This window comes from Streptomyces sp. NPDC050636 (assembly GCF_040654775.1).
GTDB lineage: Bacteria > Actinomycetota > Actinomycetes > Streptomycetales > Streptomycetaceae > Streptomyces.
On the sequence record NZ_JBFAIP010000056.1, the window covers coordinates 1 to 43,850 of the forward strand.

Genomic DNA, 43,850 nt, shown 5'->3' on the forward strand with positions numbered 1-43,850 from the left:
GGCCGAAACCGGTTCATCGTTCGACTTGCATGTGTTAAGCACGCCGCCAGCGTTCGTCCTGAGCCAGGATCAAACTCTCCGTGAATGTTTACCGGGCGGGTTTAATTAAACACTGCCGGTTTACACTCGCGTTGAGCGGAACCACCGGACGGAATGAGTCCAGTGGTTCACAGCGTCCTCGCTGTGTATTGCCTACCGACACATCGTGACGGTAGGACTTTCAAAGGAACCTCATCTCCCGGATGTTTCCGGTAGACGGGGTATCAACATATCTGGCGTTGACTTTTGGCACGCTGTTGAGTTCTCAAGGAACGGACGCTTCCTTTGGATTCCCTACTCGGGTTTCCTCCGGGCGCTTCCCTTCGGTGTTTCACACTCTATCAGGGCTTTTCGGGGCTTTCGAACCGCTGCCTTTCTGCAGACATGCAGAAGCGCACAATTCGAGAATCTCGATGAAGACTCTGAGGAGTGCCGCCCACCACGACCGGGCCGCAGTTTGCTGCGGCCTGTCTCTCTGGGGCAGGTCTAGGACACTACAGGCCTGCCGGGGGCGAGGCAAATCGATTCGGCGCGGCGCGGGATCTTCGACCGGCGTCTCTCATGCGGAACCGTCAGTTCTAATGACTTACGCTTCTGAACGGTGCGCCGTCCAGGACAGGTAGTGACGGCGGCCTGATGAATCTCCACCCCTGGGAGGCTTCCCATGACCACCGTGACGTCCCCGATTGCAGGACGCGCCATCGGACTCGCGGCTGTGCCCGATCCGGTGTTCTCCGGAGCGATGGTGGGTCCCGGTACCGCCATCGACCCCGTTCGTGAGCCGTCCGAGGCCGTTGCGCCTGTGGACGGCGTTGTCGTATCGCTTCACCCGCACGCGTTCGTCGTTGTCGACGGTGAAGGGCACGGCGTGCTCACCCACCTCGGTATCGACACCGTTCAGCTCAATGGCGAGGGCTTCGAGCTGCTCGTCAACAAGGGCGACACCGTTCAGCGCGGCCAGGCCATCGTGCGCTGGAACCCGGCGGCGGTAGAAGAGGCCGGTAAGTCGGCGGTGTGCCCGATCGTCGCGCTGGAGGCCACGGCGGACTCGCTGGGCGATCTGCGCGAGGACGGCGACGTGAAGTCGGGCGACTCGCTCTTCTCCTGGCGGTAGCCGGGTGCCGTCCCCGACGGCAGGTACGACATCCACCGCGGCGGCACGGACCGTCGCATCAACCGGAGACGGGTGAAATGGAGACAACGCTGCGAGGCGTCGGCGTGAGCCACGGTGTGGCCATAGGCGAGGTGCGGCACATGGGCACGGCGGTTCTGGAACCGCCGGCCAAGCAGATTCCGGCGGATGAGGCGGAGCGCGAACAGGGGCGTGCCCGTCAGGCCGTGGAAGCTGTGGCTGCCGACCTGATCGCGCGGGGCAATCTGGCGGGCGGCGAGGCGCAGGCCGTGCTTGAGGCGCAGGCCATGATGGCTCAGGATCCCGAGCTGATGGCTGACGTCGAGCGTCGGATCGCGGTCGGCAGCACCGCCGAGCGCGGTGTGTATGACGCGTTCGCCGCCTATCGGGCGCTGCTGGCGGGTGCCGGTGAGTATCTCGCCGGGCGGGTCGCCGACCTCGATGATGTGCGGAATCGTATCGTCGCCCGGCTGTTGGGCGTGCCGATGCCGGGTGTGCCGGACAGCGACGAGCCGTATGTGCTGATCGCGCGGGATCTGGCGCCGGCCGACACGGCGCTGCTCGACCCGGCGCTGGTGCTCGGGTTTGTGACCGAGGAGGGCGGGCCGACCAGCCACAGCGCGATTCTCGCGCGGGCGCTGGGTGTGCCGGCCGTGGTCGCGCTGCCGGGTGCGGGTGAGCTGGTCGAGGGCACGGTGATCGCCGTCGACGGCAGCACCGGTGAGGTCTTTGTCGACCCGAGTGCCGAGAAGCGGGCGGCATTGGAGCAGGCCGCGGCGGAGCGGAAGGCGGCGCTCGCCTCGTCGTCCGGTCCGGGTGCCACCTCCGACGGGCACAAGGTGCCGCTGCTGGCGAACGTCGGCGGTCCGGCGGATGTGCCGGCCGCGGTCGAGGCCGGCGCGGAGGGGGTCGGTCTGTTCCGGACCGAGTTCCTGTTCCTGGACGACAGCCAGAAGGCGCCGTCCGAGGAGAAGCAGGTCGAGGCGTACCGGAAGGTGCTTGAGGCCTTTCCCGAGGGCCGAGTTGTCGTACGGGTGCTCGATGCCGGTGCGGACAAGCCGCTGGACTTCCTGACGCCGGGCGATGAGCCGAACCCGGCGCTGGGTGTGCGGGGTCTGCGGACGCTGCTCGACCACCCCGATGTGCTGCGGACGCAGCTCACGGCGCTGGCCAAGGCTGCCGAGGGGCTGCCGGTCTACCTTGAGGTCATGGCCCCGATGGTGGCGGACCGGATCGACGCGAAGGCGTTCGCGGACGCGTGCCGGGATGCCGGGCTGCGGGCGAAGTTCGGCGCGATGGTGGAGATTCCGTCCGCCGCACTGCGGGCTCGTTCGATCCTGCAGGAGGTGGAGTTCCTTTCGCTGGGGACGAATGACCTGGCGCAGTACACCTTTGCCGCCGACCGTCAGGTGGGTGCGGTGTCGCGGTTGCAGGATCCGTGGCAGCCGGCGCTGCTGGACCTCGTGGCGGCTTCGGCCGAGGCCGCGAAGGCCGAGGGCAAGAGCTGTGGTGTGTGTGGTGAGGCGGCCTCCGATCCGCTGTTGGCGTGTGTGCTGACGGGGCTCGGTGTCACCAGCCTTTCGATGGGTGCGGCGTCGATTCCGTATGTGCGGGCGACGCTGGCCAAGCACACGCTGGCGCAGTGTGAGCGTGCGGCGGCCGCGGCGCGTGCCGCCGACACCGCCGACGATGCGCGGGCCGCCGCGCAGGCGGTGCTCTCCGGGGAGTGATCCCGCGCGGCGTGTGCGTCGCAGGAGACTTGATGGCCGTCCCGCCCTTGTGGCGGGGCGGCCATTTGCCGTAGGGGGGTGAGGGGCGGCTCGTCAGCGGTGCCGGTGTCCGGCCGGCGGGGGTGTGAGGGTGAGTCCTGGGGCGTAGTCGACGCCGTGCTCGGGTGGGATGGGCTCGCCGGTGTCGGCGTCGGTGCAGTAGGCGGTGAAGACCTCGGCCGCGGTGAGCGGGCGGAGCCAGGAGTCCCGCAGGGACCAGCCTCGGACGGTGTCGTGAGCGGTGCCCCGGGTTTCGGCGGTGGCGGGGGTCTCATCGGTGGCTCCGGTAGTGGTGCGGGAGACGATGCCGCCCGGGGTGCGGAGCGCGAAGCCGACGGCGAGGACCGTGCAGAAGACCAGGGTCTCGGATTCGAAGAGCTGGGGCCGGTCGCCGTCGCCTGCCGTGGCGTGCAGTACCGCCAGGAGGGACTGCTCCCCCGCCGGGATACTGCAGACGAGGTGGTGGGTGCCGTCCCCGAGGGCTGTGAGGAGTTGTCGCAGTGCCTGCGTGGCACGGGCGAAGGCGGCGTGGGCGAGGTCCTCGCCGCAGTCCGGGCAGCTGCCGGCGCGGGCCAGGAGCGCGGAGGCCTGGTCCCAAGTCGCCTGGCGGTCGGCTTCTTTGACGAGTAACGGCAGCAGCTCGGCGAGCGGCTCGCCGGCATACGGCAATGTCGCGCCGGTGCAGGCGAGTTCGGCGGTGTAGCGCGTGCGGCTGCCGGGGTGGTCGGGGTCGAGTCCGAGATCCGCGCAGTATTCCTCGTAGGCGACCGGGTCGAAGAGGCTGAGGGTGGTGAGTACGCCCTGGGAGGCGAGGGTGCGCAGCACGGTCTCCATCTGCTGGAGGTAGCCGGCATGGTCGTCGAACGGGAAGGTGCGGTAGCGGCGCATGGCCGCGAAGTCCCGCTCGTCGGCCAGGACGGCGGCGGTGCTGGGGACTTCGCGGCGCAGTTTGCGACGGACAGCGACGGACTGATGGGTCTGCCGGGCTGGGCGTTTCGCCCCGTGCCGCGATGCGTTCCGCGACGTGCTTCGGGATGTGTTCCGGGATGTGGATGTCATGACTCCCCCTGGTCCGCCTCAGTGAGGTGCGGTGCTCGAACATCACTTGTCACTGAGAGTAATCGAGGGGTCTGACAACCGCCCTACTTCGCTCGGTCGCGGGCGATGCGCTCGTAGAAGCGGAGAAGTTCGAGGTTGTCGACGGAGCCGGGGTTGACGGCCTTTTCGAGGGGCGTGCCCTGGAGGAGGCGTTTGACGGGGACTTCGATGCGCTTGCCGGTGAGGGTGTGCGGCACGCCTGGGGCTTCGATGATGTCGTCGGGGACGTGGCGGGGGGAGAGCTGTTCGCGGATGGTGTGTTTGATGCGGGTGCGCAGGGCGTCGTCGAGGGTGGCGCCGGGGGTGAGGTGGACGAAGAGCGGCATCCAGTAGCCGCCGTCGGGGAGTTCGAGGCCGATGACCAGGGATTCGCGGATCTCGGGGAGGCGCTCGACGGCTTCGTAGATGTCCGCCGAACCCATGCGGACGCCCTGGCGGTTGAGGGTGGAGTCGGAACGGCCGTGGATGACGACCGAGCCGCGGGAGGTGAGCGTGATCCAGTCGCCGTGCCGCCAGACGCCGGGGTACATGTCGAAGTAGCTGTCGTGGTAGCGGCTGCCGTCGGGGTCGTTCCAGAAGCGGATGGGCATGGACGGCATGGGGTTGGTGACGACGAGTTCGCCGACCTCGTCGGTGAGGGGTTCGCCCTGGGGGTCCCAGGACTGGAGGTCGGTGCCGAGGCAGGGCGCCTGGAGTTCGCCGATGTGGACGGGGAGGGTGGGCACGGCGCCGGCGAAGCAGCTGCAGACGTCGGTGCCGCCGCTGACGGAGGCCATCCACAGGTCGGCGCCGCTCTCCGCGAAGGAGTCGTGCAGCCAGCGGAAACCGTCGGGCGGGAGCGGGGACCCGGTGGTGGCGACGCAGGTGATGGCAGAGAGGTCGAGGTCACGGGCGGGGTGGATGCCGGCTTTGCGGCAGGCCATGACGTATGCCGCGGACGTGCCGTAGACGGTGGCGCGGGTGCTTTCGGCGACCCGCCACTGGGCGGCGACGTCGGGGTGGCCGGGGCTGCCGTCGTAGAGCACGATCGTGGCGCCCACCAGGAGGCCGCCGACGAGGAAGTTCCACATCATCCAGCCGGTCGAGGTGTACCAGAAGAACCGGTCGTCGGGGCCGAGGTCGCAGTGCAGGCCGGTCTGCTTGAGGTGTTCGAGCAGGATGCCGCCCTGGGACTGGACGATGGCCTTGGGCAGGCCGGTGGTACCGGAGGAGTACAGGACCCACAGCGGGTGGTCGAACGGGACCTGTTCAAAGACCGGTTCGGTGTCCTTCGAGGTCAGGTCCGACCAGTTCAGGGCGCCTTCAGGGGCGAGGGTGCCAAGGAGGGGGATGTGGATGACGGCCTGGAGGGTGGGGAGTTCGCGGCGGAGCTCGGCGACGGTGTCGCGCCGGTCGTGTTCCTTGCCGCCGTAGCGGTAGCCGTCGACGGTGAACAGGACGACCGGTTCGATCTGCTGGAAGCGGTCCAGCACGCTGCGGGCGCCGAAGTCAGGGGCGCAGGAGGTCCAGACGCCGCCGACCGCGGCGGTGGCAAGGAGGGCGACGACGGCCTGCGGGATGTTGGGGACATAGCCGCTTACGCAGTCGCCGGGGCGGACGCCGAGGCGGCGGAGCTCTGCGGCCAGCGAACCGACCTGGGTGCGCAGCTCCGTCCAGGTGACCGGGGTGGGCTCGTGGGTCTCGTCGACGTACAGCAGTGCCGGGGTGTCGGCGCGGTCCGGGTCCTCGGCGGCGCGCAGGGCGTGCTCGGCGTAGTTGAGGGTGGCGCCGGGGAACCACCGCGCGCCGGGCATCGTTCTGTCGGCAAGGACGGTTTCGTACGGAGAAGAGAAGCGGACGTCGAACCACTCGGCGGTGGCCTGCCAGAAGACGGCGAGTTCGTCGACGGACCAGCGGTGCAGGGCGGCGTAGCTCGCGGCCGGGTCGCCGGGGGTGGGGGCGGGTGCCCCGTGGTGTTCGGCGGCCCAGGTGTGGAAGCGGGTGACCTGTGCACGGGCGATGCGGTCCGGGCCGGGCTGCCAGAGGGGTTCCGGCTGCGGTTCCGGCTGGGGGGCGGACTGCGGTGCGGTGGTCATCATGCGGCTCCCGGGCGGTACGCGTCGTCTGCGTCGGACGCGCACGGCGTTGGGGGTCTCCCGGGGCGTGCGCGCATGACACGGCTTGCCAGGACGATGCCATGTGATCGACTTGTGCACCAGAGTGGGCCCCCCACATTCGGGGGGTGATGGAAAGGGTGGCGGGCACGGGACGGGTGCCGGTTCCGGGTGGTGGGGCGGTTTCGGCCATCGGGCGGCGATCCGCTGGCCGGAAGGTGGCCGAGCGTGACCCCTCGCAGGTGAACGGCAGTTGAACGGCGCCCGCACCCAGGGGCGTCGATGGCAGGCTGACCGGCATGGACGGGCATGATCTGGTGCGGTCGGTACGGGTGGTCAAGGCGGTCGGGCCGGCGCAGGGGCTGCGGTCCGTGCGTACGGCGTGGCGCCGGCGGAGAGCGGATGCGCGGGCGCTGCCGCGGCGGGTCGCGGAGCGGGCACGGGTGCCGGGAGTCGCGCGCGACGCAGAGTCGCAGCCCGGCGGCGGGCTGATCCACTTCGCACGGTCGTCGCTGCGGGTGCGGGTCGCGTCGGGCGGCGCGGTGTTCTGCGGCTGGGACGGCGCCGGGCCGGAGCCCTCCTACGCGATGGCCGGGCCGTGTCCCGAGGTGGACACGCGGGCCGTACTGGAGCCGGACACGGAGGGCGGCTGGCGGGTCGTCTCCGAGCGGGTGATGGTGGCGGTGTCCCGGCACGGCGCGGTCGAGGTGCGGACGCCCGGCGGTGTGCTGCTGCGGCGGGAGCTGCCGCCGCGCTGGTGGGACCGTACGGACGACCACGCGAAGGGCCGCGCGGACGACCGTACGGATGACGGCGAGGACGAGCGGGAGCGCACCGCGAGCCCCGACTCCCGGTGGGTGCAGCGCTCGGAGGTGGCGGCCGACGCGCGGTTCTTCGGGCTGGGCGGCCGGGCGCACGGGCCGCGGCTGCGGGACGGTTCGTACCGGCTGTGGAACACCGATCCGGGCGGCGCGTTCGAGCCGGGCGACGATCCGCTGTCGCTGACGATGCCGGTGCAGATGGTGGTCGCGGACGCCGGGACGCATCTGGTCTTCCACGACAACTCCTGGGACGGCCGGGTGGTGCTGCGTGAGGGCGCGGAGGGCGCGGGCTCCGGGCACGACCGGCCGGGCACCTGTGAGCTGCGGATGGACGGCGGGCCGCTGCGCTACTGGGTGCTGGCCGGCACCCCGGCCCGGGTGCTGCTCGGCTGGACCGCGCTGACCGGCGCGCCCGCGCTGCCGCCCCAGTGGGCGCTGGGACATCAGCACGCCCGCTGGGGGTTCGGCGACGAGGCCGAAGTGCGCCGGGTGGTCGCCGGCTACAAGGAGCATGAACTTCCGCTGTCCGCCGTCCATTTGGACATCGATCATTACGACGGGCACCGGGTCTTCACCGTCGACCGGCAGCGCTTTCCGGATCTGCCGGGGCTGGCCGGGGAACTGCGTGACGAGGGCGTGCGTCTGGTGTCGATCGTGGATCCGGCGGTGAAGGCGGAGCCGGGCGATCAGGTGTACGACGGTGGGGCGGCGGCCGATGCCTTCGTACGGGACGCGCGGGGGCGGGAAGTGCGCGGTGTGGTGTGGCCGGGTGAGTCGGTGTTCCCGGATTTCACCGACGCGCGGGTGCGCAAGTGGTGGGGCGGCCTGTACGCGGAGCGGCTGGCGCAGGGGTTCGCCGGGGTCTGGCACGACATGAACGAGCCGGTCTCGTTCGCGCCGTTCGGGGAGTCGACGCTGCCGCGCTCGGCCCGGCACGCGCTGGAGGGCCGGGGCGGTGACCACCGGGAGGCGCACAACGTCTACGGGCTGGCGATGGCGCGGGCGGGCTATGAGGGGCTGTGCGAGCTGCGGCCCGGCGAGCGGCCGTTCCTGTTCTCGCGGTCGGGCTGGGCGGGGCTGCAGCGGTACGGGGGGACCTGGTCCGGGGATGTGGCGACGGGCTGGCCGGGCCTGCGGGCGTCGCTGTCGCTGGTGCTGGGTCTGGGGCTGTGCGGGGTGCCGTACAGCGGTCCCGATGTGGGCGGGTTCTCCGCGGTGCCGTCCCGGGAGCTGTATGTGCGCTGGTTCCAACTGGGCGCGTATCTGCCGCTGTTCCGTACGCATTCGGCGATCTGGGCGGGGCGGCGGGAGCCGTGGGAGTTCGGGCCCGAGGTGCTGGCGCATGCCCGTACGGCGCTGCGCGAGCGCGAACGGCTGCTGCCGTATTTCGGCACGCTGGGGCAGCTGGCGCGGCTGACGGGCGCTCCGTACGTCCGGCCGGTGTGGTGGAGTGCGCCGCGGGACCGGGCGCTGCGGGACTGCGAGGACGCCTTCCTGCTGGGGGACGCGCTGCTGGTGGCGCCGGTGCTGGAGGCGGGTGTGACGCGGCGGGCGGTGCGGCTGCCGCGCGGGCGGTGGTACGACACCGCGACCGGGCGGGCGTACGACGGTCCCGGGCAGGTGCTGGTGGATGCGCCGCTGTCGCGGATTCCGGTGCTGGCGCGGGCGGGTGCGGTGCTACCGGTGGCGGGCGCGGACGGCGGGACGGAGCTGGAGGTGTGGGCGCCGGTTGCCGGGCGCGGGGGCAGCGGTCTGGTGGTGCCGGATGCCGGGGACGGCTGGCAGCGGCCGAGCGTGGAGCGGTTCGCCTCGCGGCTGGAGGACGGCCGGGTGGTCGTGGAGCGGCGGGACGGGGGCGCGGTGGGGTATCCGGTGCGGGTGCGGGGGTTGGCGGAAGGGACGGCGGCAGGCTGAGGGGCCGGACGGGCGGCGGCCCCACGGCGGTCTTCCCCTGGTGCGGCCCCGACTGGTAGACGAAGGCCATGCCAAGACTCGCTGCCGCGCTGCGCGGCCTCGCCGTCGCTGCCGCCGCCCTGATGACCGTCACCGCGCTGCCGCCGAGCGCGGTGGCGGGGACCGTTCAGCAGCGCCCGTCCCTTGCACTGAAGGACCTTAAGGGCCTCAAGAGCCTCAAGGGCCCCGAGCTCCCCGAGGAATTCGTGGCGCTGCGCGATGTGGATCGCACGATCATCCAGGAGATGCGCTATTTCACGCCGCACAACTTCGTGGGCGTACCGGTGGACGGCTATCGCAAGCCGAAGTGCCTGCTGACGCGGGATGCCGCTCAGGCCCTGCACCGTGCCCAACTCTCCTTTCTGAAGCGGGGCTTCACGCTCAAGGTGTACGACTGCTACCGGCCGCAGCGCGCCGTGGACCACTTCGTCCGGTGGGCCGAGGACCTCGACGACGAGCGGATGAAGGCCGAGTTCTATCCGCGGGTGGAAAAGTCGAAGCTGTTCGACGACGGCTATATCGCCGCCAAGTCCGGCCACAGCAGGGGCAGTACGCTCGATGTGACGCTGGTGCGGCTGCCGGCTCTGCCGACCCGCCCGTATGTTCCGGGCGAGCCGCTGACACGTTGCTACGGGCCGAGGGCCGAGCGTTTCCCGGATAACTCTCTTGATATGGGGACCGGTTTTGACTGCTTCGACACCCTCGCGCATACCCTCGATCCACGTATTCACGGGCGGCAGTTGAAGAACCGGCTGCTGCTCAAGAACGGACTGGAACGGGCCGGATTCGTGAATCTCCCGGAAGAGTGGTGGCACTACACCTTCAAGCCGGAGACTTTTCCGGATACGTATTTCGACTTCCCCGTTCAGTGACCTTTTCGGGCGCAGTGACTTTGTCGGGCATCGTGACTTTGTCGGGCATCGTGACCTTGTCGGCCGCGGTGGGCCCGTACGACTCCATGAAGACCGGGGCCTTCAGCGCCTGTGCGATGGCGTCGCTCCAGGCGCGCGGGTCCGCGCCCGGGGACTGCCAGCGGGCGGGGCGGGCGGTCAACAGGCGTTCGGTGAGGCGCTGTTGGCGGGTCAGGTCGCCGGGCGGGGCGGTGGGGATGCGGTCCAGGAGGCCTTCGGGCGTGCGGTAGGCGCGGGCCATACGCAGGGTGCCGCCGTGGCGGGCCGGGGCATCGAGGTGGGTTACGGCGAGGGCGTCCACTCCCCCGCAGACTTCGACCGCGTAGGCGTGCGCCACAGCGTCGAAGTGGCCCGTGCGGAAGGCTCCTTGCCAGGGGCCGTGGCCGTTGTGGGGCTCGGGAAGCGAGCGCAGCAGCGACGGGTCCTCGGTGACCAGCGGGCCCGGGCCGTGCCGGGTGGTGTAGGTCCGTACGACGCCCAGCCGCCGGGCCGCGCGCGGCTGTCCGGCCTCGGCGAGCAGCTCCTCGGCGCCGGCGAAGGTGGTCGTCGACCAGGTCGTATAGGGGTGGAAGCCGTGCCACTCGTCGAGGAGCACGCCCTGGGCGCCCTCGAAGACGACCGGGCCGGTGCGCAGCAGCCGCGCCAGGTGGTTGCCGTCGACGAGCCGTACATGGTCGGCGAACGCGGCGAAGGCGTCGAGGCAGTCGTCGACGGGCGGGGCGTCGAGCGGGCCGAGTTCCTCGGTCAACCGGTCGCGGAGCAGGGTGAGTTTGCGGCGCAGCGCCGTACGGGAGGTGCAGTCGCCCGCGGTGGGCGCGTCGGCCGGGTGGGCCAGGGCGTAGGCGGCGGTTTCGCCGATGCCCATGCCGCAGGAGCCGTGCCGGGTGGTGCCGCGGGCGCGCTCGCGGGCCCGGTTGGCGGCCGCGTGGTACGGGGTGGTGAGCCGGGCGCGGCGGTCGACGGTCAGGAGCGCGAGCGGGTCGGGGACGGTGCGGGAGGCGAGGTGGTGGGCCTCGGCGGCGAGCGCGAGGGGGTCCACCAGCATCAGGTGGGAGAGGTGGGTGGGGACGCCGCTGAAGGTGCCGGAGCCGAACTGGGCGAAGGTGTGGTGGCGGCCGTCGGTGGTGACGACGTTGTGGGCGGCCTGGGCGCCGCCGTTGAAGCGGACCACCGCCGTGACCGGCGCCGCGCCCGGTTGGGGGACGCAGAGCCGGTCGACGACGGTGCCCTTGCCGGCGTCGCCGTAGCCGAGGTCGACGACGATGGTGTGCATCGAAGATCCTCGGGTCACAGGCGAGTGGTGCCGTTCGCACCCGCGTCGGCGGCGGTGTCGATCAGTGGCACCGAGGACTGTGCGACGGTGCCGCGGCCCCGGCTGAGGGTGGCCAGCGCCTTGCCGACGGCGTCACCCGCGTCGGAGCCGATGTCGGCGAGGTCGTCGAGTCCCGCGGCGAGGTCGATGGCTTCCTCTCCGAGGCCGATGGTCAGCGCGATGGTCTCGCAGACGGCGGCGAGGTCGTCGAGTTCGATGACGTTCTGGCCGAGCAGCTTGCGCCAGGTACCCAAGACGGCCGTGTTGCCGACATGGGCCGCACCGGCCGGGACGATGAAGTAGACGTCGAACTTCTGCCGTACCTCGGCGAGGATCGTGGCGACGGGGATGTCGTCGTGGACGTCGTCGCCGAAGACCGCGCGGATCTCGCGGGCCTTGACCTTGCCGTACGGCATCTCGTCACCGATGAGGAAGAGATAGCCGCGGCGGCCGCGCTTCTCGTGGCAGTCGAGGCTGGTGTGGCGTGCCATCGCGTACAGGGCGAGCTCGTACGACTCGGTCATCTGGCCGCCGCCTCCGCCCTCCAGGAGGATGTTGCCGAGGTCGTCGTCCATGCGGTTGTCGGACTCGAACTGGCCCAGCTGGAGCGGGACCCGGTCACAGGTTGCGTCGCCGACGGCGCCGAAGAGGATCTGCGGGTGCTCGACGTACCCCTTGCGCAGCAGTAGGCCGAACAGCTCGGGGAGCTTGGTCTGCAGGACGCGCGGCACGGACCGCATCGATCCGGTCACATCGAAGATGACCGAGACGGCCAGCGACGTGGGGTGTTCGTCCGAGTCTCGGCTCTCACGGGTCGACAGGCCCTTGGGGTCGAGCGAGGGGTGCGCCGTCCAGGTGTGACGCGGCGCCGTGGTGGTGACGCGGTCGCTGTAGTCGAAGGCGCTGGTGCCGGAGGCGGCGCGGTAACTCGCCGCGGCGCCGTAGACGTTGGTGGACCAGGTTCCGCTGCCCATGGTGAATCCCCCTGATTGGTTGAGTGGTTGCGTGCGTGAGTGGTGTACGGCGGGTGTGCGGCCGCGGCTTATGGGTGCCGCGCCGGCGCCGGCATCGTGAACGGGCGGAAGGTGCGCGGCCCGTAGAGGCGATCCAGGAGCGCGTCCAGCTCGGCCAGCAGCCGCCAGGCGTCGTGCGGGCGGTGGGCCTCGGCGGGCAGTGTGCAGCCGCGTAGAAACGCCCGCATCGGCTTGGGGGTGCGCTCCCCCATGAGGGCGCCCATGGTGCGGGACGCGAGGTGGATGTCGGTGGCCTCGGTTGCCGGGCGGCGGCCGGTGACCTCGGGCGGATAGCTGTCGCGGTGGCGTTCGACGAGGGCGGGCACGTGGTCGCCGACGGGGGTGCTGTAGCACCAGTCGACGAGGACGAGGCCGTGCTCCTCGGGGTGGATGAGGATGTGGTCGGGGAGGACGGCGCCGTGCACACGGCCCGCGCGGTGCGCCCAGCCGAGGGCGACCAGGAGCCTGCGCCACATCCAGGCGGCGTCGCGCGGGTCGAGTCCGTCCGGGTAGGCGGCCCGGACGTCGGTGAGGGTGTGGAAACCGTCGAGCGGGAGGAGGGCGTTGACGCGGCGTTCGGCGCCGGTGTCCGGATCGCGGTACCGGAAGGACTCCAGCAGGCGGGGCGCGTAGGCACGGTGGCGTGGCTCGCCGCGCCGCGCCAGGCGGCTCAGCGCCTCCGCCTCGCGTTCCAGAAGGTCGTTGTCGGTGACCGCGCGCGGGATCTTCAGCAGCACGGGGTGCCGGGTGCCGTCCCGCTCGTACGTGGCTTCGCGGAGTACGGCGAGGTCGCCGGTCGCCCGGGTCGCGCCGAGGGTGTAGGTGTGGCGGCGGGTGGTGAGGGTCGGGCGGGTGGCGTCGGTACGGCGCTGCCAGAGGGCTTCGAGGCGGGCGAAGTCGGCCTCGGCACGCGGGCGTTCGGCGGCTCCGACGGTGTCGGGGTGCAGCAGGCGGGCGAGTCGGCGGTAGACGCGGGCGGCTTCGGTGTCGTCGTCGGGGAATAGGTCGGCGGGCCGGCGGGCAGCGACCAGCGTGGCGCGCGCGGCGACGCGGTCGCGGAGCACCCCGCTCGCTGCGCGCTCCCCTCGGTCCCGGAGGTCCCCGTCTCTCATCGGACGCTCTCCTCACGGTCCGGGCGGAGCAGCGCCGGGTGCAGCAGGCGGGCATCGCCCGCGCGGTAGAGGCGGGCGCGCGGGCCGCCCCGCGCTCCCCCGCGCGCGGCGGTGGCGCCGGTGGATTCGACGAATCCGGGGACGGAGAGCACCTTGCGGTGGAAGTTCCCGGCGTGCAGCGGGCTGCCCCAGATGGATTCGTAGACGCCACGGAGTTCGACGATGGTGAATTCCTCGCCGAGGAAGGTCGTGGCCAGCGGGGTGTACTCGATCTTCGCGCGGGCGCGGTCGAGTCCGTCGGCGACGATCCGGGCGTGGTCGAAGGCCAGCAGGGCCCGCAGGGCCCCGGGGAGCGGGGCTCGCGCGGCCTCCAGGAGCGGGGCCCGCGTGGTGTCCGGGCCCGGCGCCGTGTGGTCTGCGGGCCGGGGCACGGAATCACCCCCGTCGATCCCGTGCCCCGGACCCTGCTCTGGGGGAAGCGGGCGGGCCGCGTCCGGTTCGGTGAACGTTTGGCGAGTGGGCGGGGCGGCCTCCCCCGTGGCCGCCTCTCCCGCACCGACCGCGGCCGCGGCGGCGCCCCAGGTACCGAGATCCAGATCGGCGACCGGGACCCAGGCCGCGGCCGAGGCATCGCCGCCGCCGCGCGCCTCGGGGAGGTCGGGGGCGAAAGCGAGATAGGCGACGGTGACGACGGGCATCCGCGGGTCGCGGCCGGGATCGCCGTACGAGCCGAGCTGTTCGAGGTGGACGCGCTCCAGCTGTGCGGCGTCCAGCCCGGTCTCTTCGGCCAGTTCGCGGGCCGCGGCCTCGTCCAGCGATTCCTGGCCGGCCCGGACGAAGCCGCCCGGCAGCGCCCAGGCGCCCTGGAAGGGCCGCCCGCCGCGCTCCACGAGCATGATGTGCAGGACTCCTTGACGCAGCGTCAGCACGACGATGTCGACGGTCACGGCGATGGCGGGGAAGTCACGCGGGTCGTAGGCCGCGAGGAACTCACTGTCGCCGCCGTCTGCCGCGGCGCCGCTCCCGCCGCTGTGCTCTCGTCCCGCATCCACAGCCCTCACCCCGTCCACCCTGTCATTCTCAAACTGAGTCTTTCTCTGAACGAGAACAACATAACACCGAGCACTGACAGCGTCCAGGTCGGCGCCTCCATGCGCAGGGACTGCCGTCCGGGATCCCCCCGGGGTTCCGCGTCGCGCGGTCGCGTGCCACACTTCTGACGCTCCGTCAGATCGGGTCGCATCTCTGCTCGCTCGCCGCTCGCTCGCCGCTCGCTCACCGATCACTGCTCGTCCGCCGCTCGGTTCGTTGCTCGGTTCGTTGCTCGGTTCGTTGCTCGGTTCGTTGCTCGGTTCGTTGTGGGGGAGGGGTCGTCGTGCCACGCACACGTAAGCCCGTGGTGCCGGGTTGGTTCGATCAGGACGCCGCGGATTTCCGGCTGCTGGGGACGGCGTGCCAGGCGTGCGGCGCGGTGTTCTTCCCGCGTGAGGACGCCTTCTGCCGTAACCCCGGCTGCGCGGGCGGCGAGTTGGTGGAGGTGCCGCTGTCCCGGCGCGGCAGGGTCTGGTCGTACACCGACGGGCGCTATCGCCCGCCCGCCCCGTACGTCTCCGATCCCGGCACCGAGTGGCGGCCGTACGCGCTGGTCGCGGTGGAGCTGGCGGCGGAGCGGATGGTGGTCCTCGGGCAGGCCGCGCCCGGTGTCGGCGTCGCGGAGCTGGCGGTCGGCTCGGAGGTGGAGCTGGTGCCGGGGGTCCTCAACGAGGACGCGGAGCACACGTGGACGACCTGGCAGTGGCGGCCGGTCGCGGCGGACGGTGCGGGCGGTACGGGCGAGCCAGCCGTGGCAGACCGTACGGCCGAGGCCGGCGTGACACCCGTGTCACTGGACCTGGCCACCCGTAGTGGTGCAGGTAACTGCGTCACTACACCCGCCCACCCCCCGAAGGGGGGTGGGCGGCGGGGAAAAAATATAGGCGGCGGGTGGGCGGCGGGTAGAGGCCCAGCAGCCCACCCCCCACGAAGCGTCACAACCTCCGACGTCGCCGTGCTCGGCGCCGGAATGCACCCATGGGGCAAGTGGGGCCGCAGCTTTGTCGAGTATGGGACGAGGGCGGCCCGGGACGCGCTCGCGGACGCCGGTCTGGAGTGGGGCGCCGTGCAGAGCGTGGTCGGGGCGGACACGGTGCGCGGCGGTTACCCCGGCTATGTCGCGGGCGCGACCTTCGCCAAGGCGCTGGGCTGGCAGGGTGCCCGGGTGACCAGTGTGTATGCGGCCTGCGCGTCCGGCGCGCAGGCCATCAACACCGCGCGGGCGCAGATCCTGGCGGGCATGGCGGACGTGGTGCTGGTGGTGGGTGCCGACGCCGCACCCAAGGGGTTCTTCGCCCCGGCGGGCGGCGACCGTCCCGACGACCCGGACTGGCTGCGGTTCCGGGTGCTGGGGGCCACCAACCCGGCGTACTTCGGGCTGTACGCGCGCCGCAGGATGGCGTTGCACGGCGATACGGTCGACGACTTCGCGCAGGTGAAGGTGAAGAACTCGGCGGCGGGCGCGGCCAATCCGTACGCCCGCTACCGCAAGCGGGTCACCGCGCAGGAGGTCGCGGCGTCGGCGGTGGTCGCCGATCCGCTGCGGCTGCTGGACATCTGCGCCACCTCCGACGGGGCCGCGGCGCTGGTCCTGAGCAGCATGGACTTCGCCCGCCGGCACGGCGCGGCGGACCCGGTGCGGATCCGTGCGGTCTCCACGGCCACCCCGCACTATCCGCGGACGGTGCTGGACCTGCCGGATATCGCCACCGATTCGGCGGCCGTCGTCCCGGAGCCGGAGACCGGTTTCCGGGCGTCGATCGCCCGCGGCGCGTACGAGGAGGCGGGTATCGGGCCCGAGGACCTCTCGCTGGCCGAGGTCTACGACCTGTCCACCGCGCTGGAGCTGGAGTGGTACGAGGATCTGGGGCTGTGCGGCCCCGGCGAGGCCGTGAAGCTGCTGCGGGACGGTGCGACGGCGCTCGGCGGGCGGCTGCCGGTGAACGCCAGCGGCGGTCTGGCATCCTTCGGCGAGGCGGTGCCGGCCCAGGCCATTGCGCAGGTCTGCGAGCTGACGTGGCAGCTGCGGGGGTGCGCAGGAGAGCGTCAAGTCCCGGGCGCACGAGTCGGATTGACGGCCAATCAGGGGCTGTTCGGGCACGGGTCGGCGGTGGTCGCCGTACGGTGAAGGCGCCGCCGCCACCGCTGCTCCACGCGCCCTTCCCCGAAGATCATGTGAGGGTGCCGGGCGGCCGCCCATACGCTCCGGAAGGATGCGTGAACAGTGCGTGAACCAGGCTTCGTCGAGGTCCCGGCGGGGGCATCCTGCTGCCGTGCCTGCCTGGACGGACCAGCTCCGATTCGCCTACCAACCCGTCGTGAACCTCGCGACCGGCTCGGTCGCCGCGCTGGAGATACTCGCCCGCCCCGAGGACGGCGCTGTCGACGTGCTGGCGTCCGCGCACCGCTGCCCCGACCTGGACGCCGAACTGGCGGCGCTCGCCGTACGGTCCGCGGCGCACCAGGAGACGCTGCTGCCGCTGCATGTCAATGTCTTCGCTGCGACCGTCGCGGAGCTGCCGGGACTGACCTCGCTGGGCAAGGCCGTACACGAGGTGGGCCGCCGGCCGTGGGAGATCACCCTGGACATCGGCGGGCCGTTCACCCACGTCCCGCACCGGTCGCTGCTGGAGGCGGTGGCGGCGCTGCGCGACGAGGGCTACCGGATCTGCGCGGACGGGGTCGGTGACGGCGATCTGCCGCTGCGGCTGCTCGGCGATCTCGCGCCGGACCTCGTCAAGCTCGACGCGTCGCTGTGCGCCGGCCTGGATTCCGACCGGGGGCGACGGGCCGCGGTCGCCGCGATGCGGCAGCTGTGCGACCAGGTGGGCGGGCTGCTGGCCATCGAGGGCGTGGAGACCGAGCGGCAGTACGCGGCGGCGCGGGACGCGGGGGTGCAGCTGGCGCAGGGGTATCTATTCGGGCCGCCCGCGCGGCGGCCGGCCGCGGACATCTATCTCCCGGCCGTGCACCCGCCGGCGGTGAGCGGGCCCGCGGCGCCGTACGGCCCGCCCGCGGGGCCGCCCGTCGCACAGTTCCTGCAGCCGGCCGCGCTGCTGCCGATGTCCGCGTCGGCGGGCACGGTACGCAGCCATCTCACCGGCTTTCCCGCGGTCTCGGGTGTGCTGCTGGTGGACACCGACGGGGTGCCGGTCCGGGCGATCGACCGGGACCGGTTCCTGTTGTCGCTCTCCGGGCGCTACGGGCACGCGCTGTACGCCGACCGGCCGGCGCTGCGGCTCGCGGACCGGCCCCGGACGGTCGGCGCGGAGGCCACCGCCTGGCAGGTGTTGGATGTGATCGCCGAGGGCGACCGCGACCGTACCGGCGACGATGTGGCGGTGGTGGACGAACGCGGCCGCTGCATGGGCGTGGTGCATCTCGCCGACATTCTGCGGGCGCTGGCCGAGAGCCGGGTGGAGGAGGCCGCGCGGCTCAACCCGCTCACCCGGCTGCCCGGTTCCGACGCGGTCAACGGGGAGGTCGACCGGCGAATCGCCGAGGGCCGGACATTCGCGCTGAGCTGGCTGGATGTGGACGGTTTCAAGCAGGTCAACGACGGCGCGGGGTTCGCTGCGGGCGATGAACTGATCCGGTCGGTGGGGCGGGTGCTGGCCGAAGTGGCAGCGGGTGAGCCGGCCGCCCGGGTGGGCCATATCGGCGGCGACGACTTCCTGGTGCTGGCCGAGCCCGAGCGGCTCGGCCCGTTCGCCGAGGCGCTGTTGGACACGGCCTGGTCGGCGGGCGGGCTGCCGGTGACGTTATCGCTGGCCACGGTGGTCTGCCCGCCCGGCAGCGTCACCGGTCACCGTCAGGCGGCGGCCGCGCTGGCGCCGCTGAAGAAGGCCGCGAAGGCTCTGGCGGGGGCGAGCTGGGTGCTGGGCGGGCCGGGATCGGAGCGTACGGAGGTCCGGCGGGGAGCCGCGGTCCCGGTGTCCCCGCCGACCGGCCCCGCGTACGGCAGCCCGGCCGGCCAGGAGGGCGTACGGGCGCGCGGGTGACGGACGCGGGACGGGGCGGGCGCGGACCGGACGGACGGACGGGGCGGGGCGGACGCGGACCGGACGGACGGACGGGGCGGACGCGGACCGGAGGGGGTGGTGAGATGCCCGGCCGGCCCAGCGGTGGCACGCGGGGTCGGGCCCGCCCGTAGCAACCGCGGTCGGCCCGCCGCCGTCATCAACATCCACTGTTGTGCGCGACCTTGACGCCCCATCACCTGCGGTGAACACTTCCGGGTGCCAGTTCGGCATCGCCGCAACTCAGGCGCCCGGCCGGGTGGCAGCGGCTGCTCGCTGCCCGCCGGTGGCACGCACCCTGCACGGAGGACCGGGGGACGTCCCCGGGCCAGGGCCAAGGAGCCGCCATGTATTCCAATGGGGACATCTTCGTCGGTGAAGTGATCGGCACCGCGATTCTGATTCTTTTCGGCGCCGGTGTGTGCGCCGCGGTCACCTTGCACTACTCCAAGGCGAAGGCGGCGGGCTGGGTCGCGATCGCCTTCGGCTGGGGCCTGGGCGTACTCGCCGGGGCCTATACCGCCGCGCCGCTGTCCGGCGGACATCTCAACCCGGCGGTGACGATCGGCTCGGCGGTCACGGACGGCACCGAATGGTCGAAGGTGCCGGTCTACCTCGCGGCGCAGATGATCGGCGCGCTGATCGGCGCCGTGCTGGCCTGGGCGCTGTACTACGCACAGTTCGCCGCCAACGACGGGCGGGCCGGTAACGCTCCGCAGCCGACGCTGGGGATCTTCTCCACCGGCCCGGAGATCCGTAATCCGGCCGCCAATCTCGTGTCCGAGATCATCGCCACCATCGGCCTGGTGCTGCCGCTGCTGTTCTTCGGCAAGAACCCGGGGATCGGTATCGGCCAGATGCCCGGCGCGCAGGCGGGGGTCTACGGCTCCGGGATCAATGTGCTCCTCGTGGCACTGCTCGTGGTCGGCATCGGGCTCTCGCTCGGCGGACCCACCGGTTACGCCATCAACCCCGCCCGCGATCTCGCCCCGCGTATCGCGCATGCGCTGCTGCCGATCCCCAACAAGGGTTCCTCCGACTGGAGTTACGCCTGGATCCCGGTGGCCGGGCCGCTGATCGGCGCGGTGCTCTCCGGTCTGGTCTTCAACGCGGCGTTCTGACACCGGCGAGCCGGGCACCCAACTCACCCGCACTCCAGGACTTCAGGACTTCAGGACTTCAGGACTTCAGGACTTCAGGACTTCAGGAGACATGACGTCATGACGGAGCACACCGAGAAGTACGTCGCCGCCATCGACCAGGGCACCACGTCCAGCCGGTGCATCATCTTCAGCCACGACGGGGCGATCGTCGCCGTCGACCAGCGCGAGCACCGGCAGATCTTCCCCAAGCCGGGCTGGGTGGAGCACGACGCCACCGAGATCTGGTCGAAGGTGCAGGCCGTGGTGGCGGGCGCGCTGGCCAAGGCCGGGCTGCGCGCGGACCAGCTCAGCGCGCTGGGCATCACCAACCAGCGGGAGACCACGGTCCTGTGGGACCGGGCCACCGGCAGACCGGTGCACAACGCGATCGTCTGGCAGGACACCCGTACGTCCCAGCTGTGCGGCGAACTGGGCGGCGCGGACGGCCAGGACCGGTTCCGGGACGCCACCGGACTGCCGCTGGCCAGCTACTTCTCGGGCCCCAAGGCGGCCTGGCTGCTGGACGAGTTGCCGGGGCTGCGGGACCGCGCAGAGCGGGGCGAGATCGCCTTCGGCACCATCGACTCCTGGCTGATCTGGAATCTGACCGGCGGTACCGACGGCGGGGTGCATGTCACGGACGTGACCAACGCGGGCCGCACGATGCTGATGAACCTCTCCACCCTCCAGTGGGATCCGGCCATTCTGTCGGCGATGCGGGTGCCGGAGGCGATGCTGCCGGAGATCAGGTCGTCGGCGGAGGTGTACGGCACGGCCGTAGGGCAGCTGCACGGCGTGCCGGTGGCGTCCGCGCTCGGCGACCAGCAGGCGGCGGTGTTCGGGCAGACCTGCTACGGCGTCGGCGAGGCCAAGAACACCTATGGCACCGGCTCGTTCCTGCTGCTCAACACCGGCAACCGGCCGGTCCCGTCCAAGAGCGGGCTGCTGACGACCATGGGCTACCAGCTCGGCGGCGAGGCGCCGGTCTACTGCCTGGAGGGGTCGATCGCGATCACCGGCGCCCTGGTGCAGTGGCTGCGCGACCAGCTCGGCATCATCGCCTCGGCCGCTGAGATCGAGCCGCTGGCGGCGAGTGTCCCGGACAACGGCGGGGCATATATCGTCCCGGCGTTCTCCGGTCTGTTCGCGCCCTATTGGCGCTCCGACGCGCGCGGTGTGATCACCGGTCTCACCGGCTTCGTCACCAAGGCACATCTGGCGCGCGCCGTACTGGAGGCGACGAGCTGGCAGACCCGGGAGGTGGTGGACGCCATGTACCAGGACTCGGGGGTACGGATCACCCAGCTCAAGGTCGACGGCGGGATGACGGCGAACAGTCTGCTGATGCAGCATCAGGCGGATGTGCTGGGCGTGCCGGTGATCCGCCCGGTGATCCCGGAGACGACCTGCCTGGGCGCGGCGTACGCGGCGGGTCTGGCGACCGGTGTCTGGCAGGACCTGGACGAGCTGAGGACCCACTGGAAGCGCGACGCGGAGTGGACGCCGCGGATGGACGGCCAGACCAGGGAGCGCGAGTACGGCAACTGGCGCAAAGCCGTCGAGCGGAGCTTCGGCTGGCTGGCCGAGGACGGCGGGGCGGCCGGGTAATCCCGCGGTCGCCCCGGATACTCAGACGTACGGCCCGTACCCCGGACGGCGGGGTACGGGCCGTACTTCCGCGCCGCGTCAGGGCAGCGCGGGCTCGCGCCGCCGGGCGCCGAAGCGCATCGCGTGCTCGACGACGGCGATCAGCACGTCCCGGGCGGAGTCCTTGACCCGCGCGTCACACACCATCACGGGGACCGCGGGGTCCAGGTCGAGGGCTTCCCGGACGGCCTCCGGCGGGTACACGTCGGCGCCGTCGAAGCAGTTGACGGCGACCGTGAAGGGCAGTTCGCGCTGCTCGAAGTAGTCGATCGCGGCGAAACTGTCCGCCAGCCGCCGGGTGTCGGCGAGCACCACCGCGCCAAGGGCGCCGCGCGCCAGCTCGTCCCACAGGAACCAGAAGCGGTTCTGCCCTGGTGTGCCGAAGAGATAGAGAACCAGCGCGTCGTTGAGCGTGATCCGGCCGAAGTCCATCGCGACCGTGGTGGTGGACTTGGTCTCCACCCCGGCGAGGCTGTCGACCGGCCGGCCGGCTTCGGTCAGTTGCTCCTCGGTGCGCAGCGGCTTGATCTCGCTGACCGCGCCCACCAGCGTGGTCTTGCCCACGCCGAAACCGCCCGCGACCAGGATCTTGAGCGACATCGGGTCGACGGCGGCGGACCGGCCGTGGCGCTCAGAACGCCCGAAGACCATGGGATTCTTCTCCTGAATTGCCGTGTATGCAGGTGCAGCTCACGCTTGCTCCCTGAGATTCAGCGAATGGTCGACAGCTGACGAGGCACGCTACAACGCGCTCGGCGGGGTACTCACCAGTGGCGCGGAATCGTTGTACGCGGGTGACCGACAGAGGCCGCCAACCCTCTCAAAAGGGCCGGGGCAGCTCGTGTGTCGGGGCGGTGTGGCGGCGGATCAGCGCGGGGCTTTCCCGTCCAGGACCGTGGGCCGGTCGAGCAGCCCGAGCAGGCTGACAAAGCTGGATTCCACGAAAGCGCACAGTTCGTCGCGGGCGCCGGCTTCGTCCATCGGCCAGTTGGTGACGGCTTCCTCCGCGAACGCCATCCAGGCGCGGGAGGCCAGTTCCAGCCGCGGGGCGTCCGGCATGCCCAGCCGCCGCTGGCCGTCGCGTACCCGGCGGGCGATCGTCTCGCGGGTCTCGCCGACGATGTCGGTCACCGCGGGGTGGCTGCCCGCCGCCCCCCGCACCAGCGCGAGATACACCTGACGGTGCTCCATGACGTACGCGACGAAGCCCGCGATGAACGCCCGCATCCACGCGACCGGTTCCAGCGTGGGGTCCGGTTCTGTGGCGACGGTGAAGCGGTCGCACTCGGCGCGGACCACGGCGCGGTAGAAGTCGCGTTTGGAGTCGAAGTAGTGGAAGAGCAGGCCGCGGGAGATACCGGCCCGGCGGGCGACCTCGTCGGTGGACAGCTCGTCCAGGGTGCGGTCGGCGAGCATCTCCAGACCGATGCCGACCAGCTGCTCCCTGCGCTGGTCGGGGGTGAGTCGGGTGACGCGCTTGCCGGGCATGCCCGCAGTGTACGGCCGCGCGGGCCGGAACGATCTCGGTGTGCTCCGGCCCGGCACGACGTCAGGCGTACTGGCCGAGGTGGCCGAGGATCTTGGGCGTGACCACCTCGGGGACCTCTTCGGGCAGCCAGTGGCTGGCGCCCTCCAGGGCCTCGAAGCGATAGGGGCCGTCCGCCCACTCCGCCGTCGCCTGGGCCGCGCCGCGGCCCAGGGCGGTGTCCTCGCTGCCCCACAGGAACAGGGTGGGAACGGTGATCCGGCCGGCGGGCACGGAGATGACCGACTCGGGGGCCCGGTACCAGTTCAGGGTGGCGGTCAGCGCGCCCGGCTCGGTGAGCCGGCGGACGTTCGCGGCCACCAGTTCGCCGGGGACCCTGCCGCCGTACGCCGCGCGCAGCCGTGCCGCGTCATCGGCGAGCAGGGCGGCCTCCGCCAGGCCGCTCTCGCGGCGGAAGAAGCGGACGTAGTCCAGCCGGTGGTGCTGGTCGGGGTCGCCGGCGGCGGCGCGGTTGAGCGCCTCCGGGTGCGGAGTGGCCAGCACGGTCAGGGACTTCAGCCGCTCGGGGTGAGCGCCGGCCAGCGCCCAGGCGACCATGCCGCCCCAGTCGTGCGAGACGAGGTGGAAGCGGCCGGCGCCCTGGGAGTCGGCGAAGGCGAGGGCGTCGGCGACGAGTTCGGGCACGGCGTAGTCGGCGATCCTCGGCGGGCGGGCGCGCGGGGAGTAGCCGCGCTGGTCGACGGCGAGCGCGCGGTAGCCGGCCGCGCCCAGGGCGGGGAGGACGGCGCTCCAGGAGTCGGCGAACTCGGGCCAGCCGTGCAGCAGCAGCACGAAGTCCCCGTCGGCCGGTCCGGACGCCAGGGCGTCGTAGGTGTGCGGGCCGATCTGGATCTCCAGGCGCTCGATGGTGCTCGTCGCCGCGTCCGGGGTCGTTGTCGTATCCGTGGCCATGACGGCGTCTCCTCTTGTTGACAGCTGCTCAACAGAACCGTACAACGGTATTAAGCATCGCTCAATAAGCGGGGAGACCCCATGAGAACCATGCGCGCCGCGCGTTTCACCTCCGCCACCGGCAAGCTCACCCTCCAGGACGTGCCGGTCCCCCGCCCTCGCCCCGGCCAGGCGCTGGTCAAGGTCGCCGCCTGCGGCATCTGCCACTCCGACCTGAGCCTGATCGGCGGCGTCTTCACCACCACGCTGCCCGCCATCACGCCCGGTCACGAAGCCGCCGGAGTGATCGAGGAGCTCGGGGCGCCGACCGCCGGATGGCAGCGGGGCGACCGCGTCGTACTGCACGCCGGGCGGGCCTGCGGCGACTGTCCCGCCTGTATCTCCGGCGCCGCGGCCGATGACTGCGAGCGCATCGAGATCATGGCGTTCGACTTCGACGGCGCCTGGGCCGAGTACGTGCTGGTGCCGGTGACCTCACTGGTCCGGGTGCCCGACGGCATCCCGCTGGAGCAGGCCGCGGTGCTGGCCGACGCCGTCTCCACGCCGTACGCGGCGGTCGTGGACACCGCCGCCGTACGGCCCGCGGAGAGCGTCGGGAGTTCGACCTCGGTCCTCAGGCGTCCTTCATGCGTGCCCGGCACACTGTCTCTGGCGGCCTCAGCTACCGGCTAACTGCGCAGTACGCCGGGCTGAAACCCGACGGTGAAGCACATCTTGGCCGAAACGGCACAGCGCCGACGCTCGCCGCAGTACGATCGTTGGCGTGCTGGGCAAAGGGACTTTCCGGCAGCCCAGAAACGCCAGGACGAACACAGCCTGGCAATCACCATCCACCCCAGGGCATGGGGCCCCGCGCTGGCAACGGTGCGGGTAAACGCCTGCGGAGCACCGGTGAGACCAGGACTTGTCCCGGCACAGTGCACAAACCCCACTCAGGTGGGGAGGAACCAGGAACCCGACTCAAGGCGCACCGCACCCGCGGCCGCCAGGGAGGAAATCGCCCTATTCACGCGGCGAGGATGTCAACGCAAGGCGCACATCGAGCAGTTCGCGGGGATGGTCGCCACCGGATGTCGGCTGGAGACCCACGAGGGCAATCCGATCCGCATCCTCATCCGCCCTGAAGCGCAGCTTCTTGAGCGACCCGTATGACGGTGCCGCCCGTCCGGAGATCCGGGCGGGCGGCACGGTCATACGCGGCGGCTCGCGGGTCATAAGGCGCGCAGGGCGTCGATCACCTCGCGCAGCACCTTCTCGTCCGGCAGTTCGGCCGGCGGCACGGGACGGCTGACCTGCACCAGGCCCTCGTCCAGCAGATCGCCGAGGAGCACCCGGACGACCCCGACCGGCAGATCGAGTTCGGCGGCGAGCTCGGCGACCGACAGCGGTGCCTCGCGGCACAGCGCCACGATGTCCACATGCTCGGGCGACAGCGTCTGGTCGGCGACGGACTCGTCCGCGCGGCTCTCGGCGATCACCTGTGCGATCAGGTCCAGGCGCCCTTCGGCGGGCGTACGGGTACGCCCCCGCGTCATGGCGTACGGGCGGACGACAGGGCCCGCATCGTCGTCGTACCAGCGGGCCGCCCCCCGCTCCGGCACCGCCCGGTCGCCTTGATGCTCGTTCATGCCGTCGCCGCCATCGCGCTCAGGTGGGCAGCCCGGACCTGGGCGCGGTGCCCAGATGCGTACCCACGCGCTTGACCAGCAGCGTCATCTCGTAGGCGATCAGCCCGACATCGGAGTCGGCGTCGGCCAGTACGGCCAGGCAGCTGCCGTCGCCGGCCGCGCTGACGAACAGGAACGCATCGTCCAGCTCGACCATGGTCTGCCGGACCCGGCCCGCGTCGAAGTGCCGGCCGACGCCCTTGGCCAGGCTGTGGAAGCCGGAGGCCACCGCGGCCAGATGCTCGCCGTCCTCACGGCTGAGGTCCTTCGAGGCGCCGGTGGCCAGCCCGTCGCTGGAGAGCACAAGTGCCTTGCGGATGCTGCCGACCCGCTCGACCAGCTCATCGAGGAGCCAGCTCAGCTCGCCGGATCCCTTCGGCGAGTGCCCTGCGACGGACGCTGCGGTGGAAGCTGCTGCCTTCGGTGCGGTCATGGACCGTCCCCTCCCGATGTCGTTCCTGGTGCTGTGGTGCCGTCGCCGTCGCTCGCGGCTGTGCCGCGGGTGTCGTTCCAGCGGTGGGCGTCATCCGTGGTGCCGTCGGACGAGGTGTCCTCGGCCGCTCCGTCCCGGCCCGTCGTGGTGTCGCCTGCCATGTCCTCGGACCCGTCGGTGTCGCGGCGGCCGCGCTGCCAGCCGCGCTGGAGCGAGGCCATCCGGGCGCGGACCGCGTCGGCGTCCCGGCCGTCCTCGGGCTCCACGGCCGGGCTCTCCGGCTCGGCCTGCCGGGTGGGGTCGGGCTTGAGCTGCGGTGCCAGGCTGGCCTGCCGTACCCGGCGGGGCAAGCCCCTCGGCGTTGTGGGCCCGGGGCCGGCGTCGCCGCGCTCGGGACCGGGGCGCTCGGTGTCCGCCTCCCCGTCGGCGTCACCGTCCTCGACCGTCCGGCCGTGGTCGGAGACCAGGACCGGCGGGCGGGGGCGGCGCGGCAGCGGGGCGAGTCCGCCGGCCGGGGCCTGGTCCCGGGTCTGGTGGTGCTGCTCGCCGTCCGGGACGGGCGGCACCGGCGCGATACTGCGCGGGCCGGGCGGCGAGGGGACCGGGCCGGTCGGCGCGGACGGGCCCCGGCGGCCGCGGCCGCGTTCCCTGCCGCCCCTGCCACCGAACAGCCGCTCCTCTTCGTCGAGGGAGCGCAACTCGTCCGGGCCCAGCGGCGCTTCCAGTTCGATTGGTCCGTCGAAGATGCCGGGGGTGCGGTTCTCGCGCTCCGGGAGCGGCACCGGCACCTGGGAGAGCGCGGCCAACTTGCCGGCGGCGTGCTCCAGTTCGTTGCCGACCTGGCCGGCCCTTCCGTCCCGGGGATCTCCGGCCGTCAGCTCGGGATCGTCCCGGCCGCCGTCGGAGGTCTCGGTCAGAATCGTGCCGGGGATGAAGACCACGGCTGTGGTGCCGCCGTACGGGGAGGTCTGGAGGGAGACCCGGACGCCCTGCCGCTGGGCGAGCCGGCTGACCACGAACAGACCGAGCCGGTCGGTGTCGGACAGCTCGAACTCGGCGGTCTCGGCGAGCCGGAGGTTGGCGTCGAGCAGCACATCGGCGGCCATGCCCAGGCCGCGGTCGTGGATCTCCAGGGTGAAGCCGTTGGCGACCCGCTCGCCGAGCACCTGGACGGCGGTGTGCGGCGGCGAGAAGACGGTGGCGTTCTCCAGGAGTTCGGCGATCAGATGGGTGAGGTCGGAGACGGCCGGGCCGTCCACCGCCAGGCGGGGCAGCCGGCGCACCTCGATCCGCTCGTAGTCCTCCACCTCGGCGACGGCCGCGCGTACCACGTCCATCAGCTGGATCGGTTTGCGCCACTGCCGGGAGGGGGCCGCGCCGGAGAGAATGACCAGGCCCTCCGCGTGCCGGCGCATACGGGTGGTCATGTGGTCGAGCCGGAACAGGTCGGCGAGTTCGTCGGTGTCCTCGGTGCGGCGCTCCATGGCGTCCAGGAGGGTCAGCTGCCGGTGCAGCAGGACCTGGCTGCGGCGGGCGAGGTTGACGAACACCTCGGAAACGCCGCGGCGCATGTCCGCCTGTTTGACGGCGGCCTCGACGGCGGCCCGCTGGAGGGTGTTGAGCGCCTGGCCGACCTGGCCCATCTCGTCCTGGCCGAATTCCAGCCGGGGCGCCTCGGTCTCCACATCGACCTGTTCGCCGGCCGCCAGCCGGCGCATGACGCTGGGCAGCCGGACGCCGGAGACCTCATGCGCGCCCTTGCGCAGCCGGGTCAGGTCCTTGATGTGCCGGCGGCCGATGCGGAAGGAGACGATGACGGAGACCAGCAGGGCGATGAAGCCGAGCACTCCGGCGATACCGGCCTTGAGCACGACGGCCAGGGCGACCGGTTCCACGCGCGTGCGGTAGCGGGCGCCGGCGTCGTCGCCCATCTCCTTCAGGTCGCCGAGCACCTTCTCCGCGACCACGTTCCAGCGTTCGGCGTTGAGCACATGGGGTGCGGCCTGCGGGCCCGCGGCGATCGCCCGGTCCTCGTAGGAGATCACTTCGCGTGCCTTGGCGGTGCGCCAGTAATCGTCGTAGAGACCGCGGTCCTTGGCGGGCAGTGTGGTGAGGCCGCCGCTGTAGCGGATCCGGCGCTCGGCGACCCGGTCGGAGATGGCGCGCAGATCGCGCTTGCTCATGCTGCCGGAGGCGAGCGCCGCGGACATCAGGGCGTCCTCGCGCGCGAAGGATTCACGGGCGCGCGCGACGACGACCAGCGCGCGGCCCTGCCGGTCCATCTTCGCGTCGTCCAGGGCGTTGAGGGCGAGGAGGAAGTCGAAGTTGGGGTCGACCAGGGCGTTGTACGCCTCCATGGCCTCGGCGGCGGTGACGGTGTTGTCCTCGACCTGTGCGCGCAGGGAGGCGAGCCCGTCGAGCCCGCTGAGGATGCCGTCCATCCGGACGCCGGCGCCGCCGTTGAGGTCCTCGCGCACCGTGGGGTCCGCGGTGGTGACGCGCAGCCGGTCGACGGCGTCGTCGGTGGCGCGGGTCCGCTGGCGCAGTTCGGTGAGCGCGTTGGCGCCGCGCCGGTCGGCGAGATACAGCAGGCTCTGGCGACGCTCGCCCTGGAGGGTCCGGGTGACCTCCTCGACCGGAGAGCCCAGTTTCCGTACGACGTTGCCGACATCGAGCAGCTGGTTGGCCTCACGTCCGGTGACATACGTCGCGAACGCCCACATGGCCGTCAGGGACACCAGCGGCACGAGCAGCAGCGCCACGATCTTCCGACGGATCGACTTCCCGCGAAAGCGCATGGCCTCCCCTACGTCAACCCCGGCGCTCGGGGGTGGTGTTCCGTCAACAAACGGCGAGAGCCTACTACTGTCGGGGTACCAACCCGAAGGCCTACCGGGGCGTTGAGGATGACGTTCGAGACGGGATCGTCATAGGTTGTCCGCCGATTCCCGGACAACCCGCCCGGTATGGCGGCCGGGGATAGGACGGGGTTATCGGGCGGAGTGGGTAGCCAGGTGGCCGGTTTTACGCGGCCCCGGGGAACTCCGCGCCGGGCCGGTGCGTGACCATGAGGGTGGACGGGGTTCGGCACCCCGGGAGTGTATCCGGCGAAATCCGGGCATCAGCCCAGGAGTCGGACACGCGGGAGAGTGCGGGGAGTGTGACGCGTTCATGGACACCGGCAGGCGTGCCTTGTGGGAAGTGGAGCCGGCGACCCGGCGCCGGATGGCCGATCCGGTGCGTACGGCCGCGGTGCGCGCCGTCATCATCGTGGCGCTCACGCTGGTGCAGGCCATGGTCGCCTTTCTGAGCACGCTGGCGAGTTCCTGGCTGGCGTTCCCCGCCGTGATCAGCACCGTCGCCAGCACCGTGGTCGCGACCTGGGCGGTGCTGGACGTATGGGTGACCCGGCAGGTGTGGGTGCAGCGCCACGGCGTGCAGTCGCAACCGAGCAGTACGGCTAGGGAGTTGCGCCGCGAACGGCGGCGGGAGCGCCGGCGGGACCGTCGGCAGGAACAGCGGGAGCCGCAGGACGGCCCGCAGAGAGTCGACGGCGCAGCCGCATGAACGGCCGGGGGCGGTTGACGGCGAAGGCCGCGGTGAGCTCGCCGTCGCGTTCATAGACGGCGAGCAGGCTGCCCTCCTCGGGGCCGCCCTCGATGATGCGTACGGTGTCCTTCGGGCCGCGGTGGCCGGCCAGTTGGATTCTGCTGCCGTACTGGTCGGACCAGAAGTAGGGCGGGTCGGTGTGCCGGGCGACGGTGGTGCCGGCCAGCAGGTTGCGGACGGCGACGGCGGGCTGTTCGGTGGCGCTGGTCCAGTGCTCGGCGCGCAGTTCGCCGTAGCGTGCGACGTCTCCGGCGGCGACGACCTGCGGCAGGGTGCTCACCCCGCCCTCGTCGCAGCGCACGCCGTCGCGCAGGGCGACGGGTGAGGGCGCCAGCCAGTCGGTGGCAGGGCGGACTCCGATGCCGACGATCACCGCGTCGGCGGCCAGCAGCCGGCCGTCCGCGAGTTCGACGCCGGTGACCCGGGGTTCGCCGGCGTCCGCCCGCAGCGCCTTTACGCCGGTGCCGCAGAGCAGGCGTACCCGGTGGTCGGCATGCAGACGCGCGCAGAACTCTGCCATTTCCAGGCCGAGTTGGGGAACCAGCGGCAGCGGGACCGCTTCCACGATCGTGACGTCGGCCCCGAGTCCGGCGCACGTCGAGGCGACCTCGGCGCCGATGAATCCGCCGCCGATCACCACCACCTGCCGCGCGCCGGCGTGCAGTTCGGCGCGCAGCGCCAGCGCGTCGTCCAGGGTGCGCAGGGTTTGGACGCCGTTGAGCGGCGGCCCCGGCAGAGTGCGGGGCACCGCTCCGGTGGCGATCACCACGCCGTCGGTGACGATCCGGCGGCCGTCGGCGAGCAGCACCGCGCGGCCGGCCGCATCGAGGCCCACGGCGGGGGTGCCCAGCAGCCATTCGGCGGCCAGTTCCGCCTCCTCCTCGGCGTCGGAGAGCGCCAGGGCGCCCGCTTCGGCGGCGGGTTCGCCCGGCTCCCGGGCCAGGAAGTCCTTGGACAACGGCGGCCGGTCATACGGGCGGTGGCGTTCGGCACCGATGACGACCAGGCGGCCGTCGAAGCCCTGTGACCGGAGGGCCCTGGCCGCGTACAGGCCGGCCAGGGACGCTCCGACGATGGTGACGGTCCTCATGCCACGGCCTCTTCCCGGACGGCGGGCCGGACATGGATCATCCCGTCCAGCACACTGACCTCATGCGTCCGCACGGGCCGGCGGGCGGGCAGGCAGGTCGGTGCGCCGGTGCGCAGGTCGAACAGGGCCGCATGCAGCGGGCATTCCACGAAGCAGCCCTCGACCCAGCCCTCGGAGAGCGAGGCGTCCTGGTGGCTGCAGGTGTCGTCGACGGCGTAGAAACCGCCCTCGGCGTGGAACACGGCGATGGCCGGTGTGGCGTCGTCGATCTCGATCCGTACGGACTCGCCCTCGGGCAGATCCTCGATGCGGCAGACGGGAATCATCTGGCCCCCCTCGCGCTGATCGGTATCATGGCGTTTTGAATAACGCATCGCAGAGCGCGATGCGCAACAGAATCCAAGCCGGGGAGCGGGCCGTCAAGGGCTTCCCGGAGACATGCCCTCTTACGTGCCCGAAGGGGCCACCGGGTGGTGACGCAAAGACCCATGTCGAACACGAGCGAGACGGCCGACGACCGGTCCGAGGAGCGACGCGGCGGGGCGGGATCCGTCCAGTCCGTGGACCGCGCGGTGAGCGTTCTGGAGATCCTGGCCCGGATGGGCGAGGCCGGGGTGACGGAGATTTCCGAGGAGCTGGGAGTCCATAAATCGACCGCGTTCCGGATCTTGGGTGTGCTGGAGCACCGCGGGCTGGTGGAGCAGGAGAAGGAGCGCGGGAAGTACTTCCTGGGCGCCGGGGTGCTGCGGCTGGCCGGCGCCGCGGCGATCCGGCTGGACATCTCGCAGGAGGGTCAGCCGGTGTGCCGGGCGCTCGCCGACGACACCGGGGAGACCGCCAACATCGCGGTGCTGGACGGCGATGCGGCGGTCAACATCATGCAGGCCAGAGGCGCCGCCGCGGTCACCGCGTACAACTGGCTCGGCCGCCGCACCCCGCTGCACGCCACCGCCAGCGGCAAGGTGCTGCTGGCGCATCTGCCCCGTGAGCGCCGGGAGGCCCTGGTGACCCGCAAGCTGGCGCGGTTCACCGAGAACACCGTGACCACACCGGCCACGCTGCGCACCCAGCTGACGGCCGCCTTCGAGGACGGATTCGCCTGCACCACCGAGGAGTTGGAGATCGGGCTGAACGCGGTGGCGGCGCCGGTCCGGGCGCACGACGGCGCGGTCATCGGGGCGATCGGCGTCTCCGGGCCCGCCTACCGCATGGAGCGGTCGCTGCTCCCTGAACTCGCGGAACGGTCCGCGAAGGCCGCCGCCGAGCTCTCCCGCCGTATGGGGTACGCGGGTTAGGGCCTTCCGCCCCTGACCCATCGGACAGGCCTTAAGGGCCTTCCGCCCTGATCCACCCGACAGGCCCCGAGCCTGAACACCCGGGCACGCCCGCGGACCCGGCAGCGAAAAATCACCTCTTGACGGATCCCTGGCGGACTTCCAGCATGTCTCTCATGGCGCAACACAGCGCGCCATGGGCAACAGCAGGGGGTGTGGGCGGAGCTCCGCCCGCACCATCCCCCGCTCTCCGCGCAACGCACCACCACAACCCCCCTCACAGGCATCCGTGCCAACTCCACGCGCACCCGCCCCTGCCCTCATGGCAGGCGCTGTTTAGGAGTGAGACATGCCGCACGAAGCCCGCGCCGTCGTCGCCGTCAAGAAGGGCGCGCCCGTCGAGGTGCTGCCGATCCTCGTACCCGATCCCGGTCCGGGCGACGTGCTCGTGACCGTCCAGGCGTGCGGGGTGTGCCACACCGATCTGCACTACCGCGACGGCGCGATCGGTGAGGAATTCCCCTATCTGCTCGGCCATGAGGCGGCCGGTGTCATCGAGGCCGTCGGCCCCGGTGTCACGGACCTGGCCCCCGGCGACTATGTGGTGCTCGCCTGGCGGGCGCCCTGCGGCCAGTGCCGCTCCTGCCACCGCGGCCGCCCCTGGTACTGCTTCGACTCCCGCAACGCCGGCCGGCCGATGACCCTGCTGGACGGCACCCCGCTGACCGCGGCCCTGGGCATCGGCGCGTTCGCCGAGAAGACCCTGGTCGCCGCCGGGCAGGCGGTGAAGGTCGACCCGTCTGCGCGCCCGGAGGCGGCGGGGCTGATCGGCTGCGGGGTGATGGCCGGATACGGCGCGGCCGTGCACACCGGGGCCGTGGGCAGCGGCGACACCGTCGCCGTCATCGGCTGCGGCGGGGTCGGCAACGCCGCCATCGCCGGCGCCTCCCGGGCCGGCGCGCGCCGGGTCATCGCCGTCGACATCGACGACGGCAAGCTGGACGCCGCCGAGCGGTTCGGGGCCACCGACACGGTCAACTCCCGTGGTACGGACCCCATCGAGGCGGTCCGCGCGCTCACCGCCGGGCACGGCGCCGATGTGGTGATCGACGCGGTGGGCCGCCCCGAGACCTACCGGCAGGGGTTCTATATGCGCGATCTGGCCGGCACGCTCGTCCAAGTCGGCGTCCCCGGCCCGGAGATGACGATCGAGCTGCCGCTGATCGATCTGTTCGCCCGCGGCGGCGCCCTGAAGTCGTCCTGGTACGGCGACTGCCTGCCCAGCCGCGACTTCCCCGTCCTGATCGACCTGTATCTGAGCGGCAAGCTGAACCTGGACCGCTTCGTCAGCGAGACCATCGGCCTGCAGGACATCGAACCGGCCTTCGCGAAGATGCAGCGCGGCGAGGTCCTGCGTTCGGTGGTGGCCCTGTGACCGCCCGCACGGGCGCGCCCCGCATCGTCATCATCGGCGCCGGCATCGTCGGCTGCTCGCTGGCCGACGAACTGACCGCGCGCGGCCGGCGCGACGTCACCGTGCTGGAGCAGGGCCCGCTGCACGCCCCCGGCGGCTCCACCTCACACGCCCCCGGCCTGGTCTTCCGCACCAACACCTGCCGGACGATGACCGAACTCGCCGCGTACACCGTGGAGAAGTTCTCCGGGCTGACGGAGAACGGCCGGCCATGCTTCGACGCGGTGGGCGGGCTGGAGGTCGCGACCAGCCCGGAACGCTGGGCCGATCTGCACCGTAAGGCCGGTCTGGCGGCGTCCTGGGGCATCGAGGGCGAGCTGGTCTCCGCGCGGCGGTGCGCCGAACTGTGGCCGCTGCTGGACGCGTCGAAGGTGCTCGGCGGCTTCCATACGCCCGGCGACGGACTGGCCCGCGCGCTACCGGCCTCCCGCGTCCAGGCCGCGCGGGCCACCGCACGCGGCGCCCGCTTCCTGGACCGGCACACCGTGACCGGCATCGAGCGCGCGAACGGCCGGGTGACCGGCGTGGTCACCGACCGGGGCACCTTCCCCGCCGATCTCGTCGTCTCCGCCGCCGGCTTCTGGGGACCGGTGATCGGCGCGATTGCGGGCGGCGGCGTCGAGGTACCGCTGCTGCCGCTGGCGCATCAATACGCGACGACCACGGCGGTCCCGGGGCTGGACGGCCGGCGCCCGATCCTGCGCTTCCAGGACCGTGATCTGTATTTCCGCGAGCACCTGGACGAGAGCTCCGGACGTGTGCAGATGGGCGTCGGCTCCTACGCCCACCGTCCGCTGCCCGTGGACCCGTACACGGTCCCCGGCTACGACGACGCCCCCGTCATGCCGTCCTCCCTGCCCTTCACCCCCGACGATTTCGCACCCAGCTGGGAGGACGCCGCCTGGCTGCTGCCCGCCCTGGCCGGCAGCCGCGTCGCGGACGGCTTCAACGGGGTCTTCTCCTTCACCCCGGACGGGATGCCGCTGCTCGGCGAGTCCCGTGAGCTGCGCGGATTCTGGCTGGCCGAAGCGGTCTGGGTCACCCACTCCGCGGGCGCCGCGAAGGCGGTCGCCGAGTGGATGACGGACGGCAGGCCCGGCATCGACCTGCACGGCTGCGAAGTGTCCCGCTTCGAGGGCGCCCAGCGCTCCCCCGCGTATGTCCGCGAGCGCGGCAAGCAGCAGTTCACCGAGGTCTACGACGTCATCCACCCGCTGCAACCGGCGGGCCGGCCGCGGCCGCTGCGGGTCAGTCCCTGGTACGCCCGGCAGCAGGAGCTCGGCGGGTACTTCCTGGAGGGCGGCGGCTGGGAACGCCCGCACTGGTTCGAGGCCAACGCCGAGCTGGCACGGGGCCTGGAACTCCCAGAGCGGGACGCCTGGTCGGCGCGGCACTGGTCGCCGGTCGTGGCGGCGGAGGCGCGCGCCACCCGGGAGCGGGTCGCGCTCTACGACATGACGCCGCTGCGCCGGCTGGAGGTCACCGGGCCCGGCTCGCTGGAGTTCCTCCAGCGGATGACCACCAACCAGCTGGCGAAGAAGCCCGGTGCGGTGACGTACACGCTGCTGCTGGACGCGGCGGGCGGGGTGCGCAGCGATCTGACCGTGGCCCGGCTCGGCGCGGACCGCTTCCAGATCGGCGTCAACAGCCCCGCGGACCTGGAGTGGCTGACCGATCATGCGCCCGAGGGAGTCGCGGTCCGCGACATCACGTCCGGCACCTGCTGCATCGGCGTGTGGGGCCCGCTCGCCCGCGATCTGGTCCAGCCGCTCACCGGGGCGGACTTCTCGCACCGCGGCTTCGGCTACTTCAAGGCGAAGGAGGCGTACATCGGCGAGGTGCCGGTGACGGCGATGCGGTTGAGTTACGTCGGTGAGCTGGGCTGGGAGCTCTACACCGGCGCCGATCTGGGGCTGCGCCTCTGGGACACGCTGTGGCAGGCCGGGCAGCGCCTCGGGGTGCTCGCGGCCGGCCGCGGCGCCTTCAACAGCCTCCGCCTGGAGAAGGGCTATCGCGCCTGGGGCCAGGACATGACCACCGAGCACAACCCCTATGAAGCCGGGCTCGGTTGGGCCGTGAAGCGGGACAAGGGCGATTTCGTGGGGCGCGCGGCCCTGGAGGGACTGTCGCAGGACGGTGCGCGGCGGCGCCTGGTGTGTCTGACGCTGGACGACCCGGCCGCGGTCGTGCTGGGCAGTGAACCGGTGTACCTGGACGGCGTACCGGCCGGCTATGTCACCAGCGCGGCGTACGGCTACTCCATCGGGCGGGCGATCGCCTACGCCTGGCTGCCGGCCGCCGCGGCCACCCCCGGCACCGCCGTACATCTGGAGTACTTCGGCGAGAAGGTCCCGGCGACGGTCCGCGCCGAACCGCTCTTCGACCCGTCCATGGACCGCATCCGCCGCTAGGCGCTGTCCCTAGGAAGGCCAGCATGTCCCCCTCTTATGACGTGATCGTGCTCGGACTCGGCGGCATGGGCAGCGCCGCCGTCCACCATCTGGCCGCGCGCGGCGCCCGCGTGCTGGGACTGGAGAAATTCGGCCCGGTGCATCAGCGCGGCTCCAGCCACGGCGGCTCCCGCATCACCCGGCAGTCCTATTTCGAGGATCCCGCGTATGTCCCGCTCCTGCTGCGCTCCTACGAGCTGTACGACCGGCTGGAGCGGGACACCGGCCGTCGGGTGGCGACGCTGTGCGGCGGGGTGATGCTCGGGCGGCCGGAGAGCCGTACCGTCGCCGGCTCGCTGCTCTCCGCACGGACCTGGGACCTGCCGCACGAGATGCTGGACGCCAAGGAGATCCGGCGCCGCTTCCCGACCATGACCCCGGCCGCGGACGAGGTCGCGCTGTACGAGGCGCGGGCCGGGCTCGTCCGCCCCGAGAACACCGTCGCCGCGCAGCTCCAGCTCGCCACCCGCGGCGGCGCCGACCTGCACTTCCAGGAGCCGGTGACCCGCTGGGAGGCGCTGCCCGGTGGCCGCGGGGTGCGCGTGCACACCCCCGAAGACACCTATACGGCGGGCCAGTTGGTGGTCTGCCCCGGTGCCTGGGCGCCTCAGCTGCTGGCCGATCTCGGTGTGCCGTTCATCATCGAGCGGCAGGTCATGTACTGGTTCGCCCCCGACGGCGGCACCGCCCGATACAGCCCCGACGGGCACCCCGTCTACATCTGGGAGGACGCGGCGGGCGTCCAGATCTACGGCTTCCCGGCGATCGACGGGCCGGACGGCGGCACGAAGGTGGCGTTCTTCCGCAAGGGCACCGTCTGCACCCCGGAGACCATCGAGCGGACCGTCCACGACGACGAGGTGTGGGCCATGGCCGACCAGGTGGGGCGGCTGCTGCCCGGCCTGCCGGGACGCTTCCTGAAGGCCGCCACCTGTATGTACAGCAACACCCCTGACGAGCATTTCGTCATCACCCGGCATCCCGCCCACCCCGACGCCGTCACCGTCGCCTGCGGTTTCTCCGGCCATGGCTTCAAGTTCGTGCCGGTGGTCGGCGAGATCCTCGCCGATCTGGCGCTGGCCGGCGGGACCGGGCATCCCATCGAGCTGTTCGACCCCGGCCGGCTGACCGCCGCGCCCGCGCACGGAGGTGCCCGATGACCCTCGCCCCCGTATCCCCCAGCCTGCTCGCCACCCTGGCGGGGCGGATGTACACCGACGCCGGAGTGTTCGCCCGGGAGCAGGAGCGGATCTTCGAGTCGCTGTGGTTCTGCGCCGTCCGCGCCGCCGATCTGGAACGGCCGGGCGCCTACCGTACGGTCCAGGTCGGCCGGGAGAGCGTGCTGATCACCCGCAATCGCCGGGGCGGCTTCGGGGCTTTCCTGAACGTGTGCCGGCACCGCGGCGCCCGGCTGTGTACCGAGGAGTCCGGCGAGGTGCGGCGCAACCTCCAATGCCCGTACCACGCCTGGACATACGACCTGGACGGGCGGCTGGTGGCCGCGCCCAATCTCCAGCGGATGCCGGATGTGGACCGCGGCGAACGCGGTCTGCTGCCGGTGCGGCTGCGGGAGTGGCTGGGCTATGTGTGGGTGTGCCTGGCCGATGAGCCGCCGTCCTTCGAGGAGACGGTGATCGCCGCGGTCACCGAGCGGCTGGGCGAACCGGCGGCCGTGGAGCGCTACGCGGTCGACGGGCTCGCGCTCGGCCGGCGGATCCGCTACGACGTGGCCGCCAACTGGAAGCTGATCGTCGAGAACTTCATGGAGTGCTACCACTGCGCGACCATCCACCCGGAACTGACCGAGGTGCTCCCGGAGTTCGCGGACGGGTTCGCCGCACAGTACTTCGTGGGGCACGGCGCGGAGTTCGCGGCGGAGGCCGAGGGGTTCACCATCGACGGCGGCGGCGGCTTCACGCCGTTCGCGGGCATCGCCGAGGAGCAGGACCGCCGCTACTACGCCATCACGGTCCGCCCGCAGGTCTTCGTCAACCTCGTGCCCGACCATGTCATCGTGCACCGGATGTTCCCGATGGCCGCGGACCGCACCGTCGTCGAATGCGACTGGCTGTACGCACCCGACGTCGTCGCCTCCGGCGCGGACCTCTCCCGCTCCGTGGAGCTGTTCCACCGGGTCAACGCGCAGGACTTCGCGGCCTGCGAGCGCACCCAGCCCGCGATGGGCTCCCGGGCCTACCGCGCCGGCGGGGTGCTCGTCCCCAGCGAGCACCACATCGGCGAGTTCCACCAGTGGGTCAGCGGGCGTCTCCACCCGGCGGAGCCTCATCAGGAGCCGTACCCGGAGTCCCGTCCGGCTCCGCCGGCTGCTGAACCGGCGGCTGCGGCGGCTCTTCCGGACGGCGGTACATACGCGTCGCCGTGATCTGGCCGTGCACCGGCTCCGCGGCCGGATCCTGCTGCGGCAGGCCCGGCCGCAGATGCTCCTCGACGCTGATGTACTTCAGCCCCGCCCGCAGGTCCGCGTCATTGCGCAGCCGGATGACCAGCGGGAACTCGGCGAGCGCGGTGGTGTCGAACAGGCCGGTGGTGTAGAGCAGCTGGACGCCCAGCGCGTCGGCGACGGCGCGCTGGAGCTCCAGCAGATAGGTGGCGTTGGCGCGGCCGATGGGGTTGTCGAGGAACAGGGTGCCGGCGTGCCGCTGCTTGTCGCGGCCGCGGTCGTTGCTGCGGAGCGCCGCCATCGTGCAGTACAGGGCGATCGCGGCGGTCAGCAGCTGGCCGCCGGAGAACACATCGCCCATCTGCCCGACGGGCACCCGCTCGGCGCGCAGCACCGCGTCCGGCTTGAGGATCTCGACGGCCACGCCGCGCGGCTGGAGCGCGGCCCCGACCCCGCGCAGCAGCAGGGACATACCGTCCCGCCGCAGATCGCTGTTCTTCTTGACGGCGGAGCGGGTCGCCTCGTCGATGACCTCGCCGAGGCGCTCGGTGAGCGTGGCCTGGTCCGGGTCCTCGAAGCGGATGCGCAGGAACTCCTGGCCCGACCACTCTCCCAGGCCCTCGGGCAGCCGGGACAGTCGCTGGGCCGAGCGCAGCGTGGTCAGCGAGGACTCCACGAGGCCGCGGAGCCGGTCGACGATGCTGTCGCGGTTGCGCTCCAGCTGCGCCAGCTCGTCGGTGAGCACCCGCAGCCGGGGCGCGAAGGCGTCCGCCCACTTGACGGCGTGGTCCGGCAGCGCGGCGGCGGGCAGTTCGCGGATCTGCTGCCGGGCCGGGGTGCGGACCTGTTCGTAGCGGGTGGAGTTGGCGTGCCGTACGAGGACGTCACTGGCCTCACGGACCGCGGCCTCGGCGGCGGAGAGGTCGGTGGCGCAACCGCGCAGCGAGCGGCGGGATTCGGCGGCGGCCTGCCGGGCCTCCTCCAGCCGCCCCGCGTACGGCTCGGGCTGCTCGCCCGCCGTCGCGCCACCGTGCTGCGCGGGATCGTGGTGGTCGCGGAGCAGATCGCGCAGCAGGGCCGCGGTCTCGTCGAAGCCGCCGGCCGCGTCCTCGGCGGCGCGGTGGGCGCGCAGCAGCTCGTCGTGCTGCGCGCGGGCGCCGTCCAACGCCTCGGTGGCGGTGGCCAGTTCGGCGTTCGCGGTGCGCAGGAGCTCCTTGGCGCGGTCGGCGTCCGCGGGGACCATACCGTCGGGCAGCTCGGTGTGTGCGTCGCCGTCGGTCGGGGCCAGCCGCTCGGCCTCGCCGCGCAGCCGGCCGAGCTGCTCGCTGGCGGCGGACGCCCGGGTCTCCAGCATCTGGACGAGCGATTCGGCGCGGGCGGCGGCGGCCTGCCGGGACGGGCCGTCGGCGGCGTCCGGGCTCTCCAGGAGCTGCTCGGCGCGGGTGCGGACCTTGTTGGTGAGGCGGTTCAACTCGGCCAGGGCGGCGCTCTCGTCGCCCTCGGCGCGGGCTTGTTCGGCCCGCAGGTCGGCGCCGACGCCGACCTTCTCGTAGAGCTGGGAGGCGGCGCGGTAGGCCTCGCGCAGCGCGGGCAGGGAGCTGCCGGCCCGTTCCGGGGCCTCGGCGGCCTCGTCGGGGTCATCCGGTACTCCGGCGATCTCGGCGCGCTCGGCGCGCAGCGCGCGGGCGGTGCGGCGGGCGTCGTCGGCGGCGCGCTGGGCGGCCCTGCGGTCCTCGTCGGCGGCCCGCGCGCGGTCCACGCATTCCTCGGCGCGGGCCTCGAACTCGGCTGCCTCGTCGGCGAGTTCACGCAGTCGTGACTGCCACCCGGCGCGCTCGCGCAGCCGGTGGGCGAGCCCCGCGAGGACGTCCGCGACACGGCGGGCGCGCTGCGCGGCCTCCTGGCGCTCGTCGCGCACCCGGGTGGCCTCCGCCGCGACCTCGTCGGCCTCGGCGCGGACCGTACGGGCCTCGGCCAGCCCGTCCGCCGCCTCGTCCGCGGCCGTACGGGCGGACTCTGCATCGGCGGCCAGTTCGGTAAACCGGCCGGCCGGGCAGCCGGCGCGCCACGATGTGAGCCGGGCGGCCAGGGCGCGGTCACCGGAGAGCCGGGCGGCCAGCGCGCGGATCTCCTCATCGCGCTCGATGGCGCGGGCGCGCAGCGTCTGCCGCTCCTCGTCCGCTGCCGATTCGTCGTGCATCGCCGGGTTCGGCGTTACGAGGAAAACGCTGTAGACGCCCGTGTCCCGCTCGTCGGGGGCGGGCGTGGGCGCGAGCAGCGCTGCGGCCGTGCCGACGGCGACTGCGGAACGCGGCAGCAGCGCGGCCTGGGCGAGGACTTCACGGGCCCGCGCGTGGGTGTCGGGGTCCGTGATGATCACGCCGTCGACGAGCTCGGGGCGGGCGGCCAGCACCCGGGCGTGGTCGGCGGGGTCGACGGACTGGGCGAGATAGCGCCAGCCGGGCAGCGCGGGGACGCCGTGCTCACCCAGGTACTCCACGGCGGCCAGCACATCGGGGCCCGGGGGCAGCAGCCCGCCGTCGCCCAGCGCACCGAGGATCCGCGCGTCGTCGGCCGCGGCCGTCCGCAGATCGAACAGCTGCCGCTCGGCGGCGGCGACGCCCTCCTCCAGCAGCTCCCGCAGCGCATCCGCGTTGCGGTCCAGCTCTTCGGCGGTGAGCGGGCCTGCGGCGGGGCGGCGCGGGGCGCCGGTGACCGCACCGGAGGACGGTGTCCGGGGGCCGGGCAGCCCCATGGACTTCGCCTCGGACTGCGGGAGTCCGAGGAGGTCGGCCAGCCGCTGCTCGGCGCCGATGGATTCGGCGGCGCGGCGCTCGGCGTCGTATGCGCGCTCCGCGGCCTGGGCCGCGTCCTCGGCGCGGGCGGCGGCCAGCTCCGCGGCGGAGTGCCGCGCGGTGGCCTCCCGGGCGCGGTCGGTGGACTGCCGGGCGGCCTCGCGGGCCGAATCCCAGGCCGCTACGGCGCTCTTCTCGGCGTCGGAGGCGGCGAGCGCGGCACGGGCCGGGTCGGCATCCGGAGCGGTGTCGTCCAGCCAGCCGGCCTGGACTGCTTCGGTGGTCTCCTGGGCGACTTCGGCGAGACGCTGCTTGAGGTGGTCGGCCTCGCTGCGGGCGCGCTGGGCGTGGGTGGCGGCGGCGGTCGCGTCGCGGTGCGCCGATTCGCCGGCCTCCTGGAGGGCCGCGGAACGCTCCTCGCCTTCGTTGGCGATCCCCTCCCCCGCCTCGGCAGCCGCGTGCAGCGCCCGTACGAGGTCGGCGGCGGCGGTGGCACGGGCGGCGAGTGCCGGGGCGGCGTCCCGCTCGGCCTCGCGGATGGCGGCGGCGACCCGCGCGGAGCGGTCGGCCGCGGCGCGGTGGCGCAGCGCGATCTCAGCGGCCTGCCAGGCGCTGTACAGCGTACGGGCATCGTTCAGCTCGCGGCGCTGGGCGGCGGCGCCCTTCTCGGCGGCGGCCAGCGCCAGCGAGGCGTGCCGGTAGGCGATTTCGGCGGAGACCAGGGAGCGGCGCTCGCGGGTGCGCTCGGCGTCGGTGACGCGGTGCGCCGCGGCGGCGACCTGTTCGGCCAGCTCGGCGGCCCGGCCGCGCTCCTCGGTGCCGCGGGCGTGCAGCCGCTGGGCGAGACCGCGGGTGCGGCGCTCGGCGCCGGCGTGCACCTCACGGGCCTGTTCGCGGTGCTCGGCGGCCTCGGCGATGCGCGAGAGCAGGTCCAGGGAGCCGGCGGTGAAGTCCCGCTCGGCGGTGAGCTCGGCGCGTCGGCCGAGCTTGTGGGCGAAGCCGTGCACCAGGTCGGCGAGGCCGTCGGTGTCGCGGGTGTCGGTGACGGCGCGCAGCAGCAGGTCGGTGAAGTCGGAGTCGTTCTTGACCGCGAACAGGCCGGCGGCCTCGCCCTCGTCGGCGTTCATCTCACGCTGGTAGCGGAAGAGCTCCGGGTCCAGGCCGAGGACGCCGAGGTGTTCGTTCCAGCGCTCGTGGATCTCTTCCCAGACGACGTCGAGATTCGGGTAGTTCTTCCCGGCCTCGGTGAGGACGTCGCGGAAGCCCTTCATCGTGCGGCGGCGGCCCTGCGCGCCGGAGGCTCCCTCGCCGTGCTCGTGGCGGGGCCGGACGATGGTCGCCTCGGCGACGGGCAGCGAGTCCAGGCTCATCCCGGGCCCCGGCCGGAAGCTGTACCAGGCCTCGGCGAACTTCCTCGGGTCGTTGGAGACCTGCCGCCCCCGCCATTCGCTGACCTTGCCGACGACGACGCTCTCGCCGGTGAGGACGTGCTGCCACTCCAGGGCGACGTGCCCGCAGTCGTCGGCGAGCAGGAACTTGCGCAGCACGCCGGAGCTGGCGCCGCCGAGGGTGTTGCGGTGACCCGGCAGCATCACCGAGAAGATCAGCTTCAGCAGGACGGACTTGCCGCCGCCGTTCTCCAGGAAGAGGACGCCCGCGGGGGCCGGCCGGCGCGGCGGACCGACCGGTTCGTCCTCGAAGAAGTCCGCCTGGGCCGGGGCCGGTTGGGGCACGGGCGCGCCGACTCCGCGCAGGTCCAGCACGGTGTCGGCATAGCGCGCACCGGCGGGCCCGATGGAGTAGAGACGGACCCGGGACAGCTCGTACATGGCGGACTCTCGTTGTCGTGGCGGCTGGTGAGGGCGGGCGGGCAGGGCGGGTGGTGGTCGTCCGAGCTGGTCAGCCGGAGTGGAAGGGCAGACCCGCGTCGGAGACCAGGTCGAGGTCGTCGGTGTCCTCGCCGGGCAGCAGCGAGGCGCTGCCATCGGCGACCGGGACCACGCCCAGATCCAGCAGCTCGGCCATGGCGGCGCTGCCGGCCATGTCGCGGACCTGGAGCTGGTAGCGGGCCGTGGTGCGGTAGGCGCCGCCGGCGTCGTCGCCGGTGCGCTGGAGGAAGCCGGAGTCCACGAGGAAGGTGACGGCCTTGGCGATGATGCCGGTGGTCGAACCGGCCAGCCGTCGGGCGTCCTTGGTGGCGCCGGTCGCGCTGCGCCGGGCGTAGACCCGCCAGGCGGATTCCAGGCCGGGGGCATCGGTGGTCGGGTCGGTGTTCTCGCCCGCCTGCTCGGCGCGCTCCTCCAGGCGGCGGCAGGCCTGCCGGACGAAGGCATCGACGCCGTTGACGGTGATCCGGCCGATGTAGCCGTCGTCGGCGAGGTCTTCGGGGCGCGGGAAGGCCAGTGCGGCGACGGCGAGATGCGCCAGGCCGTGCAGGAAGCGGTCGGCGGAGTCGGCGGAGGCCCGGCGGGCGTAGTCGCCCATCCGGACCGCGAAGACGGAGTCCTCGGCGGCGGTGACGGCCATCCCGGCGCGGGTGGAGACCTCCAGCACGATCAGGCCGAGCCCGGTGGCGACGGCGTCGGCGAGCCGGGCGAAGGCGGGATCGTCCCGATAGCGGCGCAGCAGCTCGGCGTATTCGGCGTCGCGGGCGGGCATCAGCTTGGGCTGCAACCCGAAGGAGACCAGCCGTGCGGCGTCGGCGGCGTCGGCGGGAGTGACCGGGGCGGGACCCACGGCGCCCGGCGTCTCGTCCGCCGGAGCGCCCCAGCGCGGTGTCTCCTCGGTCGGCGCGCCCCGGCCCGCCGCCTCGCCCGGGGCGTACGTCAGCTCCGGCGGTGCCGGGTCTGCGGCGTCGTAGTCGGTCACGGTTGAAGCTCCTTGTGCGGGGTCCGGACGGCCGGGTGGTGGTCGGTGCTAGGGCCTGTCCGGTGGGTCAGGGTCGGAAAGGTCGCGGCGTCTGGTGCGGTGCCTCGCAAGGCGCCGGAGCGGCCCGATAGCGGAGCTATTGGGACGTTTCGGCAACGCCGCGAGGTGCCGTGCCAGACGCCGCGGGCCCGGCCATGAC

The 43,850-nt window shown here is 72.3% G+C and carries 29 protein-coding genes, 1 rRNA gene and 3 pseudogenes; 16 read left to right on the forward strand and 17 right to left on the reverse strand.

Translation table 11 applies throughout. From position 1 onward, the window contains the following. Positions 1–85, reverse strand: a 16S ribosomal RNA gene (locus tag AB0I10_RS28860); the annotation flags it as partial. A 618-nt stretch (positions 86–703) separates the two neighbouring features. On the opposite strand from AB0I10_RS28860, the gene AB0I10_RS28865 reads away from it, so the two are divergent. Then, positions 704–1,153: a PTS glucose transporter subunit IIA gene (locus tag AB0I10_RS28865; protein ID WP_363155580.1), complete on the forward strand. Its 450-nt coding sequence runs from the start codon at positions 704–706 to the stop codon at positions 1,151–1,153. A 77-nt stretch (positions 1,154–1,230) separates the two neighbouring features. After that, positions 1,231–2,901 carry a phosphoenolpyruvate--protein phosphotransferase gene (gene ptsP / locus AB0I10_RS28870; protein WP_363155581.1) on the forward strand — a complete coding sequence of 557 codons (1,671 nt, stop codon included), beginning with the start codon at positions 1,231–1,233 and terminating at the stop codon, positions 2,899–2,901. A 93-nt stretch (positions 2,902–2,994) separates the two neighbouring features. Here the strand turns inward: ptsP and AB0I10_RS28875 are convergent, their stop codons facing one another. Beyond that, positions 2,995–3,999, reverse strand: coding sequence for a hypothetical protein (locus AB0I10_RS28875; protein WP_363155582.1), 1,005 nt, complete (start codon positions 3,997–3,999; stop codon positions 2,995–2,997). A gap of 83 nt (positions 4,000–4,082) precedes the next feature. Further along, positions 4,083–6,113 (reverse strand): acetoacetate--CoA ligase, encoded by a 2,031-nt coding sequence (locus AB0I10_RS28880; protein ID WP_363155607.1) that lies wholly within the window; start codon positions 6,111–6,113, stop codon positions 4,083–4,085. Positions 6,114–6,430: 317 nt separating this feature from the next. Between AB0I10_RS28880 and AB0I10_RS28885 the strand changes: the two genes are divergently transcribed. Beyond that, a complete protein-coding gene (locus AB0I10_RS28885) occupies positions 6,431–8,866 on the forward strand; it encodes a glycoside hydrolase family 31 protein (protein ID WP_363155583.1) in 2,436 nt (811 codons plus the stop codon). A 68-nt stretch (positions 8,867–8,934) separates the two neighbouring features. Further along, positions 8,935–9,777: a M15 family metallopeptidase gene (locus AB0I10_RS28890; RefSeq protein WP_363155584.1), complete on the forward strand. Its 843-nt coding sequence runs from the start codon at positions 8,935–8,937 to the stop codon at positions 9,775–9,777. Here AB0I10_RS28890 and AB0I10_RS28895 read toward each other — a convergent pair. The 4 genes and pseudogenes from AB0I10_RS28895 to AB0I10_RS28910 form a co-directional block, all read right to left on the reverse strand. Further along, positions 9,728–11,089: an adenylosuccinate synthetase gene (locus tag AB0I10_RS28895; RefSeq protein ID WP_363155585.1), complete on the reverse strand. Its 1,362-nt coding sequence runs from the start codon at positions 11,087–11,089 to the stop codon at positions 9,728–9,730. The two genes, AB0I10_RS28890 and AB0I10_RS28895, sit on opposite strands and share 50 nt — an antisense overlap. A gap of 14 nt (positions 11,090–11,103) precedes the next feature. Next, positions 11,104–12,102, reverse strand: coding sequence for a hypothetical protein (locus AB0I10_RS28900; protein ID WP_363155586.1), 999 nt, complete (start codon positions 12,100–12,102; stop codon positions 11,104–11,106). Positions 12,103–12,170: 68 nt separating this feature from the next. Then, positions 12,171–13,253, reverse strand: a complete 1,083-nt coding sequence (locus tag AB0I10_RS28905) for a molecular chaperone DnaJ (protein WP_363155587.1) — start codon at positions 13,251–13,253, stop codon at positions 12,171–12,173. Between the two features lie 593 nt (positions 13,254–13,846). Further along, a pseudogene (locus tag AB0I10_RS28910) lies at positions 13,847–14,206 on the reverse strand (NUDIX domain-containing protein); the annotation flags it as partial. A gap of 422 nt (positions 14,207–14,628) precedes the next feature. Here AB0I10_RS28910 and AB0I10_RS28915 point away from each other — a divergent pair. From AB0I10_RS28915 to glpK, 5 genes and pseudogenes are all read left to right on the forward strand, one after another. Beyond that, positions 14,629–15,060 (forward strand): annotated as a pseudogene (locus tag AB0I10_RS28915) (zinc ribbon domain-containing protein); the annotation flags it as partial. A gap of 165 nt (positions 15,061–15,225) precedes the next feature. Beyond that, positions 15,226–16,473 (forward strand): lipid-transfer protein, encoded by a 1,248-nt coding sequence (locus AB0I10_RS28920; protein ID WP_363155608.1) that lies wholly within the window; start codon positions 15,226–15,228, stop codon positions 16,471–16,473. A 145-nt stretch (positions 16,474–16,618) separates the two neighbouring features. Continuing rightward, positions 16,619–18,346 carry a GGDEF domain-containing protein gene (locus AB0I10_RS28925; RefSeq protein WP_363155588.1) on the forward strand — a complete coding sequence of 576 codons (1,728 nt, stop codon included), beginning with the start codon at positions 16,619–16,621 and terminating at the stop codon, positions 18,344–18,346. Positions 18,347–18,711: 365 nt separating this feature from the next. Continuing rightward, complete coding sequence (locus tag AB0I10_RS28930; protein WP_363155590.1) at positions 18,712–19,485, forward strand: MIP/aquaporin family protein; 774 nt, start codon at positions 18,712–18,714, stop codon at positions 19,483–19,485. Positions 19,486–19,584: 99 nt separating this feature from the next. After that, entirely contained in the window at positions 19,585–21,114 is a 1,530-nt protein-coding gene (glpK, locus tag AB0I10_RS28935; protein WP_363155591.1) for a glycerol kinase GlpK, read from the forward strand. A gap of 78 nt (positions 21,115–21,192) precedes the next feature. Here the strand turns inward: glpK and AB0I10_RS28940 are convergent, their stop codons facing one another. The 3 genes from AB0I10_RS28940 to AB0I10_RS28950 all read right to left on the reverse strand — a co-directional run bounded on the left by AB0I10_RS28940 (position 21,193) and on the right by AB0I10_RS28950 (position 23,590). Beyond that, the gene (locus tag AB0I10_RS28940) at positions 21,193–21,804 is read right to left on the reverse strand and encodes an ATP/GTP-binding protein (RefSeq protein WP_363155592.1); all 612 of its coding nucleotides are present in this window, start codon (positions 21,802–21,804) and stop codon (positions 21,193–21,195) included. A gap of 216 nt (positions 21,805–22,020) precedes the next feature. Then, a complete protein-coding gene (locus AB0I10_RS28945) occupies positions 22,021–22,641 on the reverse strand; it encodes a TetR/AcrR family transcriptional regulator (RefSeq protein WP_363155594.1) in 621 nt (206 codons plus the stop codon). Between the two features lie 61 nt (positions 22,642–22,702). Beyond that, positions 22,703–23,590 (reverse strand): alpha/beta hydrolase, encoded by an 888-nt coding sequence (locus tag AB0I10_RS28950; RefSeq protein WP_363155595.1) that lies wholly within the window; start codon positions 23,588–23,590, stop codon positions 22,703–22,705. Positions 23,591–23,671: 81 nt separating this feature from the next. Between AB0I10_RS28950 and AB0I10_RS28955 the strand changes: the two genes are divergently transcribed. Then, positions 23,672–24,262 (forward strand): alcohol dehydrogenase catalytic domain-containing protein, encoded by a 591-nt coding sequence (locus tag AB0I10_RS28955; RefSeq protein ID WP_363155596.1) that lies wholly within the window; start codon positions 23,672–23,674, stop codon positions 24,260–24,262. 539 nt (positions 24,263–24,801) lie between these two features. Here AB0I10_RS28955 and AB0I10_RS28960 read toward each other — a convergent pair. Genes AB0I10_RS28960 through AB0I10_RS28970 form a run of 3 tightly spaced genes read right to left on the reverse strand, consistent with a single transcriptional unit; the run spans position 24,802 to position 28,488 of the window. Beyond that, on the reverse strand, positions 24,802–25,218 hold the full coding sequence (locus AB0I10_RS28960) for a DUF742 domain-containing protein (RefSeq protein ID WP_363155597.1): 417 nt from the start codon (positions 25,216–25,218) through the stop codon (positions 24,802–24,804). A 19-nt stretch (positions 25,219–25,237) separates the two neighbouring features. Further along, a complete protein-coding gene (locus tag AB0I10_RS28965; protein WP_363155598.1) occupies positions 25,238–25,690 on the reverse strand; it encodes a roadblock/LC7 domain-containing protein in 453 nt (150 codons plus the stop codon). Next, on the reverse strand, positions 25,687–28,488 hold the full coding sequence (locus AB0I10_RS28970; RefSeq protein ID WP_363155599.1) for a nitrate- and nitrite sensing domain-containing protein: 2,802 nt from the start codon (positions 28,486–28,488) through the stop codon (positions 25,687–25,689). The genes AB0I10_RS28965 and AB0I10_RS28970 overlap by 4 nt, the downstream gene beginning before the upstream one ends. A 373-nt stretch (positions 28,489–28,861) precedes the next feature. On the opposite strand from AB0I10_RS28970, the gene AB0I10_RS28975 reads away from it, so the two are divergent. Next, positions 28,862–29,257: a hypothetical protein gene (locus AB0I10_RS28975; RefSeq protein ID WP_363155600.1), complete on the forward strand. Its 396-nt coding sequence runs from the start codon at positions 28,862–28,864 to the stop codon at positions 29,255–29,257. Here AB0I10_RS28975 and AB0I10_RS28980 read toward each other — a convergent pair. After that, positions 29,151–30,389, reverse strand: a complete 1,239-nt coding sequence (locus AB0I10_RS28980) for an FAD-dependent oxidoreductase (RefSeq protein WP_363155601.1) — start codon at positions 30,387–30,389, stop codon at positions 29,151–29,153. The two genes, AB0I10_RS28975 and AB0I10_RS28980, sit on opposite strands and share 107 nt — an antisense overlap. Next, positions 30,386–30,715, reverse strand: coding sequence for a bifunctional 3-phenylpropionate/cinnamic acid dioxygenase ferredoxin subunit (locus AB0I10_RS28985; protein WP_084770046.1), 330 nt, complete (start codon positions 30,713–30,715; stop codon positions 30,386–30,388). Before AB0I10_RS28985 ends, AB0I10_RS28980 begins: the two co-directional genes overlap by 4 nt. A 162-nt stretch (positions 30,716–30,877) precedes the next feature. Between AB0I10_RS28985 and AB0I10_RS28990 the strand changes: the two genes are divergently transcribed. From AB0I10_RS28990 to AB0I10_RS29010, 5 genes and pseudogenes are all read left to right on the forward strand, one after another. Then, positions 30,878–31,684, forward strand: coding sequence for an IclR family transcriptional regulator (locus tag AB0I10_RS28990; RefSeq protein WP_363155602.1), 807 nt, complete (start codon positions 30,878–30,880; stop codon positions 31,682–31,684). A gap of 328 nt (positions 31,685–32,012) precedes the next feature. Then, complete coding sequence (locus AB0I10_RS28995; protein WP_363155603.1) at positions 32,013–33,098, forward strand: S-(hydroxymethyl)mycothiol dehydrogenase; 1,086 nt, start codon at positions 32,013–32,015, stop codon at positions 33,096–33,098. Further along, positions 33,095–35,548, forward strand: a complete 2,454-nt coding sequence (locus AB0I10_RS29000; protein WP_363155604.1) for an FAD-dependent oxidoreductase — start codon at positions 33,095–33,097, stop codon at positions 35,546–35,548. Before AB0I10_RS28995 ends, AB0I10_RS29000 begins: the two co-directional genes overlap by 4 nt. 23 nt (positions 35,549–35,571) lie before the next feature. Continuing rightward, on the forward strand, positions 35,572–36,747 hold the full coding sequence (gene solA, locus AB0I10_RS29005; protein WP_363155605.1) for an N-methyl-L-tryptophan oxidase: 1,176 nt from the start codon (positions 35,572–35,574) through the stop codon (positions 36,745–36,747). After that, positions 36,744–37,856: pseudogene (locus AB0I10_RS29010) on the forward strand (aromatic ring-hydroxylating dioxygenase subunit alpha); the annotation flags it as partial. The gene solA and the pseudogene AB0I10_RS29010, both read left to right, overlap by 4 nt. Here the strand turns inward: AB0I10_RS29010 and AB0I10_RS29015 are convergent. Continuing rightward, positions 37,843–42,612 (reverse strand): hypothetical protein, encoded by a 4,770-nt coding sequence (locus AB0I10_RS29015; protein ID WP_363155606.1) that lies wholly within the window; start codon positions 42,610–42,612, stop codon positions 37,843–37,845. The pseudogene AB0I10_RS29010 and the gene AB0I10_RS29015 overlap by 14 nt on opposite strands. Positions 42,613–42,682: 70 nt before the next feature. After that, a complete protein-coding gene (locus tag AB0I10_RS29020; RefSeq protein ID WP_363155609.1) occupies positions 42,683–43,519 on the reverse strand; it encodes a hypothetical protein in 837 nt (278 codons plus the stop codon). Positions 43,520–43,850: the final 331 nt, after the last annotated feature.

Bases quoted from the DNA above. Each gene is read 5' to 3' on its own strand.
- AB0I10_RS29015 (WP_363155606.1), bottom strand. From the start codon at position 42,612: ATGTACGAGCTGTCCCGGGTCCGTCTCTACTCCATCGGGCCCGCCGGT.
- ptsP (WP_363155581.1), top strand. From the start codon at position 1,231: ATGGAGACAACGCTGCGAGGCGTCGGCGTGAGCCACGGTGTGGCCATA.
- solA (WP_363155605.1), top strand. From the start codon at position 35,572: ATGTCCCCCTCTTATGACGTGATCGTGCTCGGACTCGGCGGCATGGGC.
- AB0I10_RS28900 (WP_363155586.1), bottom strand. From the start codon at position 12,102: ATGGGCAGCGGAACCTGGTCCACCAACGTCTACGGCGCCGCGGCGAGT.
- AB0I10_RS28960 (WP_363155597.1), bottom strand. From the start codon at position 25,218: ATGAACGAGCATCAAGGCGACCGGGCGGTGCCGGAGCGGGGGGCGGCC.
- glpK (WP_363155591.1), top strand. From the start codon at position 19,585: ATGACGGAGCACACCGAGAAGTACGTCGCCGCCATCGACCAGGGCACC.
- AB0I10_RS28985 (WP_084770046.1), bottom strand. From the start codon at position 30,715: ATGATTCCCGTCTGCCGCATCGAGGATCTGCCCGAGGGCGAGTCCGTA.
- AB0I10_RS28970 (WP_363155599.1), bottom strand. From the start codon at position 28,488: ATGCGCTTTCGCGGGAAGTCGATCCGTCGGAAGATCGTGGCGCTGCTG.
- AB0I10_RS28895 (WP_363155585.1), bottom strand. From the start codon at position 11,089: ATGCACACCATCGTCGTCGACCTCGGCTACGGCGACGCCGGCAAGGGC.
- AB0I10_RS28930 (WP_363155590.1), top strand. From the start codon at position 18,712: ATGTATTCCAATGGGGACATCTTCGTCGGTGAAGTGATCGGCACCGCG.
- AB0I10_RS28880 (WP_363155607.1), bottom strand. From the start codon at position 6,113: ATGACCACCGCACCGCAGTCCGCCCCCCAGCCGGAACCGCAGCCGGAA.
- AB0I10_RS28885 (WP_363155583.1), top strand. From the start codon at position 6,431: ATGGACGGGCATGATCTGGTGCGGTCGGTACGGGTGGTCAAGGCGGTC.
- AB0I10_RS28975 (WP_363155600.1), top strand. From the start codon at position 28,862: ATGGACACCGGCAGGCGTGCCTTGTGGGAAGTGGAGCCGGCGACCCGG.
- AB0I10_RS28940 (WP_363155592.1), bottom strand. From the start codon at position 21,804: ATGGTCTTCGGGCGTTCTGAGCGCCACGGCCGGTCCGCCGCCGTCGAC.
- AB0I10_RS28875 (WP_363155582.1), bottom strand. From the start codon at position 3,999: ATGACATCCACATCCCGGAACACATCCCGAAGCACGTCGCGGAACGCA.
- AB0I10_RS28980 (WP_363155601.1), bottom strand. From the start codon at position 30,389: ATGAGGACCGTCACCATCGTCGGAGCGTCCCTGGCCGGCCTGTACGCG.
- AB0I10_RS28995 (WP_363155603.1), top strand. From the start codon at position 32,013: ATGCCGCACGAAGCCCGCGCCGTCGTCGCCGTCAAGAAGGGCGCGCCC.
- AB0I10_RS28990 (WP_363155602.1), top strand. From the start codon at position 30,878: ATGTCGAACACGAGCGAGACGGCCGACGACCGGTCCGAGGAGCGACGC.
- AB0I10_RS28965 (WP_363155598.1), bottom strand. From the start codon at position 25,690: ATGACCGCACCGAAGGCAGCAGCTTCCACCGCAGCGTCCGTCGCAGGG.
- AB0I10_RS28945 (WP_363155594.1), bottom strand. From the start codon at position 22,641: ATGCCCGGCAAGCGCGTCACCCGACTCACCCCCGACCAGCGCAGGGAG.
- AB0I10_RS28905 (WP_363155587.1), bottom strand. From the start codon at position 13,253: ATGAGAGACGGGGACCTCCGGGACCGAGGGGAGCGCGCAGCGAGCGGG.
- AB0I10_RS28950 (WP_363155595.1), bottom strand. From the start codon at position 23,590: ATGGCCACGGATACGACAACGACCCCGGACGCGGCGACGAGCACCATC.
- AB0I10_RS28865 (WP_363155580.1), top strand. From the start codon at position 704: ATGACCACCGTGACGTCCCCGATTGCAGGACGCGCCATCGGACTCGCG.
- AB0I10_RS28955 (WP_363155596.1), top strand. From the start codon at position 23,672: ATGAGAACCATGCGCGCCGCGCGTTTCACCTCCGCCACCGGCAAGCTC.
- AB0I10_RS28890 (WP_363155584.1), top strand. From the start codon at position 8,935: ATGCCAAGACTCGCTGCCGCGCTGCGCGGCCTCGCCGTCGCTGCCGCC.